Genomic DNA, 57,671 nt, shown 5'->3' on the forward strand with positions numbered 1-57,671 from the left:
ACACTCCGGCGAACATGATCAGGGCAGCGGTGGGGTCGAGGGTGAAGGTGACCGGCAACAGCAGGGCCACCGCCATGGCCGAGCCGAGACCGGGCAGGACGCCCACGGCGGTGCCGAGCAACGCGCCGACGAACACCCACACCAGGTTCATCGGAGTCAGCGCGGTGCCGAACCCGTCGAGAAGATTGCTCAATGAATCCATCGGAAATTCAGCTCCGTCAGAAGATCTGGGCGAGGACGCCGCCGGGCAGGGTCAGGCCGAGGCCCGCGGAGAATACGATCTGAACGGCACTCGAGACCAGCAGTGCGACCGCCGCGTCGAACACGTAACGGCGACCACCCAATCCGATCGACACGCCCCAGAACAACAGCGCTCCGGCAAGTACCCAGCCGAGCGGGTCGAGCATTGCGATGAACAAGGCCACCGATCCGACGGTGATGGACAGGGTGCGCCAGTTGCTGACGGTGCCGGTGTGCGGCTTCCCGTCGGCGTCTACTCCACGGTCGATCACGTCGGGCTTGACCATCAATTGAATGGTGACCAACAGGGCGACCACGAAACAGCCGCCGGCGACGATGGCCGGAAAGACCTGCGGCCCAGGGGAGGTGGCGGTGGGTGGAACTTCCATGGTGACGGTTCCGTAGACCAGGAACGCTCCCAGTGCGACGAGCAATGCGGGAACGATCAGTCCACTGCGGCCCGTCCAGAACGATCGGGATGTGTCCGTGTCGGTGGTCGTCGTTGTCATACCAGCCCCAACTCTTCGAGAATTCCGGTGATGCGTGCCTGTTCGACGTCGAGGAACTCTCCGAATTCGTCTCCCGTGACCACCGACTCTTTCCAGCGGTTGCGTTCGACGGCCGTCGCCCACTGCTCGGTCTCGACCATCTCGGTGACGATGTCGACGAGAGTCTGCCGGTCCTCGTCCGAGATTCCCGGCGGCGCAACGATTCCGCGCCAGTTCACGAGGTCGACGTTGTAGCCCTGTTCGATGAAGGTGTCCACGTCGAATCCCTCGAGCGGCTCGGGCGCGGCCACGGCGAGTGCACGCACGTTGCCCGCCTCGATCTGGTCGCGGAAGTCGTTGAACCCACTGACCGCCACACCGACGGTGTTCGACAGTAGTGATGTCAGTACTTCGCCGCCGCCGGAGTAGGCGATGTAATTGATTGCGGCCGGGTCGATGTCGGCTTCCTGCGCCAATTGGCCAGCCACGATGTGGTCGATTCCGCCGAGCGACCCGCCGCCGATCGGTAGGCCACCGGGGTTCGCTCGCCAGGCCTCGATCATGTCCTCGAGATTCTGGATCGGCGAGTCCTTGGGGACGACGAACACCTCGAAGTCCTCGGCGAGTTTGGCGATCGGAACGGTGTCGGCGAGGGTGGTCTCGGAGTTGTTGATCGCGATGCCGCCCAGCATCACGGTGCCGGTGATCATGACTGTGGTGGGCTGACCGCTGAGGTTCTCGAGTTGGCTCAGGCCGATGGTGCCGCCTGCACCGGGGACGTTGACGACCTGGGCGTTGTTGACGATGCCATCGCTGCGCAGCGCTTGCTGCGACTCGCGGGCGACCAGATCCCAGCCGCCGCCCGCGGCAGCCGGTGCGATCAGTGTCAGTTTTGCTCGGGCATCGGATCCGCTGGCACTGCGAGCGGCGTCGATACCCGCCACGGTCACCGCTCCCACCACCGCCAGGGCACCGACTGTTCGAAGCAATGTGGGCGGTATCGCCATCAGAGACCTTTCGTGTGGTGAGTCACAAGCGTCAGGTTAGATACAGTTTGTCCGATTAGTCCAGTTCACAAATCTCCGAGGCTTGTCCTCGGTCGATTCGAGCAAACGGGAGACACCGTGTCCGAAGCGAATGCAGTGGCAGTGGCGATGAGCAACACCCCCGAGGGGCAGGAGGCGCTGCGACGTGGTGCCGCCGAGGCCGAGCTGCGTCAGGTCCAGCTGATCGTGTTGTCCGTGGTGGATCGCGAATCCGTATCGGCGGAGGACCGCAGCGCGGCCAAGGCCGAGGTGGAGCGAACCCTCCCCGGAGCGGTGACGATCGTGCGCGTCGAACCCGATGGCGGCGACCCGGCCGGCGCGCTGGTCGATCTCGTGGCCGACGTCGGTGCGGGCATGGTCGTCATCGGCTCCAAGCGTCGGTCCGCGGTGGGCAAGTTCCTGATGGGCAGCACCGTGCAGCGGGTGCTCCTGGACTGCCCGGTTCCCGTACTCGTCGTGAAGGCTCCCTGACCCGGTAGTATCGGACAAAGTTCACACCACACGACCCCGAGGAATCATGGACAGCGATAAACCCGGGCCGGACACGGCTCCCCGCACCACAGCTACTACGTGCGAGGCGGTGTCCGGCGAATGAGCGTTCTGCTCACTCTTCTGCTCGGCCTGCTCGTCGTTTTCCTCATCACCGTCGCGACCGGCTACTTCGTAGCCCAGGAATTCGCGTACATGACCGTCGATCGGTCCCGGCTCAAAGCGCGCGCCGAGGCCGGTGACGCCGTTGCCGCCCGCACGTTGACCGTCACCAAGCGCACGTCGTTCATGCTCTCCGGTGCCCAGCTGGGCATCACGGTCACCGGCCTGCTGGTCGGCTATGTCGCCGAACCGCTGATCGGTCAGTCGTTCGGCGCGATACTGGGCGGCGTCGGGGTTCCGACTGCAGTCGGTGTCGGCCTGGGTGCCGTTCTGGCGATCACATTCGCCACGTTCGTGCAGATGCTCTTCGGTGAACTGTTCCCGAAGAACTTCGCCATCGCCCGGCCCGAGCCGGTGGCACGATGGCTCTCGCTGTCGACGACCATCTACCTCAAGGTCTTCGGCTGGTTGATCACCATTTTCGATCAGTCGTCGAATCTGCTGCTCAAAGCGCTGAAGATCGAACCCGTGCACGACGTGGAGCACTCGGCGAATCCACGCGACCTCGAGCACATCGTCTCGGATTCGCGCGAGACCGGCGACCTGCCCGAGGAATTGTCGACCCTGCTCGATCGCATTCTCGACTTCCCGACGCGCAACGTCGAGCATGCGATGATTCCGCGCTCACGGTCGGCCACAGTGCGCGACACCGACACTCTCGGTGAAGTGAAATCACTGATGGGACAAGAGCATTCACGGTATCCCGTGCTCGACGAGGACGACGGAATCGTGGGGGTGGTCCACCTGCACGACGTGCTGAGCTCCACCGAACCCGATTCGACTCCGATCTCCGAACTCACCCGCGATGCGCTGATTCTCCCCGAGATGCAGAGTTTGCCCGACGCGATGCGCGAACTGCGGGCGACACGCAACCAATTGGCCTGTGTCATCGACGAATACGGCGGCCTCACCGGCGTCATCACCATCGAGGATCTGGCCGAGGAACTGGTCGGCGAAATCACCGACGAGCACGACGATGGCGTACTCGACCCGAGCCCGGTCAGCGCCGACGACGGCAGCTGGACGATGGCGGGCGAGGTGCACGTCGACGAGGTCGAACGCGCGATCGGGGTGGATCTGCCCGACGGTGACTACGAGACGATTGCCGGATTCGCTATTGCACACCACGGTTCGTTGCCGGACGTCGGTACGCGTATCGAGGTGGACCTGCCGCCGGACAACGCCGACCTCGCCAACGACGAGGAGACTCCCGTGCGCTTCGTGATCCTCGAGATCGAGGAGATCGACAGTCATGTCCCGTCGCTGCTGACCCTGACGCTCGGCGAGCGTGACCCCGAGCGTGACGACGAGTCGGCAGAGCCGAAGGAAAGTGTGCACCGATGAGCAACATCTGGGTCTTTCTGGCCGTCACCGTCGGTCTCATCGCTGCGAGCGCCTTCTTCGTCGCAGTGGAGTTCGCGTTGCTTGCGGCCAAGCGTCATCGTCTGGAAGACGCCGCACCGAACTCGCGCGCCGCTCGCGCCGCATTGCGCAGCTCCTCGGAGTTGACCGTCCTGCTCGCCGGATCGCAGCTCGGCATCACCGTCTGCACCCTCGCGCTCGGTGCAACGACCAAACCGGCCGTGCATTACTGGCTCACGCCACTGTTCGAGAGCATCGGCCTGCCGTACTGGTTCGCCGACGTGCTGGGATTCGTCCTGGCACTGATCATCGTCACGTTCCTGCACCTGGTCGTCGGCGAGATGGCTCCGAAGTCGTGGGCCATCGCGCATCCGGAGAAGTCGGCCACGATGCTCGCACTTCCCATGCGTGGCTTCATGTTCGTCACTCGCCCGGTGCTCACGGTCCTGAACGACATGGCCAACTGGTGCCTGCGCAAGGTCGGCGTGGAGCCGGCCGACCAGGTGGGTTCCGGCCAGAACGCGGACGATCTCCGTCAGCTCGTGGAGCACTCGGTCAACGTCGGCGCACTCGACGCCAGCTACCAGGCCCAGATCTCGGGGGCGCTGGAACTACAGGATCTCACCGTCGGCGATCTCGTCGAGCAGAACGGTGCGCCCACCTCGGTACTGTCGTCGGCGTCGATCGACGATGTGCGGGAGGCGTCGCGCACCAGCGGACATCTGCGGATCCTCGTCAGCGACGAGGATGTGGTGAAAGGTGTTGTGCACGTGAGGGACACGCTGACCAATCCGGACAGTCTGGCCGAGATCACGCGCCCGGCGTACACACTGGAGTCCACCACTCCGGTGTACGTGGCGCTTGCGTCGATGCGCGAGACCCGGCACCACCTGGCGCTGGTGGTGGATGCCTCGGTTGGGGTCGGTGAGACGTCGCGAACGATCGGAGTGGTGACGCTGTCCGATGTGCTGACGCGGCTTCTGCCCGAACCCGTCTGATTCGATCCGGCCCTTCGACGAGATATCCCCGACCGGCCTACACGGCCGATCGGGGATATCTCTGTCGTATCGAGCCCGAGTACTCAGATCGGGGCGACGACCAACAGGTGTGCCCAGTACGACGCGACGTCGTGGCCGAGCTGGGGGAGCAGCACGTCGTAGAGCAGGTAGGACATCATTGCCGTCGAACTCCTTGTTCAGCGTGTCGTTGCCGACTCGCATATACCGAGACTTGTAGGTCATTGAGACTGTAGATGACCCGGCCTCCGGTGGCATCCATATCGCCTACTCGCGTGCGTTGCTCCGAACATGTCAGCCGATGCAGCCCTGAAGCGTGGTGAAGCTGCCCGCGATTCCGGCACCGTTGCACACTGCGCCCTCAGGGGTGAGCGTGATGGTCGAGCCCGGCGCGGCCACGGCAATGGAGAGTCCGAGACCCGCCGCGGTGTTCTGGGCAACCGCACCGGGGCCGAAGGCGATCGCCGCAGGCGCGCCGCCGAAACTGCCGTTGCTGACGGCAGTTCCGCCGTTCAGGCCGAGCGCCAGAGCGGCCGCATTGTTCATGGCCTCCGCGGAACCCCAGCCCTCGAGGCCGAATCCTGCGGCCGCGCTGGCACCGTCTGCGGAGCTGTCGCACTGTGATCCGCCGACGAGCGCAGCGACCTCGGCACCTCCGGGTGCCGTGGTGCAGGCGACCGGCGCCGCAGCCGCAGTGCCGGGGACCAGCGCCGCGAAGGTACAGGCGAATCCGAATGCTGCCGCTCCGCCGAGAATTCTCTTGGTGTGGAACATGGTGAATGCCTCCCGAGATCGATGCGTCGGCACCGGTGCGCCGAGCGTGACGGTCGCTGGGCCGGTGTTGCTGAGGACCCGACTCCCTGACTTCGAGTCTCGACCCGCGCGGGCGCAGCGCGGGTTCGGCGACATCTCGAAAACGTCTCGGTAACATAACGCTGAGATAACGGTGCGTGGAGCGCGGTCGGTCTCTACGATTGCCTCATGATCGGACGCATCGACGAGGTCGTTTTCGACTGCGCGGAACCCTCGTTGCTCGCGCAATTCTGGGCCGGCGTGCTCGGCGGGCAACCTGCAATGCGCGACGACCGATGGCACTACGTCGACGTTCCCGGGTTCACTCGGCTGGCGTTTCAACGAGTCCCGGAGAGCAAGTCGATCAAGAATCGACTCCACCTCGACGTCGACGTGCCGAGTATCGACGTTGCCGTCGAGCAGGCGATTGCGCTGGGTGCGACGGTGCTCGGCGACCGGCACTCCGATGCGGCGGGGTCGTTTCAGGTGCTCCTCGACCCCGAGGGCAACGAGTGGTGTCTGGTGACGCCGCCCGGGTGATCAGCGTGCGTCGTGCTGGGCGCGTGCTTCGAGGACGGTAGGCATGTTGCCCTCGAGAAGTTCGATCAGGTCGCTCAAGCGGGCACCGACTTCGCGGCCGAGCGGGGTGAGGCTGTACTCCACTTTCGGTGGGATGGTCTCGAGGACGGTGCGCACCACGAGCCCATCGCGCTCGAGAGTCTGCAGGGTCTGCGAGAGCATGCGTTCACTGACGCCGTCGACGCGTCGGCGCAATGCGTTGAAGCGATAGTCGCCTTCGGTGAGTGCAGCCAGGGCCAAGACTCCCCACCTGCTCGTGGCGTTCTGCAGGGTCTGTCGCGACGCGCAGTCCCGCGCGAAGACGGACGCTTCGAGGGATTCGGCGGCATCGGGCATATGGCAATGCTAGCGCATGCTGAAACATCAGTGATTACCGTCGCAGTTGCACTGCACTAAAAGTAAGTGCATGATGAGGTGGAACTTGAAACCTCAACCCCGAGACACGCAGGAGTCGGCATGACCACAGCAGTAACCGGAGCAACGGGCAACCTCGGCGGACTCGTCGTCGATGCACTCATCACACGCGGCGTCGCACCCGGCGACATCGTTGCCGTCGTCCGAAACGCGGACAAGGCTGCCTCGCTGGCCGACCGCGGCGTCGTGGTTCGAGTTGCCGACTACAGCGACACTGCCGCTCTGACGTCCGCCTTCGCAGGCGTGGACAAGGTGCTGCTGATTTCGGGATCCGAGGTCGGGCAGCGAATCGCGCAGCACAACAACGTGATCGACGCCGCAGAGGCGGCGGGGGTGAGCCTGATCGCGTACACCAGCCTGCTCGCTGCAGACACGTCCGGGGTGAGCTTGGCCCCCGAGCACAAGGCGACGGAGGAGCGCCTCACCGCGTCCGCGATTCCCGCGGTCTTCCTCCGCAACGGCTGGTACTGGGAGAATTACCTCGGCTCGCTCGCCCAGACCGTCGAGGGTGGGGTTCTGCTCGGCGCAGCGGGCAACGGCAAGATCGCGGCAGCATCGCGCGCGGACTATGCGGACGCGGCTGCCGCCGTGCTGACCCGCGACGATCAGGGTGGAAAGATCTACGAGCTCGGCGGCGACGAGCATCTGACGTACGCCGATCTGGCCACCGTCATCGGTGATGTTTCCGGCAAGCCGGTGGTCTACAAGGACGTCTCCGAGTCCGAGTACGCCGCGATTCTCGAAGGTGCCGGCCTGCCCGACTTCGTGGCAACGATGCTCGCCAGTGCCGACGCCGGCATCTCTCGCGGCGAACTCGACACCGACTCCGGTGATCTCCAAGCCCTGATCGGTCGCGCATCCACTCCCGTGGCCGAAGTGCTCCGCGCCGCAGTGTGACGAGCGGCGGGGGCGGTACTTGTACCGTGGGCGCGGTGAATCACTCCTACACCCGCACCATGTTCCTGGCCGCCTCCGTCTCGCTCGTCCTCCTGACGGGAGCCTGCAGTTCGGATTCGGACTCCTCGTCGTCGGCAACCTCCACTTCCTCGGCTGCGGCCTCCAACGGCGCAACGTCAGCGGCCGCGAGCACCTGCCCCACCGCCACACCCGACGCCGCTGGCACACCCGATTGGACGCTGGACGGGGACACCGGCAGCATCGCGGTCGTCGGATCGACGGACACGGCCGCACCCGCGGTCACGGTCGAGGCACCGTTCAGCGTCGCCGAGACACAGGTGAAGACGCTGACGGTCGGTGACGGCCCGGTCATCGCGGACGACGCCTCGGTGTCGGTTTGCTACACGGGTGTCAACGGACGCGACGGGGAGATCTTCGACAGCAGCTTCGCGAGCGGCCAACCGATCGAGTTCCCACTCGGCGGAGTTGTCGCGGGCTTCCAGAAGGCCATCGCCGGGCAGACCGTCGGCTCGACCGTCGCCGTTGCGGTCACCTCGGCCGACGGCTACCCGAGCGGTCAGCCGCAGGCAGGAATCGAGCCGGGAGACAGCCTGATCTTCGCGATCTCGATCCTGTCCGCGAGCTGAGTACGGCTCGTGCGCGTTTTGCGTAGCCAGAGCTACGCAAAACGCGCACGAGGTGGGGTGCGGCTCCGCGGCACTTACACCGTCGAGAGCTGCTGAATCGTCGTCGCGCCGCCCGGGGTGGGCGTCGTGGTGATGAAGTTCGAGTCGTAACCCAGCGATTCGACGACGCTGCGGATCTCACGGAACTGCTCGACGCTGACGTCGGGCGTGCGCTTGAGCACGAATCCGGACGTGCGGGTGGGGCTTCCGACGAACGCCCACGAGTAGTCGTCGGCAATGTAGGCCACGATGTAGTTCGTCGGCCCTTCCTGGCTTTCCTGCGTGGGAACTCCCGGGAAGCTCACGTGCAGTTGGGCTTTGGTGACCGTGTCGTTGACCCGAGCGTTGCCGACGATGCGGTTCTCGCCGCCGGTCCAGGTGGTGCAGGTGTTCTCGACGCGAATGTTCGATGCGTCGATCATCTGGTAGTTCGCCTGGGTGTCGCGTGCGCAGATCAGGTTGAACGGCTGCGGCACCGCGGCGACCTGGTTCCAGGTGCCCAGGTAGCGCTCGACATCGAGTGACGGGATCGGAGCCAACGGATCGAGGCCGACCGATCCCAGGGGTCCGACCGGTTGTGCCTGCGCCGGCGCAGCGGCGAGGAGGGTGCCTGCGGCCAATACTCCGGCAATTGCGGTGCGGCTCAGTGCGGTACGGATGTTCATCAATTCGCTCCTTGTGTTGTGGTTGCGGTCTCGCTGGAATCGATTCTGTTCGGCCACCAGATTTTCGGGCCGATGAGGGTGAACAGGGCGGGAATGACGACGGTACGTACGACGAAGGTATCGAGCAGAATGCCGAGTCCGACGATGATTCCGAGCTGGGTCAGGGTGATCAGCGGTAGCACGCCGAGGACGCAGAACACCGCGGCCAGAACGATTCCCGCGCTGGTGATGACGCCGCCGGTAGCCGACACCGCTCGCGCGATCGCAGATCTGGTGCCGTGCCGCGGCGTTTCCTCGCGGGTACGCGTGACCAGGAAGATCGTGTAGTCCACTCCCAGGGCAACGAGGAACAGGAACGCGAACAGCGGGGTGTTGTCGTCGAGCGCGGGGAAACCGAAGATGTGCAGGCTCACCCAGCTACCGATACCGATGGCGGCCACTGCACTCAATACGGTTGTGGCAACCAGGATCAGGGGTGCCACGAGGGCGCGCAACAGTATCAACAGCACGGCAAGTACGACCGCGAGGATAGCGGGGATGACGACGAGGCGATCGCGAGCCGCTGCGTCAGTGGTGTCGAGCGCTTTGGCGTCGCTGCCACCTACCTGAGCGCGGTCCACGCCGGTGAGTGCGGCGCGGAGGTCCTCGACGACGGCGAAGGACTCGTCGGATGCGGGCGCTGCATCGGTGACGACCGAGAGGCGGGCGAGTCCGGTGTCGGAATCTGCGACGCGATCGACCGAGACGACTCCGTCGATGCCCTCCACGGTGCCGATGACTCCGTCGATCTCTGCGGTGGGAGCGAGAACCGTCGTCGGATCGGCCGAACCTGCCGGAAAGTGTTGCGAGAGAGTGTCGAAACCTTCGACGGATTCGGCGGTGACGCGGAACTGTTCGGTTTGAGAGAGTCCGATCTGCGTCCCGAACAAGGCTGCGCAGCAGGCCAGTAGCGCAACGATGGTCACCGAGGCCGTCGCCACGGGTCGTCGGGCAACGCCAGCGGCAACGGAGTGCCAGACGCCATCCGTGGTGGTGTCCCGATCCGATTCCTTGGGGACGAAGGGCCAGAACAGTTTCGGGCCGCACAGCGCCAGCAGCGGCGGCAGTGCGAACAGCACGAACACCGCCGCGACGACGAGGCCGGCCGCGGCCAGCGCTCCCAGGCTGCGGGTGCTCGGCAGGATTGCGAGGAGCAAAGTCAGCAGTGCCAGCACGACGGTGGCATTGCTGGCGAGAATGGCGGGCCCGGCCTGCCGGACGGCATGGCGTAGGGCGAGGCGGTGGTCGGACTCGCGGCGCAGTTCCTCGCGGTATCGAGAAATCAACAGCAGGGCGTAGTTGGTTCCGGCACCGAAGACCAACACGCTGGTGATTCCCGAGGTCGATCCATCGAACGACAGACCGGTGACCTCGGCCAGTGCGGTGCCGACGGTCGTTGCGAACCGGTCTGCGAAACCGATGACCAGCAGCGGCACCAACCACAGGATGGGTGACCGGTACGTGACGATCAGAAGGACTGCCACCACGAGCGCGGTCACGGCGAGCAAGGTGAAGTTGGCTCCGGAGAACGAGTTCGCGATGTCGGCACCGAAGGCGGGTCCGCCGGTGACCTGAGCGCGCAGGTCCGGTGCGAGGCCGTCGGTCGCGGCGGACCGCAGCTCGGTGATCAGTTCGTTCAGTGTGAAGCCCGACAGCGCGGAATCGACCTGGACGAGAGCGATCGCGGCCTTGCCGTCGGGTGCCACGATCGGAGGAGGTCCCGGCGCGTCGGGCACCGAACGGTCGACGGCCAGCAGTCGGGTCTGTGCAGCGGCGGCGGCCTCGATATCGGCCGGGGTCAGGTCTGTGCCGTCGGTCCGGCTCAGAACCAGAATCACAGGGGCGGTGTCGGAGTCCGGAAACTCGGCCAGAAGCTGGTCCACCTGGTAGGACTCGGCAGAGGTCGGCAGCGAATTGGGTGACTGACCGGCGGAGTCGTTGCTTCCGACGAGCCCCATCACGGAGGCCGAAAGAACAAGGATCGCCAGCGCAATCGCCCACGATCTACGGTGCGTCACGGCTGCGGCGACGCGGTCCCAGGCGGCGTTGTTCTCGGTTCGTGTGCTGTCCACGCTCAAAACAATCTCATTTACTTAGATATTAAGCAACTGAACCTGTTGCGGGCAGTAGTCTGACTGTGGCCGCAGCAAAGGAGTTACCACCGACATGACCGACCGAAACCACCTCGAATCCGCGATATCGGCGGATCTTCGAGCGCTGTCTTCGGTCTCCGAGCAGATCGGGCAGGTGTTCGGGGCGCTGCACAGCTTGCGGCCCAACGATTTTCGGGCCCTACTGCATGTGATGGTCGCCGACGTCGAGGGTGCGCCCCTGACGGCCGGCGAACTCGGCACGATGTTGGGGCTCTCTTCGGCGGCCATGACCTACCTCGTCGAGCGCATGATCGCCTCGGGTCACATACGACGTGAATCCGATTCATCCGACAGGCGCAAGGTGATTCTGCGGTACGACGAGCACGGGATGGAGGTCGCTCGCGGGTTCTTCGGTCCCCTCGGCATGCGCACCAGCGCCGCATTGGCAGACCTTCCCGATGCCGATCTGGCCGCCGCGCATCGAGTGTTCGAATCGCTCATCGGCGCCATGCGAGAACATCACGCCGACCTGGGTAACAGCAGTCGCACGTAGCGCGTGCGCCCGGGTGTGGCGTTCGAACGGCTGGTGGGCGGCCTACTCCAACCGATGCTGGACTCTGAGCGTAGGAGTGCCGTAAGGTTGGCTGCGGTTGAGCTAACAGCCGGTCACGGGGAAACGCAGCGAAGTCGGCGTCCGGGTCAGGCAACAATTCTGCTCCCGCTTCGTCAATCGGTTTCCCCCTCAGTTCGACCGATCGATGGGATCTGCCATGAGTGTTGAATCTTCAGGCAACAAAGTTCGAACCACCCCGGTGACTGTCGCGGAGAAGTCCGTGTCCGTCGCAGCAACCGGAGCAATCTTCACCGCGCACGACGGCCCCGACGGCTCACTCGTCGTCGCCGTCCATGGCGACATCGACATGCGCAGCGCGCCGATGTTCTCCGATTTCGTCTGCAGCCGCATGTCCAGCAAGAGGCATGTCACTCTCGATCTGTCCGATGTCGATTTCTTCGGCATCGCGGGTCTTACCGTCTTCGATGCAGTTCACGAGTACACGGCCGGCATCGGCGCATCCTGGTCGGTCGTCGCAGGACGGTCGGTCTCCCGTCTACTCCGGGTCGCCGACCTCGAGTCCACGATCCCGACAGCGCGACCCTCGAACGACAAGTAGTACTCAGGCGATCAGTACTCCGGCGATCATCGCCGCGACAAGAGGTGGGCAGCTCCTGTACAGGGGCTGCCCACTGTTCGTTCGGCCCCCGGTCGCACAACCTCGATTCACAGTACCCCGATTCACAGATCGGACGATCCCGATCGACGGTGTGACCGAAGTTCGGGATCGTCCGAAACTGTTGCAGCACAAGCGGACTAGTCTTTGGTTCCTTCGGAGTCACTGAAGAACGCCCACTCGCCGTCGTGCTCCACTTCGAGCCGCCAGCCCAACTCTTCGTTGTCTGCTTTGCTGTCCTTGAACCAGGCGTGCGCGTCCTCGGAACTCGAAATGTCCTTGGTGTCGACGACGGATCCGTGCGGATCGATAACTCTGTAATTTGCCATGCAGCCAGGGTGCCCCGATGTCGCAGAACCTAATCCACGTCGGGACTCCGCAGCCGACTCCTGGGATTCGCGCACGCGCGCGCATTCGTCGAATGCGCGCAGAATCGCCTCCGAAACGATGAGATTCTGCGCGCGGATGACAAACGCGCGCGCGTTTGCGGCGACCGGGTGGTGCGGTGAACGAGTTCTTCGGGGCACTCTTACGTGCGCGAGAGCACCGATCGGGCGAAGAACATCAGGTTCGCGGGGCGCTCGGCCAGCCTGCGCATGAAGTAGCCGTACCACTGCGATCCGTACGGGACGTACACGCGCATGTGCCGGCCGGCGTCGACGAGTCGGCGCTGCTCGGGTTCGCGTATCCCGTAGAGCATCTGGAACTCGAAGTCCTCCGACGACCTGCCTGCGGACGTCGCGAACTGCTCTGCTGCCTCGATCATCTCCGGGTCGTGTGAGGCCACCATCGGGTAGCCGCGGCCGTCCATCAGTATCTTCAGGCACCTTAGGTAGGAGTCGGACACCTCTCGTGCTCCCTGAAATGCCACCGAGGACGGTTCGTTGTACGCCCCCTTGCACAGTCGTATCCGCGATCTCGGTCCGGACAACTCCGTGCAGTCAGCTTCGGTTCGCCTCAGGTATGCCTGCAGCACCGTGCCCAGATCCGGAAAGTCCACGCGGAGTTCGCGAACGATCGACAGCGTCGAATCGGTGGTCGTGTGGTCCTCGGCATCCACCGTCACCCACACCCCGGCCGCGGCGGCGGCAGTACAGATTTTCCGTGCGTTCTCGAGTGCGAGATCGCGATCGATTCCCTGGCCGAGCGCAGACAACTTGAGCGAGACCTCGAGCGCGGTCGCGCTGCTCCGCTGGGTCGAAAAGCGTTGTATCAGTGAGAGGTAGGCGTCGACGGTGGTGCTCGCCTGAGCGCGATCGGTGGTGTCCTCACCGAGGTAGTCCACGGAGACGAACCGACCCGTTGCCAACAATGCGTCGACGGCGGTGACGGCCGCGGGCTCCGATTCGCCCGCCACGAAGCGGTCGACGAGAGCTCGGGTGGCCCGCATCCGCGTCACCGTTGCCTGCAGTTTCGGTGACCGTGCCGCCGCCAGCAACGCAGGCCGGAGAGGATTGTTCAGCAGGGTGGTCATCGCGTGCCCTCGCCTTCCTGATGCGGGTAGCCGTGGGTGGTCGGTGGGACGAACGTTTCCTTCACGGTGCGGGCCGAGGTCCAGCGCAGCAGGTTCTGCGGTGAGCCGGCCTTGTCGTTGGTTCCCGAGGCGCGGGCTCCGCCGAACGGTTGCTGACCCACCACTGCGCCGGTCGGCTTGTCGTTGACATAGAAGTTTCCGGCTGCGAATCGCAGTGCGGCATGGGCCTGTTCGACGGCAGTGCGGTCGGTGGCGATGACCGCCCCGGTCAGTGCGTACTTCGATCCGGAGTCGACTGTGCGCAGTGTGTCGGCGTAGGCGTCGGGCTTGTTGTCGTCGTAGACGTGCACGGCCAGGATCGGCCCGAAGTACTCGGTGGTGAAAGCCTCGTCGGTGGGGTCGTCACCGAGAAGAACGGTGGGGGAGACGAAGTAGCCCTCGGAGTCGTCACAGGTACCACCGGCGGCGATGGTCAGGCTGGGCACGGACTTCGCCCGATCGAGAGCAGCTGCGTTGCGGTCGAACGCCTTTCGGTCGATGACGGCTCCGCCGTAGTTGGACAGGTCGGTCACGTCGCCGTACTTCAGCGCCGAGACGTGCTCGATGAACGAATCGCCCATCGTAGACCACAGAGATTTCGGTACGAAGGCCCTCGACGCTGCCGAGCACTTCTGTCCCTGGAAGTCGAATGCACCGCGAATCATGGCCGTGGTCAGCACATCCGGATCGGCGGAGCTGTGCGCAACGATGAAGTCCTTACCGCCGGTCTCGCCGACCAGCCGGGGGTACGAGTGGTAGTTCGAGATGTTGTTGCCCACCTCGCGCCACAGCGTTTGAAAGGTCGCGGTGGATCCGGTGAAGTGGATTCCGGCCAGTCGCGGATCGGCCAGGGCCACTTCGGACACCATCGGTCCGTCACCGAGAACGAGGTTGATCACACCCGGTGGCAGTCCGGCCGCTTCGAGGAGCTGCAGCGTGAGGTATGCGGCCACGGCCTGGGTGGGGGACGGCTTCCACAGCACGGTGTTGCCCATCAGAGCAGGCGCCGTGGGCAGGTTGCCCGCGATAGCGGTGAAGTTGAACGGGGTGATGGCGTAGACGAAGCCTTCGAGCGGACGGTATTCGACTCGGTTCCACACTCCCGGTGCCGACACGGGCTGCTCGGCGAGTATCTGCCGAGCGAATGCGACGTTGAACCGCCAGAAGTCGATCAGCTCGCACGGTGCGTCGATCTCGGCCTGGTAGGCCGACTTGGACTGGCCGAGCATCGTTGCTGCAGCGATTTTTTCGCGCCACGGCCCGGACAGTAGATCGGCCGCACGAAGGAACACGGCAGCTCGTTCGTCGAAGGGCAGATCTCGCCACATCGGCGCGGCCGCGCTGGCGGCATCGATGGCGTCGCGCACATCCTGGTGACCGGCACCGGCGAAACGACCGATGACCGAGGAGTGGCGATGAGGCTCGACGACGTTCTCCATCGGGCCGTCGGCAACGCGGTGAACGCCACCGATGACCTGGCGGATCTCGACGGGCGATGTCCGGAGTTCGGTCAGGCTGGTCCGGAGGCGGGCGCGTTCCGCGCTCCCCGGGGCGTAGGTATTGACCGGCTCGTTGGTGGGGGTGGGAACGGATGTGACGGCGTCCATGGCTGCTCCTCGTCTTCGATGTGTGATGCCCATTGAAGTCCCATCCGGCACGCGTTCAATCAGCCCATCGGCCAAAGAATTCGTGGTCTACTTGTCCGCATGGCCAACTCCATGACGTTGCGATCGTTGCTGGGTTCGCTGCACAGCGCCGTCGTCGAACTGGTGGTCGCGCCCGCGGGAATCGACATGGCCGTCGGCTCCGTGGCGTTGCTCGACGTCGACGATCTGCACCTTCCCCCGGGGGCATCCGCCGATCTGGCGCTGTTGGTGGGGGTGACCGAGGCCGACGTGGTGCGGTGGTTCGACGATCTCGCGCTGCGTCCTGCGGCGGACAGGCCGCTCGCGGTCCTGACGAAGGTTGCCGACTCGGCTGCGCTGGCCCACGGTGCGCGCGAGACCGGTATCGCGTTGGTCGCCGTGCACCGGCAGACGCGCTGGGAGTTGTTGTTGTCGATGACGCGCGGAGTTCTCGATCAAGTGCGGTCGCACGGTCCCGACGACGGAACCTTCGGAGCCGACACCGACCTCTACGAACTCGCGCAGACGGTCGCGGCACTGACGAAAGGCATGGTGAGCATCGAGGACGAGCGCTCGCACGTGCTGGCGTACTCGGCATCCGACGACGCGGCCGACGAGCTCCGAACCCTGTCGATCCTCGGGCGCGAAGGCCCGGCCGACTATCTGCGCAGACTGCACGAGCGCGGCGTCTTCGATCGCCTCCGTCGTACCGACGACGTCATCGACGTACCCGCCGACGTCGAACTGGGAATTCGCCGACGCCTCGCCGTCGGGATCCGCCGGATATCGGGCAGCCCAACGACTCTCGGGACGATCTGGGTGCAGGAGGGGGTCGCGTCGCTCGCCGACGACGCCGACGCGGTGCTGCGCGGGGCCTCTGCCGTCGCCGCCCGACTGATCACGCGTATCGCGAACGCCCCGACCAACGAGACCCTGCAGATACAACGCCTGCTCGGGGCCAGAGGCGGCGGAGTGGACGTTCCCTCGCTCGCATCCGCGCTGTCGATACCCACCTCGGGATCGGCGGCGGTCGTGGGATTCGCTCCCTGTGGAGAATTCGAGATCGCCGCACTGGCACCGGCCATCCGCCTGCACGCCAGCGCATTTCGACGAGACTCTCTGGTCACCACCATCGGCGAGAGAATCTACGCACTGTTTCCCGGGGTGGCGTCGGGCACGGGGATTTCGGGGTGGACCGCCGATGCCGTCGGGCGGATCGAGACGCGAACGTCACTGGCACTGCGCGCCGCGGTGGCTGCCCCGGTCGCCGACCTCGATGGTGTGGCCGTGGCCAGGTTCGAGGTGGACCGGGTGCTGGACGCCACCACCGGCGAGGTGCGCGTCACCACGCTCGAGGAATCGAGAACCTCTGTGCTGCTGGGAGAAATTCTCGAACTGATCGGCAATCACGAACAACTCCGAGACCCGCGTATCGCCGATCTCGACCGATACGACGCCACCAACGACTCTCGCATGCGTGAAAGCCTCGAGACGTATCTGGCGTGCTTCGGCGATGTTCGATCCGCTGCCGAGCGGCTGCACATTCACCCGAACACCCTGCGCTATCGCATTCGACGCGTCGAGCAGATCCTGGACCTCGATCTCACCGATCCCGATGCGCGGCTACTGGTCGAGATCCAGTTGCGGATGTGAGCGGCTTCGCCGCACGTGCACGGAAATTCGTAGCAGGCTACGAACTTTCATGCACGTGCAGCACCGCTGCTCGCTCGAATCACCAGGCTCGGTTCGATGCTCGATCGTCGGGTGCTTCGGCTTCCGGAGTCGATCTGGTTCAACAGAATCTCGACGCTGCGTACGCCGACCTCACTGAATTCCTGGCGGATGGTGGTCAGCGGTGGTGAGAAGAATTCTGCGTCGGGCACATCGTCGAATCCGACGATGCTGACATCGTGCGGCACTCGCTTGCCGTGTACCTCCAGTGCGCGCAAGATCCCGAGTGCCATTGCGTCATTGCCAGCGAATACTGCTGTGACATCGGCATTCTCGGCCAATTCTCGTCCGGCTGCGAACCCTGATCGCGCGGTCCAGTCGCCGCTGAGGGTGGGAGGTGGTTCGATGCCTGCATCCTCGTGGGCGAGTCGCCATCCGGTGACGCGGTCGCCTGCCTCGTACCAACCCAGAGGCCCAGCGACGTGCCACACCGCACTGTGTCCCAGTCCGAGCAAATGTGCGGTGGCGGCACGCGCCCCGGCGATCTGGTCGACCGAGACCACGGCCATCTCGCCTGCAGGCGACCCCTCGACGGCGACCAGCGGCAGTTCGCCGGCCAGGTGGGCGATGTCGCCGCCTTCGGTACGCAGTGGTGCGATCACGACGACGCCGTCGACGCCCTGTTTCTGCAATCTACGGACGCAGGTGATGATCGCCGACTCGTCGAACGAGGTGGGGACGCCGACGACGACGGAGTACCCGGCCTGTCGTGCAGCAGATTCGATGCTGTAGAGCGTGGAGACCGGACCGTAGAGAGCGTTTCCGGTTCCCACGATTCCTATCGTCCGGCTGCGGCCGGTGACCAAAGCGCGGGCGGCGGTGTTGGGGCGATACCCGAGCTCCGAGATCGCCTCGTGCACTTTGACTCTCGTCGCCTCGGTCACGTTGGGATGACCGTTGATGACGCGGGAGACGGTCTGGTGGGATACGCCGGCGAGCCGGGCGACATCGGTCATGGCCGGTCCGCGTGTCGGCGTCATCGTGGTGCAGCTCCTCTCGCGTCGTCGAACACAATCACAGCATGCCCGGGCCTGCGGTGCCCGCCACCACGTGATTCACGTGGGTGTGTTCACCGCAGGACCGGTGGTGGTGGGTGCAGGCTTACCCGGCTCGGCACCGGAGAACATTTCTGCGGGTACGGGCACGCCCAGGTAGCTGCTCGGTGGGGCGGCTTTGTCACCCTTACTGCCCTTACCGCTCGCGGCTCGGCGCTTGGTCCAGATGTCGAACGCCACCGCGGCAAGAAGTACCAGACCCTTGACGAGCTGTACGCGCTCGCTGGGCGAGCCGATGAGCGACATACCGCTGTTGATCACGGCGATGATGAGGCCGCCGGTAAGCGCACCGACGATGCGGCCGACGCCGCCCTGAACTGCTGCGCCACCGATGAAGGCTGCTGCGATAGCGTCGAGCTCGAAGCCGTTGCCCGCGGTGGGGCCCGCCTGGTTGAGTCGGCCGGCGAAGATGATTCCGGCGAGGGCGGACAGTACGCCCATGTTGACGAAGATCCAGAAGGTCACCGGCTTGACTTTGATGCCGGACAGGGACGCGGCGTGAATGTTGCCGCCGATGGCGTACACGTGCCGACCGAACACGGTTTTGCCGGCCAGCGTGGAGTAACCCATGACCAATACGGCCAGCAGGATCAGCACGTACGGCAGATTCTTGAAGCGGGCCAACTGGATTGCGATGGCAAGTACGAGAGCGGCGGCGAACGCCATCTTGATCAGGAACAGCGGCATCGCGTCCACGGTCTGGCCGTACTTCTGCCGACCCGTTCGAGAACGCCACTGGCTGAAGACGATTCCGACGACCGCGAGAATCGCGACGAGCAACGTGAAGATATCTGCCCCGCCCAACGGTCCGAGGCCCACATTGCCCATGAAACCGGGCAGGAAGCCGTTGGACAGTGTGCGCACCGGCCCGGGGAACGGCCCGATGCCCTGGTTGCCGAGGACGATGAGAGTCACGGCGCGGAAGACGAGCATCCCCGCCAGGGTGACGATGAACGCGGGAATGCCGAAGTACGCGACCCAATAGCCTTGCCAGGCGCCGATCAGACCGCCGACGATCAACGTGATCAGCACCGCCAATGGCCACGGCACGTTCTGTTGAACCATCAGGACACCGGCAATGGCTCCGGTGGCCGCCACCACCGATCCGACGGACAGGTCGATGTGGCCGGCGATGATGATGACCACCATGCCGATGGCGAGAATGAGAATGTAGGAGTTCTGCACCACCATGTTGCTGATGTTCTGCGGCACCAGAAGCTGCCCGCCGGTCAGCACGGTGAAGAGCACGATGATCAGCGCGAAAGCGATGAAGATTCCGCTTTGTCGGAGGTTTCGCGTGAGCAGCCCCCGAACGGTCGACAGCTGGTTCATCGAAGTACTCCTGTTCCACGGGTCATGAGATGCATGAGAGATTCCTGGGTCGCGTCCTCGCGGTCGACCTCACCGGTGATTCGGCCGGCGGACAGCGCGTAGATCCGGTCGCACAGACCGAGAAGTTCCGGAAGTTCGGACGAGATCACCAGCACTGCCTTTCCGGCGTCGGCGAGTTGGTTGATGATCGAATAGATTTCGAATTTCGCGCCGACGTCGATTCCTCGCGTCGGTTCGTCGAGGATGAGCACGTCGGGATCGCTGAAGATCCATTTGCTCAGCACGACTTTCTGCTGATTGCCACCGGAGAGTTTGCCGACGACAGCGGAGACGTTCGGTGCCTTGATGTTCATGCTCTTCCGGAAGCCCTCGGCGACCTTGAACTCCTGGTTGTCGTCGACGAAGCCTCCCGTCACCAGTTTGTCCAGCGCCGCAGTGGAGATGTTGCGCTTGATGTCGTCGATCAGATTGAGGCCGTACCGTTTCCGGTCCTCGGTGGCGTAGGCGATGCCGTGATGGATGGCATCGTTGACGGACTTGACGTGAATTTCCTTGCCGTACTTGTAGAGACGGCCCGAGATGTCGATTCCGTAGCTTCGGCCGAAGACGCTCATGGCCAACTCGGTACGCCCGGCACCCATCAATCCGGCAAGACCGACGATCTCGCCGCGCCGCAGCGTGAGGTTCGCCTTGTCGACGACGGTCCGGCCCTGCTGGGTAGGACTGTGCACGGTCCAGTCCTCGATGCGCAGGACTTCCTCTCCCACAGTCGATTCGTGGGGCGGAAACCGGTGCTCGAGATCGCGGCCGACCATCAGCGAGATGATGCGATCCTCGTTGACGTCCGGGTCCCGCATGTCCAGCGTCTTGATGGTCTTGCCGTCCCGAATGATCGTGGTCCGGTCGGCAATGGCCGCGATCTCGTTGAGCTTGTGCGAGATGATCACGCACGTGATGCCTTCGTCCCGTAGGCCGCGCAACAGCTCCAGCAGATGTGCGGAGTCGGAATCGTTCAGTGCCGCAGTGGGTTCGTCGAGAATCAGCAGGGTCACGTCCTTGGACAGTGCCTTGGCGATCTCGACGAGTTGCTGCTTGCCGACGCCGAGGTCGCCCACGACGTTGACGGGATTCTCCCGCAGCCCTACTCGGTTCAGTAGGGCTGCGGCCTCTGAATTCGTTCGGTTCCAGTCGATGAACCCACGCTTGGACCGCTCGTTGCCGAGAAAGATGTTCTCGGCAATGGAGAGATACGGACTCAGGGCGAGTTCCTGATGGATGATGACGATGCCCTCGGCCTCGCTACTTCGGATGTCGGAGAACTTGCACTCTCGACCGTCGAACACGATGTCGCCGTCGAATGTGTCGTGTGGGTACACACCCGACAACACCTTCATGAGCGTCGACTTGCCTGCTCCGTTCTCGCCGCAGATCGCGTGGATCTCGCCGCGATCGACCGAGAGGGTGACATCCTGTAGCGCCTTGACGCCGGGAAATGTCTTGGTGATGCCGCGCATCTCCAGAATCGGGCTCGTCATCGCCGAACTCACTTCAACTGATCCTCGGTGTAGTAGCCACCCTCGACGAGCAGCTTCTCGTAGTTGTCCTTGTAGACGATCTCGGGCTGCAGCAGGTACGCGGGAACGACCTTGTCGCCGTTGTCGTAGTCGGTGGTGTTGTTGGTCTCGGGAGTCTGACCGTTGAGCATGGCCTGAGCCATCTGGATCGTGACCTCGGCCAGCTGGCGCGTGTCCTTGTAGATCGTGGAGTACTGCTCACCGGCGATGATCGACTTGACCGACGGCACCTCGGCGTCCTGTCCGGTGACGATCGGGTAGGGCTGGCCTGCCGTGCCGTATCCGTTGCTCTTGAGTGCCGAGAGAATGCCGATGGACAGGCCGTCGTACGGCGAGAGCACGCCCTGAACCTTCTGGCCCGAGGAGTACGTCTTGGTGAGGAGATCCTCCATGCGCTTCTGTGCGGTGGCGGGGTCCCAGCGCAGTGTTGCAGCCGTCTCGAAGTCGGACTCGCCGCTGCCGATCTTCAGAGTTCCCTTGTCCAGGTACGGCTTCAGGGTCTCCATGGCACCGTCGAAGAAGAAGGTGGCGTTGTTGTCGTCGGGCGAACCGGCGAAGACCTCGATGTTCAACGGGCCTGCGGGCGCGTCGGCCTTGTCGGTGCCGTCCTCGTTCTTCAGACCGAGGCCGACGAGAAGCGACGTGGCCTGGTCGACGCCGACCTTGTAGTTGTCGAAGGTCGCGTAGTAGTCGACATTGGGTGAGTTGCGAATCAGACGGTCGTAGGCGATGACTCCGATGCCGTTGTCCTTGGCTTCCTGCAGCTGCGTGGTGATGGCGGTGCCGTCCACGGAAGCCACGATGAGAAGCTTTGCGCCCTGGGTGATCTGGTTCTCGATCTGATTGACCTGGGTGGGAATGTCGTTCTCGGCGTACTGCAGATCGACTTTGTAGCCCTGACCCTCGAGTGCACTCTTGAGGTTGTCGCCGTCGGCGATCCATCGGGCGGAGGACTTGGTCGGCATCGTGACGCCGATCAGAGCGCCTGCCGTGCTGCCGCCTTCGGCCGGAGCCTCGTCTGCGGTCTTGGTGCTCGATCCGCACGCGCCGAGCGTGAGGGTGAGTGCCACCGCGGCCGCGGCCATGGATAGGTGTCGAAACTTCATCGTTTCTCCCTGCGTAGTGAAATCGGACCGTGGGTCGCGGTCGAGGCCTCTCGTGTGCCTCACATCACATCAAGACGAAAGTGTGAGCGATAACATCGGCGTTGTCAAAGAATTCTTTTCCCCGGCCTCGTGACCAGTGTGAGCGCTAACATCGATGCGCAGACGAACGCTCGCGATGCCGTTCGCTGGTCAGGTCAGTGCAGCTCGTGGACCGACTGCTTCCCGCTCTTGAGCCACCGGCCCGGGAGCCGGCCGACCAACTCTCCCAGCGGATGAACCGCCGCCGACAGGATTTCCACGGAGTCCTGCAGGATGTCGATCGAAATGCTCATGCGCTCGATGTTCGGCGCCACCGACGTCAGGGTCTCGGACAGCTTGACGAGCTGATCGAGTGGGCCGCCCTTGGCCGTCAATCTCTCGATGGGACCGTCCTCGGCGAGCAGCGTCTCGAGGATCCCGTCTTCGGCAATAGCGCGTTCGATAAGGCCGTCCTGACGCGTGAGTACCTCGAGGGGGCCGTCCGTGGCCGTCAGTCGTTCGAGCGGACCGTTGGTGGCGGTGATGCGGTCGAGCAGGCCGCCTTCGGCCAGCAATCGTTCGAGGGGCCCGTCCTCGGCCAGCAGGCGATCCAGGGGCCCGCCGGGAGCAAGAATGCGTTCGACGGGTCCGCCCGGAGACAGCAGGCGCTCGAGGGTGCCGTCCTCGGACGTGAGTCGATCGACGACGCCACCCTGGGCGAGCAGGCGATCGAGCGGCCCGCCCTCCTTGAGTGCGTTGCCCAGGGCGCGGTCGTCGGAGGTGAGCTGACCGAGCTGAGCGAGCAGTTGCATCGTGCCGCCGCGTGGGTTGGCGAGCGAGGCCACCCCTGCGGTGCCGGACGCGCCGGTGGCCAAGGCCATCCGGGTCGTCGCCAGCGCGACCTCCGCGACGCCGATCGCCTGTTCGGCGATGGCGATTCCGGCGCGCGCGGGCAGTGTGATCGCTGACACCCAGTTCATCGTTTTACTGTAACTGCTCGTAGCTCGGAAAATCAGTGAAGAACCTTCAGTCCCACGACGCATCCGACGATCCCGACCAGAAGCGCAATTTTGAGAATCGACGCAGCTTCCTCGCCGGTGATCATGGCGTACGCGACGGTGAGGGTGGCACCGATTCCCACCCAGACTGCATAGGCGGTTCCGGTGGGCAACGACCGCATTGCGACCGCGAGACCGATCATGCTGAGCACCACCGCGACACCGAAGACGGCGGACGGTCCGAGTTTGGTGAAGCCCTCGGACTTACCCAGTGCGGTTGCCCAGATCGCTTCGAGGACGCCGGAGACGACGAGAATCAGCCAAGCCATGAGAAATCACTCCTTGCACCGTCTTGTCGCTGTTCGGGTACGGTGCGCTCGTCCGATTGTCGGAAGTGACTTGTACGATCGTACCAATCTTGGCGGGTAGTGGCCAGAAGTTTCGAGCTCTCAGTATGCGTACGTGTTCGCCGGTGCCTCGATTCGCTCGACCGACAAGACCGTCATCGTGGGCGTGAATGCGGTCTCCTCGGTCGCGGTCGCCGCGTCGACCGTCCCCGAGATCTCCAGCCAGGTGCCGTCCGGAATTCCGTCGAGAGCGCCGCTACCTGCGTCGAGGTGGATGCGGACGGATCTGGCGTCGGCCGCACAGCAGATGATCAGAACGCGCGCGAGATCGAGGCCTTCTCTCGTGCCGTCGACACGCGGCGAGCCTCCGCTCGCGGTGGCGACGGCGAATCCGGTGACGCGAATCTCCCGTCCGTCGAGGCTGTTCTCGGTATCCCTGACCGCGCGTTGCACGACGTCGAGCAACGGCACCTCGGGTGCGTCCTCGTTCGGCAGCGGTGGAAACGCTGTCCTCTGGCGATCGGCCGCCGAGGTGACGGATCGATCGCCGACTGCCGAGACTCCCAGCGCGGGCGGTGCGACGAACAGGATGACCGCCAGCGGGATCAAGAGCAGCCAGTACGGACGTGAATCGTGATCATGACCGTCGCCCGCGGGCCCACCGCGGCGGATGTCGGCGGCGATCGACGCGATCGCCAGGGCGACGATCAACACCCCGGCGGTCAGCAGATACGGATGCAGCGAGGGTTTGACATATCGCACAAAGGTGCCGTCCATCGAGATCTTGACCGTGGCTCCGCCGAGAAGCAGCAGCAGCAGATTCTGCACCTCGCGTTTCATCGCGCACCCAGGAACGCGTAGCCGCTGACCGAGGCGCACACGATCGCGACGACGAACGTCAGCGGGGCGAAGCGAGCCACGAAGCCGCGTCCGAAGCTGCCGGCCTGCATCGCCATCAACTTCACGTCGACCGCAGGTCCCACCACCAGGAAGACCAGCCGAGGCAGCAGCGGCAGCATCGACATGCTCGCCGCGACGAATGCGTCGGCCTCCGAGCACAGCGCGAGAATCACCGCGAGCACGGCCATCACCAGGATCGACAGCAACAACTGACCGGCGAGATGGTCGAACACCCAGTCCGGAACCACCAGATGCAGCAATGCGGCGGCCGCCGCTCCGAACACGAGAAAAGCTCCGGCCTGGAGCAGATCCGCACGCGCCGACTCACGGAACGTCTCCCACTTCGAGTTTCCGTGGCGGTGTTCGCGATCAGCGAGTCGAGCAGAGATCCACTCGGCCTTGCCGAACCTGGTCCACAGCCAGCCCATCAACAGAGCGGTGGCGAGTGAGCCGAAGAACCGCGCGAGAACCATCGCCGGCTCGCCGGGAAAGGCCACGGCGGTGGAGACCAGGACGACGGGGTTGATCGCCGGTGCCGAGAGCAGAAAGGCCAGTGCCGCAGAGGTCGGGACGCCCTGATCCATGAGCCGACGCGACACCGGGACGGCACCGCATTCGCAGCCGGGCAGCGCCATTCCGGCCAGTCCCGTCACGCCGACGGCAGCGGTCTCGTTCTTCGGCACCACCTTCCGAAGGACCGCGGGCGAAACGAACGCGGCAATGCTCCCGCTGACCAGCACACCGAGCACGAGGAACGGCGTCGCCTGAACGAAGATCCCGGTGAACACCGTCGCTCCGGTCTTCAGCGCGGGGGACGAGTCGACCCACCGGGCGATGTCGGAACCTGTCGCGATGCCCAACACGAGCAGAGTTGCGAATACGTGCATGGATGACACCGCCGGCCGAGCCCTGGTGCGGGTGTCGGTGTTCGCGTCGACCATGGTGCTGCCATCATGCCTCCTCCAGGTTCCGGAGTGCCGGCGGTGGCTCACAGCAACCTCACAGCGAGAGTCCAGCGAACGAGCAGCATCTCGCGCGATGATGGACACCGTGAGCGAGACACCCGAGGCCCGAGTCCTGATAGTCGACGACGAACCGACCATCGTCGAACTGCTGTCGGTCAGCCTCAGGTACCAGGGATTCGAGGTGGCGACGGCGTCGTCCGGTCCCGAGGCATTGGACAAGGCCCGCAACTTCAGGCCCGAGGCTCTCATTCTCGACGTGATGATGCCCGGCATGGACGGTTTCGGTCTGCTGCGTCGGCTGCGAGCGGACGGAATCGATGCGCCCGCCCTGTTCCTGACCGCACGAGATTCCGTGGAGGACAAGGTGACCGGGCTGACCCTCGGTGCGGACGACTACGTCACCAAGCCGTTCTCGCTCGAGGAGGTGGTGGCCCGACTCCGGGTGATCCTGCGCCGTTCGGGCAAGAGCGAGGACGCGCAGCCGTCCCGAGTTGCCTTCGCGGACATCGAACTCGACGACGACACCCACGAGGTGTGGAAGGCGGGCGAGCCGGTCTCGCTCTCGCCCACCGAATTCACGTTGCTGCGGTACTTCATGGTGAACGCGGGAACGGTGCTGAGCAAGCCGCGGATTCTCGACCATGTGTGGCACTACGACTTCGGTGGTGAAGTGGGAGTGGTGGAGTCGTACGTGTCGTATCTGCGCCGCAAGGTCGATACGGGCGACACCCGATTGATCCACACATTGCGGGGCGTCGGCTACGTCATGCGCCAGCCGCGGTGACGGGCATTCGAGGTCGGATTCGGAGTCTGCCGCTGCGTTTCACTTTGGTCGCCGCGCTGCTGCTCCTGGTCGGTCTCGGTCTGCTGGCGTCGGGAGTGGCCGTGACCTCGTCCCTCGAGACGTCGTTGATGCGTCGCCTCGATCAACAACTGATCGAGGCGTCCGTGGGCTGGGCCAAGCCGGGTAACGAACGCCCGCCCTTCCCGGTCGACGAGCCCAATCCAGGTCGCCCGCCGTCCAATTTCTACGTTCGTTTCGTCGCCGACGACGGTACCGTGCGCGGTCCGATCAACGATGTGGCAGAGGATGTTCCGGACCTGTCGGGCACGCCGTCGGCGACCCCGAAGACCGTCGGCTCCGAGGGCGACCCGTCGAAGGAGTGGCGGGTGATCACGGTGACGAACAGCGAGGGTTCCACCACCGTCGGCATGTCGCTCAGCGCCAATCAGCAGACCGTCGGCAGACTCGTGGTACTCCAGTTCTACATCGGCGCGGCCGTGTTGCTGGCCCTGGCCGTGATCGCCTACTTCGTGGTGCGGCGCAGTCTGCGACCGTTGCGTGAGGTGGAGACGACGGCTGCGGCCATCGCTGCCGGAGACCTACACCGTCGAGTCCCCGAGTGGAGTGAGAAGACCGAGGTCGGCCGGTTGTCGGCGGCCCTGAACGGGATGCTCTCGCAGATTCAGCGCGCGTTCGCGGCAACTGCGGCCTCCGAGGAGGCCGCTCGCGCATCCGAGGATCGGATGCGCCGCTTCGTCGCCGACGCGAGCCACGAATTACGAACACCGTTGACGACGATCCGCGGGTTCGCCGAGCTGTACCGACAGGGTGCGATGAGCGATATCTCGTTGTTGATGAACCGAATCGAGGGCGAGTCGGCGCGCATGGGACTGCTCGTCGAAGACCTGTTGATGCTCGCGCGCCTCGACGCGCAACGACCTCTGGACATGCGACGCGTCGATCTGCTGACCGTCGCCGCCGATGCCGTGCACGACGCCAAGGCGGTCTCGCCCACACGAGACATCTCGCTGAAAGTGTTGGCGGGGCCGGGAATACCCGAAGTCAGCGGCGACGACGCGCGGCTGCGTCAGGTGCTCGCGAACCTCGTCGGCAACGCGGTACGGCACACACCCGAATCCGCATCGATCACCGTCTGCGTCGGAACGACCGAGTCGTCGGTGCTGCTCGAAGTCCAGGACACCGGGCCCGGTCTGGGCGAAGAAGAGGCGGCGCACGTCTTCGAGCGCTTCTATCGAGCCGACTCTTCGCGGACGCGCGAGAGCGGGGGCAGCGGGCTCGGTCTGTCGATCGTGGCGGCCCTGGTTGCCGCGCACGACGGCACGGTGCGTGTGCAGAGCGCCCCGGGGCAGGGCGCGACCTTTCGAGTCGAATTACCCCGCGCCGACGGTTGATTCGTGTGCCGTCCTGGCCTTCTTGCGTTCGGCCAACTTCGTGTATGCGGCTGCGGCGAGTGGCGCGGCCACGAGCATCGACACCAGACGGATCACCTGAACGCACGCCACGAAGGTGACGTCCGACCCGGTCGTCGCGGACACGGCCAGTACAGCGGCCAATCCGCCGGGTGTGGTCGCGAGGTAGCCGGTGAGCATGCTGACTCCGGTGATCGCAGACAGTGCCCAGCCGAACAGTGCGCAGATCACCCCGATCGATACGACCAGCAGTGCGGCCCACGGGAAGATACGACCGATGGCCCGCAGACTGGAGACGGTGAAGGCGAGCCCCGCTTGCCATCCGATGACGATGAACGCCACCGGCAACAGCACGGTCGGGACCGAGATGTCGACCGGCCAGCCGAGCAGTTCGCAGGCACCGGCGACGATCAGTGGTCCGAGTGTGGCGGGAGCGGGCAGTCGGATCAGCCGGGCGAGAACGATTCCGGCGACGACGGCAGCGATAAGAAAGGCCGTGCCGATGTACCAGGGTGTGGTCGACTGCTCCTGCGCGTCGGCTCCACCGCCGGTGTCGGTGTGGAACGCGAACGTGACGATGAGCGGCATCGTGACCACCACGAGTGCGACGCGTAGATACTGGACCACTGCGACGATGCGCTCGTCCCCGCCGAGTTCTCGGGCGATGGATACCAGACCCGTTGCGCCACCGGCAATCAGGGACAGCGCCCCGGTGACCGGGTCGACGTCGCGATGCAGGGCGAGCAGCGCACCGCAGCCGGCGCTGACGACCAGCGTCCCTGCGCCGACGAGAACTGCGGGAATCCAGTTCTCGCCCAACGCACCGAGGGTGTCGGTGTCGAGCATCAACCCGATGGTCACGGCGAGTGTGCCCTGCGCCGCCATCGACGCCGGCCGCGGTACCGCGCCCGGGCCCAGGCCGGTCAGTGCGAACACCACCGCGACGACGAGGGCCGCGAACAACGACGGTGCTGTCAGGCCGAGGGCTTCGAAAAGGGCCCAGCCCCCGACGGATACGGCCGCGAGGCCGATCCATCGGAGGCTGTGCCCGAGTATCCGGGTCACGCGGTGTCGAGCTCTCACGCTCCGGACTTGACCAGCAGAACCGGGACCGGAATCTCGAGGAGCAGACGCTGAATCGTCTGTCCCATCAAGAACTTTCCGACCGCCGAGCGGTGGCGCGAGCCGACCACCAGGATCTCGGACTTCTGCTCTTCCACCAGTGTCAGCAGAGTGTTGACGGCGTCGGGATCGGGCCTACCCACTGCCACGGTCCAGGAGACCGCGTCTGCGTGGTCGATGTCGGTCAACGCGGTCTCCACGGCGGTGGACACGGCCTGCGTCTCGGCGGCCTCGGCGGACGGCTCGGCCGATCCGGAGAGTGCGTGCAGTACGACCAGGTCCGTCTCGCGGATGCGAGCTTCTCGAACGGCGGCGGCCAATGCTGCGCGGCCCTCGGGTGAATTGTTGTGCAGTACGCCAACAGTCATGACGGTTTCTCCTACGAGAGGTGGGGTGGGGGATCAGCCGAACGGGATCTGGCCGAGGACGATGCCGACGGCCAGCATGGCCAGCGAGACGACCACCGCGCGCCACAGCACCTTCTTGTGGTGATCGGCCAGCGACACTCCGGCGAGGGTGACCAGCAGCAGGATGGCCGGAACCAGCGGGCTCTGCAGGTGGACGGGCTGACCGGTGATCGAGGCACGCGCCATCTCGACCGGGTCGATGCCGTACTTGCTCGCGGTCTCGGTCAACACCGGCAGGATGCCGAAGTAGAAGGCGTCGTTGGTCATGAAGAACGTCAGCGGGATACTCAGGATGCCGGTGATGACGGCCAGGTACGGGCCCATTCCGGACGGGATGACGTTGAGCAACCACTCGGCCATGGCCTCGACCATGCCGGTGCCCTGGAAGACGCCGGTGAGGATTGCCGCGGCGAGCACCATGGCGACGACGGAGACGATGGAGGACGAGTGCCGTGCGATCGCGTCGCCCTGCTCCTTGACCTTGGGGAAGTTGACCGTCAGGGCGATCGAGGCAGCGATCATGAACAGCACCGGGATGGGCAGGATGTCCATGACGAGGATGACCAGCAGGATGACCGTCAGAGCAGCGTTGAACCACAGCAACTTCGGGCGCAACGTGTCGCGATTGGGGTCGAGGCCGTCGAAGAACTGGCCCGATTCGCCGGAGCCGTCCGATCCGCCGGTGCCGGAGCCGCTTCCGCCCTTGCCGCCCTTGCGGACGCTGCCACCACCGCCGGATGCCACCAGTTCGGGCTCGTAGATCAGCTTGCCGATACGGCGACGCTCCATGATGCCCAGGTGAACGGCGAAGAGCAGCACGATGATCAGGCCGACGATCATCGACGGAACCATCGGCACGAAGACGTCGGACGGGGAGATGCCGAGAGCCGATGCCGCGCGAACCGTCGGGCCGCCCCACGGGATGATGTTCATGGTGCCGTTGGCGAGACCTGCGACGACCGTCAGAATCACCGGGCTCACCCCGAGTTTGAGGTACAGCGGCAGGAGTGCGGACGTGACGATGATGAACGTCGTCGAGCCGTCACCGTCGAGCGAGACGACCATGGCCAGAATTGCCGTTCCGACAACGAGTTTCATCGGGTCATTGCGGACGACGCGCAGGATGCCACGCACCAGCGGGTCGAACAGTCCGACGTCGATCATGATTCCGAAGAAGATGATGGCGAAGAACAGCAGCGCCGCGGTGGGGGCCAGGGATTTGATGCCGTCGGTGATCATGTCACCGATGCCGAGTCCGGCACCGGCCAGCAGGCCGAAGATGACGGGTACGAGGGTGAGCGCGACGACGGGCGTGGCTCTCTTGGTCAAGATCAAGAACATGAAGGCGGCTACCATGAGGAAGCCGAGTATCACCAACATCGTGCACTCCTTCTCGAAATGTGTGAGGTGGGTCCGGTTGGACTACGTGTTGTGACTGAAGTTACGTAACCGGCATCACATGTTCGCTGTTGTGCGCACTACCCGCGCAAGCAACGTAAAGAGCCTTTTGCGCATTGTGCTCGAGCCCGCCAGGCGCATAGCCTGGGTGAGTGCGATTGAGGACCCAGGTGCTGTTGCTGCAGGCAGCGCTGGTGGCGGTGGCCCTGGCAGTGGCGTTCGGGGTGTTCGCGATCAGCAGTGGCGAACAGGCGAGCGAGGAGTACGGCGAGCGGGCGCTCGCCGTTGCGCGAACGGTGGCCTCGGATCCGCAGGTGCGCTCGCTGGTCGAGCAGTTCTCGGCCGCGGACACCGCAGGTACCGATGCTGCGCCGGCCGGGGTGTTGGCAGGCGGCGCGCTCCAACGGGCGGGCGAAAGTGCTCGGGAGCGCACCGATGCCCTGTTCGTCGTGATCACCGACGATCGGGGCCTGCGTTTGGCGCACCCCGATCCGACCGTCCTGGGGCAACGGGTGAGCACCGATCCGTCGGGTGCGTTGGCGGGCAACGAGGTGGTCGAGCAGGAGCGTGGCACGCTGGGTGACTCTGTTCGCGCCAAAGTTCCTGTGCTGGCGCTCGGTTCCAGTGACGTGGTGATCGGCGAAGTGAGTGTGGGTATCTCCACGACGGCCGTACGTACCGAGCTGGTGAAGGACTTGATCAACGGCGGACTGGTGACCGGAGCCGTGCTGCTGTTGGGTGTGCTCGGCTCGATCCTGTTGGCGCGCAGATGGAAACGTCTGACTCTGGGGCTCGAACCGGAGGAACTCGCCGAACTCGTCCGTGAGCAGGAGGCAGTGCTGCACGGGATCGGCGAGGGCGTGGTGGCCATCGACCCGGACGGCGTCGTCACGGTCGTCAACGACGAGGCGCGTATGTTGCTCTCGATCGACGGCAAGCCCGGGATGCGTGTCGAGGACATCGGCCTGACCCCGAGGTTGCTCGAGGTCATCGAATCTCCGACGGCCGAACCCGTACTGGCGGCCGTGAACGAGGTCGTGGTGATTGCCGCCGCCCGAAAAGTGCTGCGCGACAATCGAGATCTGGGTACGGTGCTGACCGTGCGTGACCGAACCGATGTGGAGACGCTGACGCGTCAGCTCGACGCGGTGCAGTCGATGTCTGCGGTGCTGCGCGCGCAGCGGCACGAGTTCGCGAACCGGATGCACCTGGTCAGTGGCCTGCTGCACGAGGGGCACCCAGATCGAGCGTCGACGTACATCGACGAGATTCTCGGTGTCGGACCGAGATCGGAAACCGTCGAGGGCATCGATGCCGTGTCCGACGCCTACCTGCGGTCGTTCCTCACTGCGAAGGCGGCGCACGCGCGTGAGAGCGGGGTGCGGTTGGTGTTGGGGGAGAACACCTGGGTGGGCAGCGAACTGGTCGTTCCCGTCGACGTGACGACAGTGTTGGGCAACCTCGTCGACAACGCGATCGACGCCGCCAGGCTGGGTGTCCGCCGGCCGGCCGAGGTGGAAGTGGAACTGGTACAGGATGGTTCGACGCTGCACATCGTGGTCGTCGATTCCGGTGACGGCGTGGCCCTGGCACCCGATCAGGTGTTCGTCGAGGGGGTGTCCACCAAGTCGACGGCCGAATCGCCTGCCGGTCGAGGAGTGGGTCTGGCACTGAGTCGGCAGATCGCGCGTACTCGCGGCGGCGACGTGACATTGGCCGATGTCGGTGGGCAGCTCACCGAGGAGAACGGACGAGGAGGCGCGGTGTTCATCGCGTCGATGCCGGACGCACTACGAGAAGACGGGGCCTCGCAATGAAGGTACTGGTGGTCGACGACGATTTCCGAGTCGCGGATCTGCATGCGGCACTGGTGAACTCACTCGACAACTACGAGGTGGCAGCGGTGGCGACCAGTATCGCTCAGGCGCGTGAGCTGCTGACGGCACAGTCGTACGACCTCGCTCTGGTGGACGTCTATCTGCCGGACGGGTCCGGTATCGACCTGGTCCGCGAACTCCCGTGCGACGCAGTGGTGCTCTCGGCCGCGGCGGATCAGCAGACGGTCCGCTCGGCGATGGCAGCGGGCGCGTGGACGTATCTGATCAAACCGTTTCCGCGCTCGGCGTTGATCGACCGGCTCACCGGGTATCTCAGGTACCGGGCTGCTCTGGACCGTACGGACGAGCTCACCCAGGCCGACATAGACGGCGGTCTCGATGCGCTGCGCCCACGCGCGGCGGCACCGCTTCCGTCCTCGCAGTCGGTGACACGTGATCTTGTGCTCGATGCCGTGCGCGGTACGGACGAGCCGATGTCTGCTGGGGAAGTTGCTGCCGCCATTGGGATTTCGCGAGCGACGGCGCAGCGATACCTGGCAACCCTGGTGTCCAAGGGGCGGCTGCGCATGCAGCTGCGCTACGGGTCGACCGGAAGGCCGGAGCAGGAATACTCGTCAGTGCCGGGTGCGTGACACCGCCACCACCACGGCCCCGAGAATCGATATCGCAGCAGTCACCAAGGCTGCCGTGTTCCAGCCCGTCGTGAGCGCAGCCGCGGAATGCCCGCCCGATGGAACAGCCACCACCGCAACGACGGTGACTCCGATTGCGGATCCGACGTAGCGTGCGGTGTTGTTGGCTCCGCTGCCCATTCCGCCGCGGCCGGCAGGCACGCTGGCCACTGCCTCGCGTCCGAGTGCGGCGTTGAGTACTCCGCTCGCGATGCCTGCCACGAGCAGCCCGGGGAGCAGCCGCGACCAGGTTGCGTTCTCGGACAACCCCGTGAGCATCACCATGCCGATCGCGACGCCGACCAGACCGACGGCGAGTTGCGTCCGACCGCTCACCGATGCAGGGAGCCTGCGGGCCAACAGGGCGGTGACGACGGACGTGGCCGACCATCCGAACAGCAGCAGCGCGGCACCGAGCGCATCGATTCCCAGCACGGTTCCGACGAATCCTGGCATGTACGACATCAGGGCGATGATGCCGCCGCCGGTGGCCAGTGCGGCGACCGTGGCGGCGAGAAACGGTGGGTGCCGGAACAGGGCGAGATCCAGCATCGCTGTGGCGCTGCGCAATTCGAGAACGGTGAAGGCGGCCAGGAGAAGAACGGCGAGGACGAAGAGAACGATGGGGGTCACGGCCGTCCAGCCCTGCCTGCCCTCGACCAACGCGGCGAGCAATGCGGCGATGCCCGTTGCCAACAGCAGCGCCCCGATCGGATCGAGGCCACGCGGGGCGTCGGACCTGGATTCTTCGACGAGCACATGCGCGGCGATCGCCAACGCGACCGTGGCAATCGCGAGAACCACGTAGGCCTCACGCCAACTCGCCCAGCGATCCAGTAGGGCAGCCAGCAACGGGCCGAGGGCAATGCCGGCACCCACGCTTGCACCCCACACCCCGCTCGCCTTGGCGCGCACCGGACCGGCCGGGTGCGTGTGCGCGATGATGCCCAGACTCGACGCGATGACCGCCGCTCCGCCGAGACCCTGCAGGATGCGGGCCGATACGAAGATCAACGTATTCGGAGACACGGCACTGATCAGCGTGCCGACTGCCAGTACCGCTGCCCCGAGTGCGAAGGTGCGGCGACGGCCGAAGTCGTCGGCGACAGTCCCGGTGGTGAGCAGAGCGGCAGCGAGGCCGATGCTCATCGAGCTGAGAATCCAGGTGCGTCCTGCTGCGTCGGACATCAGGTCTGCCGCGGTGCTGTTGATGGTCGCCAGTGGTGCGGTGAACGCCATCAGGGTCAGCAAGGTGCCGAGCGCTGCGATGGTGAGCGCGCGGGTGCTGTTCGTGGTGCTGACGGGCGAGGGTGCAGTATCGGTCATCATCGTCCTTTTGGTCTGGTGATCGAACTGTAAACGCCCAACTCGGTTCGGTCAACAGACTGTACGATCGCGTCATGGCACTCGGAATCGACTACGCCCGCCAGGACTGCTCCCTGGCCCGTGCCCTCGAACTCGTCGGCGAACGATGGACGATGCTCATCGTGCGCGACTGCTTCTTCGGCGTCCGACGCTTCGGAGACTTCCAGGTCCACCTCGACATCTCCAAGGCGGTCCTCGCGCAACGACTGGGCGCACTGGTCGACGCCGGGCTGCTCGAACGGCGAGCTCGGACCGCCGAGGGCGGACGCGACGATTATGTCCCGACCGCCGCCCTCGAACGACTGTGGCCGGCCGTGTTCGCGCTGAGCTACTGGGGTGAGGAACAGACCGCAAAACCTGCAGGGAGGCGTCGACGATTTCTGCATGCGCCCTGCGGAACCGACCTCGGACCACTGGGCACGTGCCCCGAATGCGGAGTTGCACCCGGGCCGCACGACATCGACACCGACATCGGCCCGGGCTACGACCCCGACACCCGATCCGACGAGGTGTCGATGCAGCTGCGCACCCGTCGACGCTTGCTCACGCCTCTGCGGTGAGCGAGGTGCGTCAGTTCGGGACGTGAGCCTCGTGGCCGAGTTCACGCAACGCCGCTCGGAGCTTGGCCGCCGCCTCGTCCTGCGACTCCGCCGACGGATTCGGGTCGGCACCGGAGATGTCGAAGTTGCCCATGTCGTAAGCCGGAAACACATGGAGATGCAGGTGCGGTACCTCGAGCCCGGCGATCAGCAGACCTGCGCGGGGTGCGTCGAAGGCAGTCCGGACGGCCTGGCCGACGATCTGCGCAACGGCAGTGATCTTGGCGAACACGGCACCGTCGACGTCCTGCCACTGGTCGATCTCCTCACGCGGAACCACCAGCGTGTGTCCCTGCGTGACCGGCGCGATCGTCAGAAATGCGACGACGTCGTCGTCCTGCCAGACGAAACGTCCCGGGATTTCGCCGGCGATGATCTTGCTGAAAATGGAAGCCATGGGAACAGGATGCCCTACCCGATTCGAGAGGCTCCGCTCACGGCCGCGGCTCCCAGGTGATTGCCAGGTCCGTCGCAGGGTGGGTCCAGCTCCGGACCCGATTCTGGTCCACATGACAACGAATTCCCTCGCACGAGCAGCAGGCCAGCGGCCCGGCTCGAACGCCACGGCCACGCTCGAGGTGGTCATCCCGGTCTACAACGAAGAGGCAGACCTCGAACAGTGCATTCGTCGTCTCCACGAGCATCTCGAGGACCGAATCCCGTTCCGGTCGCGCATCACCATCGCCGACAACGCCAGCACCGACGCCACTCTCGCTGTGGCGCATCGACTCGCCGACGAGATCGAGGGAGTTCGGGTCCATCACCTGGACGAGAAGGGCCGAGGACGCGCGCTCAAGGCCGTCTGGATGGCGTCCGACGCCGATGTGGTGGCCTACATGGACGTCGATCTCTCCACCGATCTGAACGCGTTGATGCCGCTGATCGCACCCCTGATGTCGGGCCACTCGGACCTCGCCATCGGATCGCGGCTCAACCGGTCGTCCCGGGTGGTCCGCGGTGCCAAGCGCGAATTCATCTCGCGCAGTTACAACCTCATACTGCGCACCTCTCTACGCGCGCGCTTCTCGGATGCGCAATGCGGGTTCAAAGCCATGCGCACCGATGTCGCCCGACAGCTGTTGCCGCTCATCGAAGACACCGGATGGTTCTTCGACACCGAATTGCTGGTCATCGCAGAGAAAGTCGGCCTGCGCATCCACGAGGTGCCCGTCGACTGGGTCGACGACCCGAACAGCAGCGTCAACATCGTCGACACCGCCGTCAAAGACCTGCAGGGATGTTGGCGGGTGGGCCGTGCCCTGGCAACCGGTGTACTGCCGGTCGCCGAACTGCGTCGAAGCCTGGGACGGGAGCCGCTCGTGCCCGGTGTGCCGCACGGAATGATCAGCCAGATGGTGCGATTCGGCATCATCGGCGCCGCCAGCACCATCGCCTACGCTCTGCTGTATCTCGTGCTGCACTCGCTGATCGGCGCACAGGCGGCGAACTTCTTCGGGCTACTGATCACCGCCGTCCTCAACACCGCGGCCAACCGCGCCTTCACCTTCGGCGTACGCGGATCGGATGGTGCGGGCAAGCACCAACTGCAGGGACTGGCGATCTTCGGCTTCGCCCTGCTCGTCACCAGTGGATCGCTCGCGGTACTGCACGCCTGGGTGCCCGATGTGTCACGGCACGTCGAGCTGGCCGTACTCATCGTCGCCAATCTCGTTGCCACCGTGTGCCGATTCGTCGCACTGCGGTGGGTCTTCCGTAGCGCCCAGTCGGCCGATTTCCAGTCCGCCGGTGCGGAGAAGAATCTGTGACGACGACGATCGAACGCCCCTCCGCGGACGCCTCTGCCGCACCCATCGCTTCCCCGCGCTGGGAGTGGATCGGTCTCGTCGCGCTGCTGGTCGGCACCGGCGTCGCCTACATCTGGGGCCTCGGTGCCTCGGGGTGGGCGAACTCCTTCTATTCCGCTGCAGTACAAGCAGGTTCGGTGTCGTGGAAGGCATTCTTCTTCGGGTCCTCCGATGCCGCCAACTCGATCACCGTCGACAAGCCCCCGATGTCGTTGTGGCTCATGTCGTTGTCGGTACGCATCTTCGGACTCAACACCTGGGCGATGCTGGTGCCCCAGGCTCTCCTCGGGGTCGCCTCGGTGGCTCTGCTGCGCGCCACCGTCAAGAGACGCTTCGGGGGCGCGGCCGGTCTGCTGGCGGGACTGGTGCTCGCGGTGACTCCGGTTGCCGCCCTGATGTTCCGGTTCAACAATCCCGACGCGCTGCTCGTGCTGCTGATGATCGCGTCGGTGTGGGCGCTGCTACGAGGCGTCGAGACCGGAAATATCAAGTGGCTGTTGATCACCGGCATGTTCGTCGGATTCGGCTTCCTCACCAAGCAGCTGCAGGTGATGCTCGTCGTACCACCGCTGGCGTTGACCTACCTGATCGCCGGACCGCCGAAGTTTCTCACCCGGCTGATGCAGTTGTTCGGTGCACTCGGCGCGATGATCGTCGCGGCCGGATGGTGGATTCTGATCGTGGAATTCTGGCCGGCGTCGTCGCGGCCGTGGGTCGGCGGTTCGCAGAACAATTCGATTCTCGAACTCACGCTCGGCTACAACGGATTCGGTCGTCTCAGCGGCGACGAAACCGGAAGCGTGACCCCCGGCCGTGGCGGCATGGGCGGCGACATGGCCGGGGGCATGGCGGGCGGGATGCCCGGTGGTATCTGGGGCGAGACCGGCATCTTCCGCATGTTCGACGCCTCCCAGGGCGGCCAGATCGCCTGGCTGATTCCGGCTGCGTTGATTCTGCTCGTCGTCGGACTCGTGTTGCGCGGCAGGTCACCTCGAACCGACGGGCAGCGAGCCTCGCTGATCGTCTGGGGTTCCTGGTTGCTTGTCACCGGCGTGACCTTCAGCTTCATGGCCGGAATCTTTCACTCGTACTACACCGTTGCGCTCTCGCCCGCGGCCGCTGCTGTCGTCGGCATCGGCAGCGTGCTGTTGTGGCGGCGACGCGATACGTACTGGGTACGCATCGCGATGGCCGTCGCGGTGGCGTCGACCGTGGCGATGGCGTGGGTGTTGCTGCATCGCAGCGAGAGTTTCGTGCCGTGGTTGAAGTGGGCGATTCCATTCGTCGGAGTTCTCGCGGTCGTCGCGCTGCTGATCCCGGCCCTGACTCGTGGACGGCTGGCGGCAGCCTCGATCCTGGCGGTGATGTTCGCCGGGCTCGCCGGGCCGACGGCCTACGCAGTCGACACGATCGGCACTCCGCACACGGGGTCCATCGTCTCGGCCGGACCCAACACCGGCATGCGCGGATTCGGCGGAATGGGCGAGGGCCGCCGAGGCCAGGGCGGTATGCCGGGTGGGATGCAGCTACCTGCCGGTGTCCAGCTGCCGGCGGGGATGCAGCCACCGGCGGGATTCCCGGGTCAGGCAGGGTCTCCCGGCCAGATGCCCGGTGGTGCCGAGATGGGTGGCATGGGTGGTCTTCTCGAAGGCAGTAAGCCGACCGCCGCGATCACCGAGATGCTCGAGCAGGACGCAGGTTCCTACACCTGGGTGGCAGCGGCCATCGGAGCCAACACGGCGGCCGGCTATCAATTGGCCACCGAGGAACCCGTCATGCCCGTCGGTGGGTTCAACGGCACCGACCCGTCGCCGACTCTCGCCGAGTTCCAGCAGTACGTCGCCGAAGGGCAGATTCACTACTTCATCGGCGGCGGAGGGATGCCGGGAATGCAGTCGGGCACCTCGGCGGAAATCTCCGCCTGGGTGACGGAGAACTTCACCGCGACCACGGTCGACAACGTGACGTTCTACGACCTCACCCAGTAACACCGGACCACCACGAAAGAGCCCCGCACCATGACAGGTGCGGGGCGCTTTCGCGTCGAGCAGATAGTCTGATGCACTGTGCGCGTACTAGTCATTGGTTCCGGTGCTCGTGAGCACGCCCTTCTACTTGCGTTGAAGGCCGATCCGTCGGTCGAGAAGCTCTTCGTGGCTCCCGGCAACGCAGGTACCGCGAAGCTTGCCGAACAGCACGCGGTCGACGTCGCCTCCGGTGAGGCGGTGACCGCGCTGGCGAAGAAACTCGACGCCGATCTCGTCGTCATCGGACCCGAGGTGCCCCTGGTTCTCGGGGTCGCCGACGCTCTCCGCGAGGCAGGCATCGCCACATTCGGTCCGTCCGCCGACGCCGCTCGCATCGAAGGATCGAAGGCATTCGCCAAGGACGTGATGGCAGCGGCCGGTGTGCGGACCGCGCACAGCGAAATCGTCGACTCACCCGCTCTGCTCGACGCAGCCCTCGACCGCTTCGGCCCCCACTGGGTCGTCAAGGACGACGGTCTCGCTGCTGGAAAGGGTGTCGTCGTCACCACCGATCGCCTCATCGCGCGTGATCACGCCGCCGAGCTCCTCGAGAACGGCCACCCGGTTCTACTCGAATCGTTCCTCGACGGACCCGAGGTGTCCCTGTTCTGCCTCGTCGACGGCGAGACCGTGGTGCCGCTGCTGCCCGCGCAGGACCACAAACGCGTCGGCGATGGAGATACCGGACCCAACACCGGCGGCATGGGCGCGTACACCCCGCTGCCATGGTTGCCCGAGGGCGCGGTCGAGGAGATCGTGCGCGATGTCGTCGAACCCGTTGCCGCCGAGATGGTGAAGCGCGGCGTGCCGTTCTCCGGTCTGCTGTACGCCGGTCTGGCGATGGGTGCCGACGGCCCGGCCGTCGTCGAATTCAACTGCCGCTTCGGCGATCCCGAGACCCAGGCAGTGCTCGCGCTGCTCGAGTCGCCCCTCGGTGAGGTACTGAACGCGACGGCAACCGGCACTCTCGCGTCGCTGCCGCCGCTGAGCTGGAAGGACGGCGCGGCCGTCACTGTCGTCATCGCTGCCGAGAACTACCCCGGTCGACCGCGCACCGGTGACGAGATCCTCGGCTCCGACGGCGCAGGCGTCCTGCACGCCGGTACCGCAGTAAAGGACGGTGTCGTCGTCTCTGCGGGCGGACGCGTGCTGAGCGTCGTCGGCACCGGATTCGACCTCACCGCCGCCCGCGACGACGCTTACTCCCGTATCGCGGGAATCCGCTTGCCGGGCAGTCACTTCCGCACCGATATCGGCCTGGCTGCGGTGGAGGGTCGCATCTCGCTGTAGGTGCACTGAGTGTCCAAGGTCGGTCGCGGCTGAGTCGTCGAGGCCGGTCGTCGGGGCAAACGCGCGCGCATTCGTCGGATGCGAGCGGAATCGCCAGGCCATTTTGCGCGCACCTGACAAACGCGCGCGCGTTTGCGAGGGCAGAGGTACCGAGCGTCCCAGGATCGGTAGGGTCGAGACAATGCACAGTGAATCGCAGCGATCGATGGTCGAGCCGTTCCATGTGATGGATGTGTTCGCCGCGGCGGCCGAGCGGGCGCGCACTCACGGCGATGTGCTCTCACTCGCAGCAGGTCAGCCCTCCACGCGCGCACCCGAGCCGGTCTTGCGCGCCACCCGCGAGGCCCTGGATGCGCAACTGCTGGGGTACACCGAGACGCTGGGGATTCTCCCGCTGCGTCGCGCAATCGCCGACTACCACAGCGCGCGGTACGGCATCACGGTCGACGCCGACGACGTCGTGATCACCACCGGCTCCTCGGGCGCGTTCACGTTGCTGTTTCTCGCTGCGTTCGACGCGGGGGACACCGTCGTCATGGCCAGGCCGGGCTATCCGGCGTATCGAAACACATTGGCGGCGTTGGGCTGTCGAGTTGTCGAACTGGACTGTGTGGAAGAGACGCGGTTCCAGCCGACCGTCGCGATGCTCGAGGAGCTGCCCGAGCCGCCCGCGGGGCTCATCATCGCGAGCCCGGCCAACCCCACCGGCACGATCATCGATCCCGATGAGCTGGCCGCGATCGCGCGCTGGTGCGACGAGCACGAAACTCTGCTGATCTCGGACGAGATCTACCACGGCATCTCGTACGGCGATGCGCGTACGTCGAGCGCCTGGCAGACGTCGAAGGAATCCGTCGCCATCGGTTCGGTGTCGAAGTACTTCTCGATGACCGGTTGGCGGCTGGGGTGGATGCTGCTGCCGAGGCGATTGCGCAGAGCCGTCGAGCGATTGGCGTCGAACATGACGGTGTGCCCACCGGCGATCTCGCAGGTTGCCGCCATCGCCGCGTTCACCGAGGAGTCCCGCATCGAGTTGGATTCTCACGTCGAGCGCTACGCCGTCAACCGCCGAATTCTGCTCGACGGTCTGCCGGCCATGGGCATCACCGACCTCGCGCCTGCCGACGGTGCCTTCTACGTGTACGCCGACATTGCGCACCTGACGGACGACTCGCGGAGTTGGTGCGCGCGAGTGCTGTTCGAGACCGGTGTCGCACTGGCACCGGGCGTCGATTTCGACACCGTACGCGGGAACCACACTGTGCGATTCTCGTTCGCAGGCACCACTTCCGACGTCGAAGAGGCGTTGGAGCGACTACGTCGCATGTGAGTGTTTCCTCGTAGCGGAACACGAGTTTCCATTCACATGCGGCGCAGCCGCTCCAGCACCTCGGAGATATCGGCGGCATCGACGTCGCGATGGGTCACGAAGCGCACCTTGCCCGCGACGGTCACCGCAGCGATGCCCAGCTGAGCGAGCTCGGTGACCGTCGCCGCCGGGTCGGGGACGGTTGCGAGCACGATGTTCGTCTCCGGTTCCGGCACGTCCCAGCCGCGCTCCCGCAGTCCGCGGGCGAGGGTCGACGCGTTGGCGTGATCCTCGGCCAGATCACCGATTCGATCCAATGCGACGAGCCCGGCCGCGGCCAGGATTCCACCCTGACGGACGCCGCCGCCCAACATCTTTCGGACGCGTCGGGCCTCGTGGATTCGCGCGGAATCGGAGACGAGCATCGAGCCGACGGGTGCGCCGAGGCCCTTGCTCAGGCACACCTGCACCGTGTCTGCACCGGCAGCGAGCGACGCGACCGGAACATCGAGGGCCACAGCGGCATTCCACAGTCGAGCGCCGTCCAGGTGCACCTTCAGTCCGCAATCACGTCCGGCGGCAACGAGATCCGACCACTCGTCCGGTCCGAACACGGTACCGCCGGCGAAGTTGTGGGTGTTCTCGAGCGAGAGCAGCGTCGTCCGCAGCGCGAAGTACGGCCCTGCGCCACCGGCTTTCGCGCGAACAGTCGACGCGAGGGGACGCCCGGGGCCGCCGTCGTGGGGGAGGGCGTCGGGCATCCCTCCCGCCAACCATGCAGCAGTACCGAGCTCGGACCCCAACACATGGGCGTGCTCGGGTGCCAGGAAACGATCGCCGCGCTGCAGATGCAACATCAGCGCGATGATGTTGCCCATCGACCCCGACGGGACCCACAGCGCCGACTCGAATCCGAGCAGGCCTGCGACTGCCTCTTCCAATGCCGCCATGGTGGGGTCGTGATCGAGGACGTCGTCGCCCACTTCGGCGTCGGCCATGGCTTTTCGCATGACCGAATCGGGTCGGGTGATGGTGTCGGAGCGAAGGTCGATCGTTCGATGTGCCACGAACACTGACAATTCCATAGCGCGAAAGCAGTCCGACGAACGGCCTCGAGCTGGCACGATGACTTGAATGTCCGCAGGTCCGACCGAGTCGCAGCACAAGGTGTCGGGTGCGACTCCGAAGGGGGTGCGCCGCCGGCAGGCACTGGCGTCGGCCGCTGCGGACCTCCTCGTCGAGGGCGGATTCGACGCGGTTCGGCACCGATCCGTGGCCTCGCGAGCCGGGCTTCCGCTGGCGTCGACCACCTACTATTTCGAGTCCCTCGGCGACCTGGTCGCCGCGGCAGTCGACGTCGTCGGCACCCGCGAGATCGACGTGATGCGCGGCCGCATCGAGGACGAGGGCAAGTGCTCGAACGAAATGGAATCGACGGTCGACCTCATCGTCGACCTGCTCATCGGGCCACAGGACGGCCACGAGCAGCTGATCGCGCGATACGAACGCTTCATCGCCTCGGCCCGGCATCCCGAACTGCGAGAGGTTCAACTGCGGCTGCGCGCCCAGATCGACGATCTGCTCACCGACGTACTGCGCAGATCGGGCCGAACCGTGCAGGAAGAGCAGCTGCGACGCCTCGTGGCAGTGGTCGACGGAGCCGTCGTGGGAGCGCTCAGCGAAGTGGATCCCGACCCCCGCCACATGGCGCGGAGCATGCTCCTGGCCGTCATCGACATCGTGGCACCGGCGGCACAGGTACCGGCCGATTGACTACTGGTCGGTCTCGCCGGAGTCTGCGTCGTGGATCGGTGGCACCTCGCACACACCGTCCGTGCAGACGAGGCCGTGTTCGTCGCCGACGATCTCCAAAGGACCGCTCATGATTCGTCAGCGGCCTTCTGCAGGACGTCGGAGAACACCGACGGGTCCTGCGCGCCCGACACACCGAACCGTCCGTCGATCACGAAGAACGGCACACCGCTGATCCCGTAGGCGATGGCCTGCTCCTTGTCCGCGCGCACTGCAGGCAGGAACTCCTCGGACTTCAGCGCCTCGACGGCCTCGCCGCGGTCCAGGCCGACCTCCGCGGCCAGGTCGGCGAGGTCATCGGTGCGGCCGACGTGGCGACCCTCCTCGAAGTAGGCCGCCAGGAGCCGTTCCTTCATCTCGACCTGCTTGCCCTTCGACTTGGCGAAGTGCAGGAGTTCGTGCGCCTTGACGGTGTTGGTGTGCTGCAAGGCGTCGAAGTCGTACGCGAGCCCCTCGCCTGCGGCCAGCTCGGTCATCTGCCCCAACATCTGGGTGACCTGGGCGGCCGGCATACCTTTGTGGGAGACGAGAAAATCGACCTCGCTGCCGTCGAAGTCGACCGGTGTGTCGGGTGCCAGCTCGAACGAGTGGAACTCCACCTCGAGCGTCCCAACCCCGGCGGTGAATTCCGCGGCGCCTGCCTCGAAACGGCGCTTACCGACGAAGCACCACGGGCATGCGATATCGGACCAGATGTCGACCTTCACTGTTCGGCTCACGACGCCTCCAACAGCGAAATGCGCAGCGGTTATTCCACGCGGCGTCGACGGGCGAACGAGACGCGTGCACGAACGCGGGCGGTCGGTGGTGCAGTCCTTTCCGAAAGAGTGCGGTCGTCTTCCGAGACCGACAACCGCGCCACGTAAGCTGGACGCTCGTGAGCATCCCGAATGTCCTGGCCACCCGTTACGCGAGTCCCGAACTGGTAGAGCTGTGGTCGCCGGAGCACAAGATCGCCCTGGAACGCCAACTGTGGATCGCCGTGCTGCGCGCGCAGTCCACCCTCGGAGTCGACGTTCCCAACGCTGCGATCGCCGACTACGAAGCCGTCGTCGACCAGGTGGATCTCGCGTCGATCGCCGAGCGTGAGCGCGTCACGCGGCACGACGTCAAGGCCCGCATCGAGGAGTTCAACGCCCTCGCCGGCCACGAGCACATCCACAAGGGACTCACCAGCCGCGACCTCACCGAGAACGTCGAGCAGCTGCAGATTCTGCGCTCGCTGGAACATGTGCACGCGCACGGCGTCGCCGTGGCCAAGCGATTGGCCGAGCGCGCTGCCGAGTACTCCTCGCTGGTGATGGCTGGTCGCAGCCACAATGTCGCAGCTCAGGCCACCACGCTGGGCAAGCGTTTCGCGTCCGCGGCGGACGAGCTGCTGTTGGCGTTGGCCCGGGTACAGGAATTGATCGCGCGTTATCCGCTGCGCGGAATCAAGGGCCCGATGGGCACCTCGCAGGACATGCTCGACCTGTTCGGCGGCGACTCCGCCAAGCTCGTCGCGCTCGAGCGCATCGTCGCCGATCACCTCGGTTTCCGGCACACCTTGACCAGCGTCGGCCAGGTCTACCCCCGATCGCTCGATCACGAGGTCGTCTCCGCGCTGGTCCAGATCGGTGCCGGCCCCTCCTCGTTCGCCCATACCGTTCGCCTGATGGCAGGCCACGAACTCGTCACCGAAGGCTTCCAGCCGGGCCAGGTCGGATCGTCGGCGATGCCGCACAAGATGAACACCCGCTCGTGCGAACGCGTCAACGGCCTGCAGGTGGTGCTGCGCGGCTACGGCTCGATGGCCGCCGAGCTCGCCGGAGCGCAGTGGAACGAGGGCGACGTCTTCTGTTCCGTCGTGCGCCGTGTCGCGCTGCCCGACGCCTTCTTCGCCATCGACGGTCTCATCGAAACGTTCCTGACCGTGCTCGACGAATTCGGCGCGTACCCGGCCGTCATCGCGAAGGAACTCGACCGCTACCTGCCGTTCCTCGCGACGACCAAGGTCCTCATGGCCGCTGTGCGCGCGGGTGTCGGCCGCGAAACCGCGCACGAGGCTATCAAGGAACATGCCGTCGCCGTCGCTCTGGCGATGCGTGAACAGGGGCAGGAGCCCGACCTGCTCGACCGCCTCGCCGCAGACGATCGACTGCCACTCGACCGCGCTGCCCTCGATGCTGCACTGTCCGACAAGACGGCCTTCATCGGTGCGGCCGACGCCCAGGTCAGTGCTGTCGTCTCGGCCGTGGAGCGGTTGATCGCGAAGTTCCCCGCCGGAGCGTCCTACAGCCCGTCGCCCATTCTGTAGTCAGGAGAGGACGTCGGGGAGGTCGGCGACCGAGTCGATCACGTGGTCGGGTTCCATCGCGAATTCGTCCGTGATGCGTCGGTCGAGTACGTCCTGACGGAATTTCCCGGTACGAACCAGGACTCCCGTCATTCCGACGACCTGGGCGGCGAGCACGTCGTTGTCGAGGTCGTCGCCGACCATCACCACATCGTCCGGGTCGACGCCCATCCGCTCCGATGCCGTCCGGAAGCCCAGTGGCGCGGGCTTTCCGATGGCCTTTGCGGTATGGCCGGACGCCTGTTCCATTCCGGCGAGATACATGCCGGTGTCGATGCGCAGCCCGGCTCCCGTGCTCCACATCAACGACCGATGCATCGCGACGACGGGTATGCCGCGACACAGCCAGTCGTAAACGCGGCTGAGCCGCTCGTGGGTGAATTCGGGACCGGCACCACCGACGACGACGACGTCGGGATCCTCGGACGTCTCGTCGACGAACTCGATGCCCGGCATGTCGCCCGCGATCTCGCCGTTGTTGATCAGGACCACCCGCGCGTCGGGATAGTTCTCGCGTAGATGATCCGCGGTGAGCGACGCGGCCGTGACGATCTCGTCGGAATGGACGTCCAACCCGACATCGCGCAACGCCGTCGCGATCTGCTCGCGCGTCTTCGAGGTCGTGTTGGTCAGGAACGCACGGGCAATGTCTTTGCTGTCCAGAAACTTCAGCGTTTCCGCGGCTCCGGGCACCGCCTGCCACGACGTCACCAGAACGCCGTCGATGTCGAAGAGAACCCCGCCGATACCCATCGGCAAACAGTAGTCTCCGGGTCCGGTCACCGCAGCGTCAGCGGGCCAGCGCCTACGCTCGGGGACTGTGAATCCATACACAATCTTCGCCGAGATCATTGCCGGCACGGCCGAGTCCTCCCGTGTCCACGAGGACGAGACAGTGGTCGCGTTCATGGACATTCGGCCGCTCACCACCGGGCATGTGCTCGTGGTACCCAAGCAGCAGTATCGAACTCTGGCAGAGTTGCCGCCGGAGGTCGGGGCTCACCTGTTCGTCGTCGGGCAGAAGGTGGCTGCAGCCGTGCGCGCGAGCAATCCACGTGTCGCCGGGGTCAATCTCTTTCTCGCCGACGGCACGGTGGCAGGTCAGGAAATCTTCCACGTGCATCTGCACGTCATCCCGCGCATGATCGGCGACGGCTTCGGCCTCCGAGCTCGACCGTCGTCGCCGCAGCGATCCGAACTCGACCGACTGGCGGCCGAGATCGCAGCTGCCCTGTAGTGATCACGACCGAACAGAACGGGACCACCGGCAGTGGTGCGCCGGTGGTCCCGTGAGTGTGCTCGACACGACTACTCGGCAGTGACCTTCTGTGCCTTGGACAGCGCGTCCGCGTAGACGTCGATCGTGTTGGTGTAGCGGCTGTAGCTCTTGTTGGCGCCGTAGTCCCAGAGCACCATCTGTTGCTTGTCGACGGCGGCAATGGTGTCGAAACCGGGGTAGCGGCTCGGAATGTCGGCAAGCTTCACATCAGCTGCGTTGGCAACGTCGTGGTAGACGAATGCGACATCGGCATCGACACTGGACACGTTCTCCCACGACACCTTCTTCCAGTACCCGTCATCGGTGCCGTCGGGCGTGTACATCTTCAGGCCCCAGCTTCGGTAGTCGCTGAAGTCCGGATCCGCGGACGGATCGAGGACGTACGCGACATCGAGGGGCCAGACTCCGACTCCGGTGAGGTCCTGCCGTTCGGAGGCAACCTTCTTGAAGTTGTCGACGGCAGCGTCATATTCGGCCTTGATGTCTACCAGTTGCGGGGTGTCGAGGTCGACGCCGAGCGAGGAGGCGAGTCCGGCGTAGTTCTCGATGGTCTTCGCGGTCGAAGTCGTGTCCAAGGTGACCCCGAGAGTCGGAGCGAGCTGATCGATCGTGTCGGCCTTGGACGAGTCGGCCGTGGTGGTCAGCTTGCCGAATTGGCCGAATCGTGGGTTGAACTCACCGATGACGAGATCCGGTTCGAGGCCGGCGGCCTTCTCGAAATCGAATGTGCCCCAGCTCTCGCCGACCGATTCGATGCCGGTGAGGTCGGAGCAACTCAGAATGGGGCTGGTGCCCATCGGAGTCGTCGACCAGATGGCGATCGGCTTGATTCCGTAGGACATCAGCGCCGCGGCCGATTCTTCGTCGGCGATGATTCTGGTCGGTTGTGAATCGAGCGAAATGGTCCGTCCGCGGCCGTCGGTGTACGTGAACGGTCCTGACGCTCGGTCGACTGCGTCGACGCGGTCGTTCTCCCCGCACGCGGCTGGGTTCGCGTTCAGGTCGACGACCTGGGTGCTGGAACTTCCCTGCTCTGCGGTGTCGCTGCTACACGCTGCGGCAGCGACGAGTACGAGGACCGAGACGCCCCCGACGAGGACGCGTGGTGGGGCTCCGAGCAGGCGTGCGCTGCGGTGTCGATGAGAAAACATGAGTCACTTCCGTCGTGGTCTGTTGGTTCGAGGTCCCGGGCGGTGGTGCAGGTGCCGTCCACTTCGGCTCGCCGACAGATGTTAGCCTCCTCAGGGTCGACTAAGCGAGGGTAGCCTTTCCTTATGGACCTTGGGTGGTGAAACTCCTGGTCACACCCAGTACGAAGCAGAGCGCAGCCGATCGAAGGGACACACCGGATGGATTCGTACGGAACCGGGACCGACGAACTGCGGGCGCAGGTCGCAGAACTGATAGGCACCGAGCCCGAGGCTGTGCCGGTCGATGCGAACCTGTTCGAGTTGGGCCTGGAATCGATCGTGCTGATGCGGTTGGTCGGCAGGTTCCGCAAACAGGGCAAGGCGGTGACATTCGCCGATCTCGCCGCGCAGCCCACGGTATCGGCGTGGTCCGAATTGGTCGGTGCCGCAGACGAACCGGTACCCGTGCCCACAGCCCGCACGTCGGAGTCGACCACGTCCACGCCCGACACGGACAGCTTCGATCTTGCCGTGCTGCAGCACGCCTACTGGATCGGCCGCAGCGCGGAGCAGCGGTTCGGCGGTGTCTCGCCGCACCTCTACACCGAATTCGACGGCAGTGCAGTCGAACCCGATCGGCTGCGCGCCGCGCTCGACGCCGTGGCCCGCAGGCACGACATGCTGCGGGCGCGGATCACGGACAACGGTCAGCAGGTGATCGAGTCCAGCCCGGGGTGGCGCGGGTTGACGGTGCACGATCTGCAGAACGAGGACGACCCAGCAGTCGAGCTGGAACGAACCCGGCAACGCCTGACCCACCAGATGCTCGACATCGAAGCCGGAGAGGTGTTCTCGGCCGATCTGTCGTTGCTGCCGGACGGTCGGACTCGGCTGCATCTCGACATGGACATGATTGCAGGCGACGCCGTCAGCTTCAGAATTCTGGTCGCAGATCTGGCGAAGGCATACGACGGACAGGTGCTGCCCACCGTCGACTACAGCTATGCGCGCTACCTCGCCGACCGCCCACAGGATCGCCGCGAGGCGCGGGCGCAGGCACAGCGTTACTGGACCGATCGACTCGATTCTCTGCCCGGAGCGCCCACTCTTCCCCTGGTGGAAAGTGATTCGGGCTCTCCGTCGGCGACCCGTCGTGCGTTCCACCTCGACTCGCAGCACTATTCGCACTTGCAGTTGCGGGCTCGCGCACATGGCGTCACCCCGGCGGTCGCCGTGGCCTCGGCCTTCGCCGAGGTGGTCGGGGCCTGGTCACGTGAGCAGCGATTCCTGCTCAACGTTCCGATGTTCGACCGCGCCCCGACGCACCCGGCCGTCGGTGATCTCGTCGGCGACTTCTCGTCCTCGGTCATGTTGGACGTCGATCTGAGCGAGAGCCTGTCGTTCGCCGAACGGTCCAGGCAACTTCGGTCTCGACTGCACGAGGACGCCTCACACGTCGACTACTCCGGAGTCGAGGTACTCCGCGACCTCGGCCGTCGTAGCGGAGAACCGGTACTCGCGCCCGTTGTCTTCACCAGCGCGCTCGGGTTGGGTGAGCTGTTCGACGCACGTGCGCGGGAGTTGTTCGGGGACCCGGTGTGGATCATGTCGCAGGGACCGCAGGTCGTTCTGGACGCCCAGATCACCGAGCTCGACGGCGGCGTGCTGGTCAACTGGGACATTCGCGAGAACGAGTTCCTGCCAGGGGTTCCCGAGGCGATGTTCGACGCCTTCGAGACGCTGGTTCGTGGACTCGTCGACGGTGACGCCGTGTGGTCGGAACCGGTGGGTCGGCTGGTTCCGCCGCGTCAGCTGGTGTCGCGAACTCCGGCAGCCGATGTACCCCGAACGGATACGTCGCCGGCAGCCGGGAACGAGACCCTGCATCGCGCCTTCTTCGATCGCGCGTCGCAGCACCCCGATGCGGTGGCGCTCGAGTGGGGTGATGACGAGTCGATGACGTACGGCGATCTGTGCGACCGAGCACTGAGAGTGGCTGCGGCACTGAGGGACCGAGATGTGGCAGTGGGCGACACCGTGGGGGTGACGCTGCCGAAGGGTCCCGATCAAGTGGTCGCAGTTCTCGGTGTGCTCGCCGCAGGCGGGGTGTACGTACCGATCGGCGTCGACCAACCGGCGAGTCGCGCTGCACTGATCGCCCGGAAAGCTGGGTTCGCAGTGACGATCGGGGGATCGGGAGACGACGGCCTCGCGATGTCCGACGCGATCCTGAGTGAGCCTCTGGCCGCCCCGCATCTCGGACCCGAGACCGCTCCCGCGTACATGATCTTCACCTCCGGTTCGACGGGTGAGCCCAAGGGCGTGGTCGTGTCGCATCGTGCGGCGATGAACACGATCGTCGACCTTGTCGACCGATTCTCGCTGGACGAGCGCTACCGCCCGTTGTGCCTGTCGGAGTTGGATTTCGACCTGTGCACGTTCGATGTGTTCTCGGTGTTCGCAGCCGGCGGTTCGGCCGTGCTCGTTCAGGAACACGAGCGCAAGGATCCGCAGCGGTGGGCCGCTCTTGTTCGTGCGCATCGAGCCACGGTGATCAGCTGCGTACCGCCGCTACTGGACATGATCCTGTCCACCGGTGAGGATCTGGGCGACTCGCTCGAGGTCGTCATGCTCGGCGGTGACAAGGTCGGTGTCGATCTCTACCGCCGTCTGGTGGCGGCCGTGCCGGGATGCCGATTCGCCGGACTCGGCGGTGCAACCGAAACGGCCATCCACAACAGCATCTGCGAGGTCGTCGAGGTCGATTCGCATTGGCGCACGGTGCCGTTCGGACTACCGCTACGGTCGATGGCGCTGCGAGTCGTCGATGCGCGCGGCCACCTGGTGCCGGACTGGGTGCCCGGCGAGCTGTGGGTGGCGGGAACAGGATTGGCCGACGGCTACCTGGACGATCCCGAGCGTACGAACGAGCGCTTCGTCGACGCCGACGGTTACCGCTGGTACCGCACCGGCGATCTGGTTCGCTACGGCACGGACTCGATGGTCGAATTCATCGGCCGCGTCGACAACCAGATCAAGATCAACGGGTTCCGCATCGAGCTCGGCGAGATCGAGTCCGTCCTCGGCAGCGATCCCGAGGTCGTTTCCGCCGCAGCAGTTGTCGATCGATCGGGCACTGCCGCGGTGATGGCAGCGGTGGTTCTCGGCGACCCCGACGCGGACCCCGACGAGACCGTCGCGGGCATCACCGCAAGGGTTGCCGACCGTTTGCCTGCCCACATGGTGCCGGACCGGACGGTGGCACTGCGCGCCCTGCCGCTCACCGTCAACGGCAAGATCGATTCGGCGGCAATCGTCCGACTCTGCCGAGCGGCAGGTGATACCGAGCGAGCACGGTCCCGTGTTGCGCCTCGAACCCGACTCGAGGGCGCACTCGCCCTGATCTGGCAGAGCGTGCTCGGTGCCGAGGAGGTGGGAGTCACCGACACCCTGTTCGCGTTGGGCGGCGACTCCGTACTCGCGACCACCATCGTCGCCCGAATTCGCGCGGCCTTCGACATCACCTCCGTCACGGTGAGGATGCTGTTCGCCGCCCCGACCGTGTCGGGTCTGGCGGAGTCGATGATCGCAGCCGAGGGTGACGCCGAACTGCTGGAGGCGACCGCAGAGATCTACGTATCGATCGAATCGATGTCGGAGGACCAACTGCTGGCCGCACTCGACCACCAGCACAGTCCCTGACTCGATATGCCCACTCACTCCTTCCACGATCGGGAAACCACAGTGCACCCAGTGATCGAGCACAACGCTGACTTCGTACCGTTCGACGAGAGCCGAGCCCGGACATACCTCGACGCCGGACTCTGGCGCGAGACGACACTTCCCGACGTGTTCGCGTCGTGGGTACACCGGTTCGGCTCTCGCCGCGCGGTCGTCGACGAAACCGAGGAGCTGACGTACGACGAGCTGTATTCGCGAGTACGGGCGACCGCAGCAGGCTTTGCCGACCGCGGTATCGGGCCGGGGGATCGAGTGGTGGTGCAACTACCCAATTCGGTGTCGTTCGCGGTTGTGCTGTTCGCGTTGCTCGAGTGCGGCGCGATTCCGGTGCTCACTCTCCCCGCGCATCGTCGACGCGAAATCGTCCATCTGGCAGCCACATCGAAAGCAGTGGCGTACGTGATCGCGGAGCGGGATGGACACTTCGACTACCGAGCGCTCGCCGACGAGACAGTGGCGGCGGTGCCGAGCATTCGGGACGTCTTCGTCGATGGTTCTTGCGGCTCGCACAGTCCGTTGTCCGACGTCGTCGGTGCGCCACGGGTTTTTCCGCGTGCGTCCCCTGCGGATATCGCAGTGCTGTTGGTATCCGGTGGAACGACAGGTCTGCCGAAGTTGATTCCGCGCACCCACAACGACTACGAGTACAACGCACGAGCGAGCGCCGAGGTCTGTGAACTCACGGCCGAGGATGTCTGTCTCGCGGTTCTTCCTGCCGCGCACAACTTTCCGCTGGCGTGTCCGGGTCTGCTCGGTGCGCTCGGGGTCGGAGCGACGGTGGTCTTCTCCCGTACCCCCAGTCCCGACCAGGTGTTCGCGGTGATCGAGCGGCATCGGGTCACGGTCACTGCACTGGTTCCGACACTGACGCATCTGTGGTGCGAGGCGACGGACTGGGAAGAGGCGGACCTGTCCAGTCTGCGGTTGCTGCAGGTCGGGGGAGCCAAGCTGACACCCGAGATCGCCAAGCTCGTCGAACCGTCGCTCGGGTGCCGGTTGCAGCAGGTGTTCGGGATGGCCGAGGGGCTCTTGAACTACACGCGGACCGACGACGCACCGGACCTGGTGATCGGCACCCAGGGGCGTCCCCTGTCCGAGCACGACGAGATCCGGATCGTCGACGCCGACGGTCACGACGTCCCGGCAGGACAGACGGGCGAGCTGCTCACCCGCGGCCCGTACACCATCAACGGCTACTACGCTGCAGCAGAGCACAATACGACGGCCATCACCCCCGACGGCTTCTATCGAAGCGGAGACCAGGTTCGACAGTTGCCGTCCGGACACCTGGTCGTCACCGGCCGGATCAAGGACGTCATCACCCGCAACGGTGAGAACGTCGCGGCCGACGAGCTGGAGGATCTCCTGCTCACCCATCCCGGAGTTGCCCGAGCCGCGGTGATCGGAGTGCCCGATCCTGCTGTGGGCGAAAGCATCTGCGCCGTGATCGTGCCCAACGGCAGCGCTCGGAACGACAGCGCTCCGAGCGTCGCCGACGTGCGAGCGTTCCTCACCGCTGCAGGCTGCGCGGGGTTCAAGCTGCCCGACCGGGTGGTGACACGACCGTCGCTTCCCGTCACGGCAATCGGCAAAGTGGACAAGTCCATGCTCGTCGCGCAGTTCACCGAACGGCAGGCGACTCGATGAAGCCCACGGATCTCGACGACATCAAGCGCCGGTTGCTGGCCGATCGTCTGCGGCGCACCAGGGGCGGTGCCACAGCCGAGGTCGAACACGGCCCTCTCGCCAATCTCGAATCGCCCGAATTCGATTCGCTGAAAGCACGATTCGGCTCAGTCGACGATGTATGGCCGTTATCTGCGCTACAGCTCGGGTTGGTCTATCAGGTAGGCGTGGATGCGGACGCCACCGAGCTCTACACCGTTCGTACCGTGGTCGAGGTGAACCGGGTTCTGGACGGCGACAGGGTTCGCCGTGCTCTGCAGTCGGTGGTCGACTCCACGGCGGCGTTGCGGACGGCGTTCGTCACTCCCGATGGTGGTACGCCGGTGCAAGTGGTGCTGTCGACGGCGCAGGCACCGTTGACGGTGGTGGACCTCGGTGGCTGTTCTACGAACGAGATCGACGAGCAATGGAACCGAGTACTCGCCGACGACCGGCTCCTGTCGTTCGACATCGCTGCGCCTCCACTGTTCCGGGTCACGCTGGTGCACTTGCCCGACGGTGTCGACCGCCTGCTGACGACCTACTGGTTCGGGTGTTTCGACGGCGGCTCCTCGGCGTTGTTGGTCTCGCGTGTCCTGAAGCAGTACGACGGCGCGAGCCCGAACCTCGATCACGGCTACCGGGAGTATCTGCGTTGGTTGACCTCTCGCGACCGCGTCGAATCCGAGCAGGCATGGCAACGCTGGTTCGGCGATGTCGACACCCCCACACTGGTGGCCGATTCGGGTCAGGGCGGCGACGAGGCTCCTCGGCGCGTCGAACGCAGACTGTCGCGGGCGGTGTCCGGCCGACTGGATTCGGTTGCGCGCGAGGCCGGTTCGACGCTCTTCACCGTGACGGCTGCCGCGTGGGCGAGCGTGCTGATGCGCGTGACCGGCCGGTCCGACGTGGTATTCGGTACGGCAGTTGCCGGGCGACCGATGGAGGTGCCGGGCTCGGAGCGCGCTATCGGTGCGTTCATCAGTACCGTTCCGGTCAGGGTCGCGGCAGGCGGATTCGATACAGCCGCTGACATCGCATCGCGGGTGCAGGATCAGCGCCTGGATCTGATGCCGCACGACACGCTCGGCCTGGGCGGGATTCAGAAGGCCATCGGTGCCGGTGCGCTGTTCGACACCCTGCTGGTGCTGCGCAACGCGGCCGGTCCTGCAGTCGACACCGGTGCTCCGTCGGAGCGGCAGGTGCGTCACATCTCGACCGTCGACGGCTCGGAGTTCCCGGTGTCGATTGCCGTCGACCCGGGTAGCGAGCTGAACCTGTCGGTGACATACCTGCCGACGTCGGTGGACGACGATCGCGCGTGGTACCTGCTCGACTCCTTCGAGAATGCTCTGGAAACCGTTGCCGAGCAATCCGATCTGCCGATATCGCAATGGCCTGCACCGGCGACCGAATCGATGAGCATCGCGGACAACGGTTTCGACGGCAGGCTCGAGCGGCTGCGCGATTCCACGATCGCCGAGTTGCTCGCCGAGCGCGCCGCTGCCGTCCCCGAGACGACCGCGCTGGTGTTCGGGTCCGAACGAGTGACGTTCGCAGACCTGGACGCGCGGGTCGATGCGTGCGCACGGGCACTCCTGCGCCGAGGTGCAGGTCCGGAACGCATCGTTGCGCTCGCGCTGCCCCGGTCGGTGGAGATGGTGGTGGCGCTGTTCGCGGTACTGCGCACCGGCTCGGCCTATCTGCCCCTCGAACTCGACTATCCGAGCGATCGCCTCGACCTGATGTTGGCCGACGCGCGGCCCACGATCCTGGTGACGACCACCGAGACGCAGTCCCGTGGACTGACGACCGACGCCACCGAGATGATCGTCGACGATCCCCTTGTGGCTGCCGAATTGGCGGAACGCGTCGAGCCGTCGGAGTTCGACTCGGGTCCGTTCGCCCCCGGAACACCCGGCCGCCTCGAGCACCCGGCCTACGTCATCTACACCTCGGGCTCGACCGGCACACCCAAAGGTGTCGTCACCCCGTATCGGGGCCTGACGAACATGCAGATCAACCACCGTGACGAGATCTTCGTTCCCACCGTCGCCGCGGCCGGGGGTCGGACGCTGCGGATCGCGCACACCGTTTCGTTCTCCTTCGACATGTCGTGGGAAGAGTTGTTGTGGCTCGTCGAAGGCCACGAAGTGCATGTCTGCGATGAGGAATTGCGCCGTGACGGTGAAGCATTGGCGCGATACTGCGAGCAGAACCTGATCGACGTGGTGAACGTGACGCCCACGTACGCCGGGCACCTGCTGGACCTGGGACTGCTGAACGAGCATGACGGACATCGGATTCCGCTGGTGCTCCTCGGCGGTGAGGCGGTACCCGATGGGTTGTGGCAGCAGCTCGGCGGTGTCGGCTACAACCTCTACGGACCTACCGAGTACACGATCAATGCGCTCGGTACCGGCGGGCGGCAGAGCGACACCCCGTCGATCGGCGCACCGATCCTCGGTACCCGCGCGTACGTTCTGGATCAGTGGCTGCGTCCCGTCCCCGTGGGATCTGTTGGTGAGCTGCACCTGTCGGGTGTGGGTCTGGCCCGCGGTTACCTGCATCGATACGCGCAGACGGCAACCAGTTTCGTCGCCGATCCCTGGTCGCCGGGCGAGCGGATGTACCGCACCGGCGATCTGGTGCGGATCAGGCCCGACGGCCTGTTCGACTATCTGGGCCGTGCCGACGACCAGGTCAAGATCCGCGGCTATCGCGTGGAGACCGCGGAAGTCGAGCGGGCAGTGGCGAACTGCGACGCGGTGGCAGGCGCGGTGGTGCGGGCAGTGGAGATCGGAGCGGGTACTCGGGCGCTCGCTGCGTACGTGGTCCCTCGGGATGCCGCTACGTCCGAGGACCATTCCGCGCTCTTCGGGTCCATTCGGGACCAGCTCGGCACCGTCCTGCCGGAGTACATGGTGCCCACGCTGTTCGCTGCGCTGGAACGCGTTCCGATGACGATCAACGGCAAGCTCGATGTACGGGCTCTGCCGGCCGTCGATGCCGCGGGCGGCGGCACGTTCGTGCCGCCGCGAACACCGGTGGAGACGATGTTGTGCGAGATCGTCGAGACGGTTCTCGGGGTCGGTCGGGTGGGTATCGACGACGATTTCTTCGCCCTCGGCGGTGACAGCATCACCTCCCTCGCCGTGGCGTCGCGGGCGCGCAAGGCCTCGATACCGCTGGCACCACGTGAGGTGATGCGCAAGCGAACAGTGCGGATGTTCGGTGCGGAGCTCGTCTTCGACGAGACTGCCCGGCCTGCAGTCTCCGCCGCAGCGGTCACCGTGGATCTGTCCCAGGACGAGCTCGACGAATTCGAAAGCAGTATGTGAGTGACCGAGACGACGACCGATACCGCGGCCACTCCGCAATCCAAGATCGCGGCTGTCCTCCCGCTGACGGCGCTCCAGGTGGGAATGTACCTGCAGTCGAGTCTTGCTGCAGCGACACAGGATCCGTATCTCTCGCAGACAGTGCTCGACCTGTCCGCTCCGGTACGAATCGATCGCCTCACTCGAGCTCTCGAGCATCTACTCGAGCGTCACCCGAACATCAAGGCGTTACTGCGCCAGCGTCGCAACGGTGATCTGGTGTGGGTGGTTCCGCGCGCATCGACACCGGAACCGACACCTGTCGGCGGAAATTGGGACGATCACCTGAGCCGCGACCGGTCCGCCGGATTCGCCTTCTTCGAAGAGCCGTTGATCCGCTTCGCGTACTCCACCGATCCTCGCTCGCCGCGGGTGCTGATCACCTACCATCACGCCCTGATGGACGGATGGTCCGAGGCCATCTTCGTTCGTGAGTTGATCGCCCTCTACACATCGGGGGAGTCGGCTGCACTGGCTCCCGCTCCCGACTTTTCCGACTACCTGGCCTGGACGGCCGGTCAGGATCGTGACGCGGCACTGGCGCGCTGGTCGGACTATCTCGACGGCTTCGATTCTCCGACACTGATCGCCGACAGCGCACCGTCACAGGAGAATTCGTGCTCCCGTATCGATCTCGACATCGACGAGGCGCTGGCGCGACGTGTCGCCGACTACGCGCGGAGCCGCGGCGTGACGACGAACGTGGTGGTACAGGTGGCCTGGGCGTCGATGCTGGCGGCTCGGACCGGAGCAGGCGACGTGGCGTTCGGAATGGCGGCATCCCTGAGGCCGTTCGATCTCGACGGGGCCGAGGCGATGGTCGGTCTGCTGCTCAACACCGTGCCCGTGCGGATTCGCTTCGATACCCCGTCATCCGTGGCCGACGTGGTCGATCGCCTGCAGGCAGACCACCTCGACCTGGA

The 57,671-nt window shown here is 65.3% G+C and carries 51 protein-coding genes, 2 pseudogenes and 1 riboswitch (2 of these 54 only partly in view); of the genes and pseudogenes, 26 read left to right on the plus strand and 27 right to left on the minus strand.

Going from position 1 to position 57,671, the window contains the following annotated elements:
* The 3 genes in view from CH275_RS27515 to CH275_RS27525 are tightly spaced (at most 16 nt apart) and all read right to left on the minus strand, a layout consistent with a single transcriptional unit that may run on beyond the window.
* On the minus strand, positions 1–202 hold the 5' portion of the coding sequence (locus tag CH275_RS27515) for a tripartite tricarboxylate transporter permease (RefSeq protein WP_094681312.1). Its footprint begins 1,304 nt before the window's first position; the window shows 202 of its 1,506 coding nt (coding positions 1–202); its start codon is at positions 200–202; the stop codon falls past the left edge of the window.
* A 16-nt stretch (positions 203–218) separates the two neighbouring features.
* A complete protein-coding gene (locus CH275_RS27520; RefSeq protein ID WP_094681313.1) occupies positions 219–749 on the minus strand; it encodes a tripartite tricarboxylate transporter TctB family protein in 531 nt (176 codons plus the stop codon).
* Positions 746–1,735 carry a Bug family tripartite tricarboxylate transporter substrate binding protein gene (locus CH275_RS27525; RefSeq protein WP_032376306.1) on the minus strand — a complete coding sequence of 330 codons (990 nt, stop codon included), beginning with the start codon at positions 1,733–1,735 and terminating at the stop codon, positions 746–748. Before CH275_RS27525 ends, CH275_RS27520 begins: the two co-directional genes overlap by 4 nt.
* Before the next feature lie 117 nt (positions 1,736–1,852).
* On the opposite strand from CH275_RS27525, the gene CH275_RS27530 reads away from it, so the two are divergent.
* The 3 genes from CH275_RS27530 (at position 1,853) to CH275_RS27540 (ending at position 4,785) form a co-directional block, all read left to right on the plus strand.
* Entirely contained in the window at positions 1,853–2,245 is a 393-nt protein-coding gene (locus CH275_RS27530) for a universal stress protein (RefSeq protein WP_256991247.1), read from the plus strand.
* A 120-nt stretch (positions 2,246–2,365) separates the two neighbouring features.
* Positions 2,366–3,769 (plus strand): hemolysin family protein, encoded by a 1,404-nt coding sequence (locus tag CH275_RS27535; RefSeq protein ID WP_094681314.1) that lies wholly within the window; start codon positions 2,366–2,368, stop codon positions 3,767–3,769.
* Entirely contained in the window at positions 3,766–4,785 is a 1,020-nt protein-coding gene (locus CH275_RS27540; protein WP_094681315.1) for a hemolysin family protein, read from the plus strand. The genes CH275_RS27535 and CH275_RS27540 overlap by 4 nt, the downstream gene beginning before the upstream one ends.
* 312 nt (positions 4,786–5,097) lie before the next feature.
* On the opposite strand, the gene CH275_RS27545 is transcribed toward CH275_RS27540, so the two are convergent.
* Positions 5,098–5,577 (minus strand): DUF6764 family protein, encoded by a 480-nt coding sequence (locus CH275_RS27545; protein WP_094681402.1) that lies wholly within the window; start codon positions 5,575–5,577, stop codon positions 5,098–5,100.
* A 207-nt stretch (positions 5,578–5,784) separates the two neighbouring features.
* Between CH275_RS27545 and CH275_RS27550 the strand changes: the two genes are divergently transcribed.
* A complete protein-coding gene (locus CH275_RS27550; protein ID WP_094681316.1) occupies positions 5,785–6,135 on the plus strand; it encodes a VOC family protein in 351 nt (116 codons plus the stop codon).
* Here the strand turns inward: CH275_RS27550 and CH275_RS27555 are convergent, their stop codons facing one another.
* Positions 6,136–6,510 (minus strand): winged helix-turn-helix transcriptional regulator, encoded by a 375-nt coding sequence (locus CH275_RS27555; protein ID WP_094681317.1) that lies wholly within the window; start codon positions 6,508–6,510, stop codon positions 6,136–6,138.
* A 120-nt stretch (positions 6,511–6,630) separates the two neighbouring features.
* Here CH275_RS27555 and CH275_RS27560 point away from each other — a divergent pair, with 120 nt between their 5' ends.
* A complete protein-coding gene (locus tag CH275_RS27560) occupies positions 6,631–7,485 on the plus strand; it encodes an SDR family oxidoreductase (protein ID WP_094681318.1) in 855 nt (284 codons plus the stop codon).
* 59 nt (positions 7,486–7,544) lie between these two features.
* Entirely contained in the window at positions 7,545–8,132 is a 588-nt protein-coding gene (locus CH275_RS27565) for an FKBP-type peptidyl-prolyl cis-trans isomerase (protein WP_094681403.1), read from the plus strand.
* Between the two features lie 74 nt (positions 8,133–8,206).
* Here the strand turns inward: CH275_RS27565 and CH275_RS27570 are convergent, their stop codons facing one another.
* Both CH275_RS27570 and CH275_RS27575 read right to left on the minus strand, forming a co-directional pair.
* Complete coding sequence (locus CH275_RS27570) at positions 8,207–8,836, minus strand: lipocalin family protein (protein ID WP_094681319.1); 630 nt, start codon at positions 8,834–8,836, stop codon at positions 8,207–8,209.
* A complete protein-coding gene (locus CH275_RS27575; protein WP_179276390.1) occupies positions 8,836–10,833 on the minus strand; it encodes an MMPL family transporter in 1,998 nt (665 codons plus the stop codon). Before CH275_RS27575 ends, CH275_RS27570 begins: the two co-directional genes overlap by 1 nt.
* Positions 10,834–11,041: 208 nt before the next feature.
* Between CH275_RS27575 and CH275_RS27580 the strand changes: the two genes are divergently transcribed.
* Positions 11,042–11,521: a MarR family winged helix-turn-helix transcriptional regulator gene (locus CH275_RS27580; protein WP_094681320.1), complete on the plus strand. Its 480-nt coding sequence runs from the start codon at positions 11,042–11,044 to the stop codon at positions 11,519–11,521.
* Positions 11,522–11,738: 217 nt separating this feature from the next.
* Positions 11,739–12,140, plus strand: coding sequence for an STAS domain-containing protein (locus tag CH275_RS27585; protein WP_094681321.1), 402 nt, complete (start codon positions 11,739–11,741; stop codon positions 12,138–12,140).
* A gap of 197 nt (positions 12,141–12,337) precedes the next feature.
* Here CH275_RS27585 and CH275_RS27590 read toward each other — a convergent pair whose 3' ends face one another.
* From CH275_RS27590 to pruA, 3 genes are all read right to left on the minus strand, one after another.
* Positions 12,338–12,526 carry a hypothetical protein gene (locus tag CH275_RS27590; protein WP_094681322.1) on the minus strand — a complete coding sequence of 63 codons (189 nt, stop codon included), beginning with the start codon at positions 12,524–12,526 and terminating at the stop codon, positions 12,338–12,340.
* Between the two features lie 200 nt (positions 12,527–12,726).
* Positions 12,727–13,671, minus strand: coding sequence for a proline dehydrogenase family protein (locus CH275_RS27595; RefSeq protein ID WP_094681323.1), 945 nt, complete (start codon positions 13,669–13,671; stop codon positions 12,727–12,729).
* Positions 13,668–15,317, minus strand: coding sequence for an L-glutamate gamma-semialdehyde dehydrogenase (pruA, locus tag CH275_RS27600; protein WP_094681324.1), 1,650 nt, complete (start codon positions 15,315–15,317; stop codon positions 13,668–13,670). The genes CH275_RS27595 and pruA overlap by 4 nt, the downstream gene beginning before the upstream one ends.
* Positions 15,318–15,416: 99 nt before the next feature.
* Here pruA and CH275_RS27605 point away from each other — a divergent pair, with 99 nt between their 5' ends.
* The gene (locus tag CH275_RS27605) at positions 15,417–16,988 is read left to right on the plus strand and encodes a PucR family transcriptional regulator (protein WP_094681325.1); all 1,572 of its coding nucleotides are present in this window, start codon (positions 15,417–15,419) and stop codon (positions 16,986–16,988) included.
* A 47-nt stretch (positions 16,989–17,035) separates the two neighbouring features.
* On the opposite strand, the gene CH275_RS27610 is transcribed toward CH275_RS27605, so the two are convergent.
* The 8 genes from CH275_RS27610 to CH275_RS27645 all read right to left on the minus strand — a co-directional run bounded on the left by CH275_RS27610 (position 17,036) and on the right by CH275_RS27645 (position 25,337).
* A complete protein-coding gene (locus CH275_RS27610; RefSeq protein WP_094681326.1) occupies positions 17,036–18,046 on the minus strand; it encodes a LacI family DNA-binding transcriptional regulator in 1,011 nt (336 codons plus the stop codon).
* A 75-nt stretch (positions 18,047–18,121) separates the two neighbouring features.
* Positions 18,122–19,453, minus strand: a complete 1,332-nt coding sequence (gene mmsB / locus CH275_RS27615) for a multiple monosaccharide ABC transporter permease (RefSeq protein WP_094681327.1) — start codon at positions 19,451–19,453, stop codon at positions 18,122–18,124.
* Positions 19,450–20,988 (minus strand): multiple monosaccharide ABC transporter ATP-binding protein, encoded by a 1,539-nt coding sequence (gene mmsA, locus CH275_RS27620; RefSeq protein WP_094681405.1) that lies wholly within the window; start codon positions 20,986–20,988, stop codon positions 19,450–19,452. The genes mmsB and mmsA overlap by 4 nt, the downstream gene beginning before the upstream one ends.
* Positions 20,989–20,996: 8 nt before the next feature.
* Positions 20,997–22,133: a multiple monosaccharide ABC transporter substrate-binding protein gene (gene chvE, locus CH275_RS27625; RefSeq protein WP_094619402.1), complete on the minus strand. Its 1,137-nt coding sequence runs from the start codon at positions 22,131–22,133 to the stop codon at positions 20,997–20,999.
* A 194-nt stretch (positions 22,134–22,327) separates the two neighbouring features.
* Positions 22,328–23,131 (minus strand): hypothetical protein, encoded by an 804-nt coding sequence (locus CH275_RS27630; RefSeq protein WP_032376325.1) that lies wholly within the window; start codon positions 23,129–23,131, stop codon positions 22,328–22,330.
* Between the two features lie 32 nt (positions 23,132–23,163).
* Positions 23,164–23,478 (minus strand): DMT family transporter, encoded by a 315-nt coding sequence (locus CH275_RS27635; RefSeq protein WP_094681328.1) that lies wholly within the window; start codon positions 23,476–23,478, stop codon positions 23,164–23,166.
* Between the two features lie 12 nt (positions 23,479–23,490).
* Positions 23,491–23,553, minus strand: a riboswitch (guanidine-III (ykkC-III) riboswitch).
* Positions 23,554–23,598: 45 nt separating this feature from the next.
* Positions 23,599–24,336: a TIGR03943 family putative permease subunit gene (locus CH275_RS27640; protein ID WP_094681329.1), complete on the minus strand. Its 738-nt coding sequence runs from the start codon at positions 24,334–24,336 to the stop codon at positions 23,599–23,601.
* The gene (locus CH275_RS27645) at positions 24,333–25,337 is read right to left on the minus strand and encodes a permease (RefSeq protein ID WP_094681330.1); all 1,005 of its coding nucleotides are present in this window, start codon (positions 25,335–25,337) and stop codon (positions 24,333–24,335) included. Before CH275_RS27645 ends, CH275_RS27640 begins: the two co-directional genes overlap by 4 nt.
* Positions 25,338–25,434: 97 nt before the next feature.
* Between CH275_RS27645 and CH275_RS27650 the strand changes: the two genes are divergently transcribed.
* Both CH275_RS27650 and CH275_RS27655 read left to right on the plus strand, forming a co-directional pair.
* Positions 25,435–26,145, plus strand: coding sequence for a response regulator transcription factor (locus CH275_RS27650; protein WP_045200320.1), 711 nt, complete (start codon positions 25,435–25,437; stop codon positions 26,143–26,145).
* Positions 26,142–27,557, plus strand: a complete 1,416-nt coding sequence (locus tag CH275_RS27655; protein WP_256991249.1) for a sensor histidine kinase — start codon at positions 26,142–26,144, stop codon at positions 27,555–27,557. Before CH275_RS27650 ends, CH275_RS27655 begins: the two co-directional genes overlap by 4 nt.
* On the opposite strand, the gene CH275_RS27660 is transcribed toward CH275_RS27655, so the two are convergent.
* The 3 genes from CH275_RS27660 to CH275_RS27670 are packed head-to-tail and all read right to left on the minus strand — an operon-like array spanning position 27,537 to position 30,484.
* The gene (locus tag CH275_RS27660; protein WP_094681331.1) at positions 27,537–28,658 is read right to left on the minus strand and encodes an AbrB family transcriptional regulator; all 1,122 of its coding nucleotides are present in this window, start codon (positions 28,656–28,658) and stop codon (positions 27,537–27,539) included. The genes CH275_RS27655 and CH275_RS27660 overlap by 21 nt on opposite strands.
* Positions 28,655–29,065: a universal stress protein gene (locus CH275_RS27665; RefSeq protein ID WP_094681332.1), complete on the minus strand. Its 411-nt coding sequence runs from the start codon at positions 29,063–29,065 to the stop codon at positions 28,655–28,657. Before CH275_RS27665 ends, CH275_RS27660 begins: the two co-directional genes overlap by 4 nt.
* 33 nt (positions 29,066–29,098) lie before the next feature.
* On the minus strand, positions 29,099–30,484 hold the full coding sequence (locus tag CH275_RS27670) for a CitMHS family transporter (RefSeq protein WP_094681333.1): 1,386 nt from the start codon (positions 30,482–30,484) through the stop codon (positions 29,099–29,101).
* Positions 30,485–30,654: 170 nt separating this feature from the next.
* On the opposite strand from CH275_RS27670, the gene CH275_RS27675 reads away from it, so the two are divergent.
* Positions 30,655–32,319, plus strand: coding sequence for a sensor histidine kinase (locus CH275_RS27675; protein ID WP_094681334.1), 1,665 nt, complete (start codon positions 30,655–30,657; stop codon positions 32,317–32,319).
* Positions 32,316–32,972 (plus strand): response regulator, encoded by a 657-nt coding sequence (locus CH275_RS27680; protein WP_094681335.1) that lies wholly within the window; start codon positions 32,316–32,318, stop codon positions 32,970–32,972. Before CH275_RS27675 ends, CH275_RS27680 begins: the two co-directional genes overlap by 4 nt.
* On the opposite strand, the gene CH275_RS27685 is transcribed toward CH275_RS27680, so the two are convergent.
* Complete coding sequence (locus CH275_RS27685) at positions 32,955–34,337, minus strand: MFS transporter (protein WP_256991250.1); 1,383 nt, start codon at positions 34,335–34,337, stop codon at positions 32,955–32,957. The two genes, CH275_RS27680 and CH275_RS27685, sit on opposite strands and share 18 nt — an antisense overlap.
* Positions 34,338–34,411: 74 nt before the next feature.
* On the opposite strand from CH275_RS27685, the gene CH275_RS27690 reads away from it, so the two are divergent.
* Positions 34,412–34,936 carry a winged helix-turn-helix transcriptional regulator gene (locus CH275_RS27690; protein ID WP_094681337.1) on the plus strand — a complete coding sequence of 175 codons (525 nt, stop codon included), beginning with the start codon at positions 34,412–34,414 and terminating at the stop codon, positions 34,934–34,936.
* 10 nt (positions 34,937–34,946) lie between these two features.
* On the opposite strand, the gene CH275_RS27695 is transcribed toward CH275_RS27690, so the two are convergent.
* On the minus strand, positions 34,947–35,372 hold the full coding sequence (locus CH275_RS27695; protein ID WP_094681338.1) for an HIT family protein: 426 nt from the start codon (positions 35,370–35,372) through the stop codon (positions 34,947–34,949).
* Positions 35,373–35,484: 112 nt separating this feature from the next.
* Between CH275_RS27695 and CH275_RS27700 the strand changes: the two genes are divergently transcribed.
* The 4 genes from CH275_RS27700 (at position 35,485) to CH275_RS27715 (ending at position 41,427) form a co-directional block, all read left to right on the plus strand.
* Positions 35,485–36,741 (plus strand): bifunctional glycosyltransferase family 2/GtrA family protein, encoded by a 1,257-nt coding sequence (locus CH275_RS27700; protein ID WP_094681339.1) that lies wholly within the window; start codon positions 35,485–35,487, stop codon positions 36,739–36,741.
* On the plus strand, positions 36,738–38,768 hold the full coding sequence (locus CH275_RS27705) for an ArnT family glycosyltransferase (RefSeq protein ID WP_094681340.1): 2,031 nt from the start codon (positions 36,738–36,740) through the stop codon (positions 38,766–38,768). Before CH275_RS27700 ends, CH275_RS27705 begins: the two co-directional genes overlap by 4 nt.
* 78 nt (positions 38,769–38,846) lie before the next feature.
* On the plus strand, positions 38,847–40,097 hold the full coding sequence (gene purD, locus CH275_RS27710; RefSeq protein WP_094681341.1) for a phosphoribosylamine--glycine ligase: 1,251 nt from the start codon (positions 38,847–38,849) through the stop codon (positions 40,095–40,097).
* A gap of 181 nt (positions 40,098–40,278) precedes the next feature.
* Positions 40,279–41,427: a pyridoxal phosphate-dependent aminotransferase gene (locus CH275_RS27715; RefSeq protein ID WP_094681342.1), complete on the plus strand. Its 1,149-nt coding sequence runs from the start codon at positions 40,279–40,281 to the stop codon at positions 41,425–41,427.
* Between the two features lie 32 nt (positions 41,428–41,459).
* On the opposite strand, the gene CH275_RS27720 is transcribed toward CH275_RS27715, so the two are convergent.
* Positions 41,460–42,473, minus strand: coding sequence for a GntG family PLP-dependent aldolase (locus CH275_RS27720; RefSeq protein WP_256991251.1), 1,014 nt, complete (start codon positions 42,471–42,473; stop codon positions 41,460–41,462).
* 67 nt (positions 42,474–42,540) lie between these two features.
* On the opposite strand from CH275_RS27720, the gene CH275_RS27725 reads away from it, so the two are divergent.
* On the plus strand, positions 42,541–43,179 hold the full coding sequence (locus tag CH275_RS27725; RefSeq protein ID WP_094681344.1) for a TetR/AcrR family transcriptional regulator: 639 nt from the start codon (positions 42,541–42,543) through the stop codon (positions 43,177–43,179).
* A gap of 107 nt (positions 43,180–43,286) precedes the next feature.
* Here CH275_RS27725 and CH275_RS27730 read toward each other — a convergent pair whose 3' ends face one another.
* Complete coding sequence (locus tag CH275_RS27730; RefSeq protein ID WP_094681345.1) at positions 43,287–43,937, minus strand: DsbA family oxidoreductase; 651 nt, start codon at positions 43,935–43,937, stop codon at positions 43,287–43,289.
* A gap of 158 nt (positions 43,938–44,095) precedes the next feature.
* Here CH275_RS27730 and purB point away from each other — a divergent pair, with 158 nt between their 5' ends.
* Positions 44,096–45,514: an adenylosuccinate lyase gene (gene purB, locus CH275_RS27735; protein WP_094681346.1), complete on the plus strand. Its 1,419-nt coding sequence runs from the start codon at positions 44,096–44,098 to the stop codon at positions 45,512–45,514.
* On the opposite strand, the gene CH275_RS27740 is transcribed toward purB, so the two are convergent.
* Positions 45,515–46,306 carry an HAD-IIA family hydrolase gene (locus CH275_RS27740; protein WP_094681347.1) on the minus strand — a complete coding sequence of 264 codons (792 nt, stop codon included), beginning with the start codon at positions 46,304–46,306 and terminating at the stop codon, positions 45,515–45,517.
* A 67-nt stretch (positions 46,307–46,373) separates the two neighbouring features.
* On the opposite strand from CH275_RS27740, the gene CH275_RS27745 reads away from it, so the two are divergent.
* Entirely contained in the window at positions 46,374–46,790 is a 417-nt protein-coding gene (locus CH275_RS27745) for an HIT family protein (RefSeq protein ID WP_094619418.1), read from the plus strand.
* Positions 46,791–46,861: 71 nt separating this feature from the next.
* On the opposite strand, the gene CH275_RS27750 is transcribed toward CH275_RS27745, so the two are convergent.
* A complete protein-coding gene (locus CH275_RS27750) occupies positions 46,862–47,983 on the minus strand; it encodes an ABC transporter substrate-binding protein (protein WP_094681348.1) in 1,122 nt (373 codons plus the stop codon).
* 198 nt (positions 47,984–48,181) lie between these two features.
* On the opposite strand from CH275_RS27750, the gene CH275_RS27755 reads away from it, so the two are divergent.
* The 5 genes and pseudogenes from CH275_RS27755 to CH275_RS27770 form a co-directional block, all read left to right on the plus strand.
* Positions 48,182–51,664 carry a non-ribosomal peptide synthetase gene (locus tag CH275_RS27755; RefSeq protein WP_094681349.1) on the plus strand — a complete coding sequence of 1,161 codons (3,483 nt, stop codon included), beginning with the start codon at positions 48,182–48,184 and terminating at the stop codon, positions 51,662–51,664.
* A gap of 6 nt (positions 51,665–51,670) precedes the next feature.
* Positions 51,671–53,350, plus strand: a complete 1,680-nt coding sequence (locus CH275_RS27760) for a (2,3-dihydroxybenzoyl)adenylate synthase (protein WP_179276388.1) — start codon at positions 51,671–51,673, stop codon at positions 53,348–53,350.
* Positions 53,347–54,753: pseudogene (locus CH275_RS30505) on the plus strand (condensation domain-containing protein); the annotation flags it as partial. The gene CH275_RS27760 and the pseudogene CH275_RS30505, both read left to right, overlap by 4 nt.
* Before the next feature lie 75 nt (positions 54,754–54,828).
* Positions 54,829–56,592, plus strand: a pseudogene (locus CH275_RS30510) (non-ribosomal peptide synthetase); the annotation flags it as partial.
* 117 nt (positions 56,593–56,709) lie between these two features.
* Positions 56,710–57,671: the start of a non-ribosomal peptide synthetase gene (locus tag CH275_RS27770; RefSeq protein ID WP_094681351.1), read on the plus strand. It continues 6,658 nt past the right edge of the window; the window shows 962 of its 7,620 coding nt (coding positions 1–962); its start codon is at positions 56,710–56,712; its stop codon lies off the right edge, out of view.

It is taken from the genome of Rhodococcus sp. 06-235-1A (genome assembly GCF_002258785.1).
GTDB lineage: Bacteria > Actinomycetota > Actinomycetes > Mycobacteriales > Mycobacteriaceae > Rhodococcoides.

Bases quoted from the DNA above. Each gene is read 5' to 3' on its own strand.
- CH275_RS27750 (WP_094681348.1), bottom strand. From the start codon at position 47,983: ATGTTTTCTCATCGACACCGCAGCGCACGCCTGCTCGGAGCCCCACCA.
- CH275_RS27570 (WP_094681319.1), bottom strand. From the start codon at position 8,836: ATGAACATCCGTACCGCACTGAGCCGCACCGCAATTGCCGGAGTATTG.
- CH275_RS27560 (WP_094681318.1), top strand. From the start codon at position 6,631: ATGACCACAGCAGTAACCGGAGCAACGGGCAACCTCGGCGGACTCGTC.
- CH275_RS27630 (WP_032376325.1), bottom strand. From the start codon at position 23,131: ATGAACTGGGTGTCAGCGATCACACTGCCCGCGCGCGCCGGAATCGCC.
- CH275_RS27520 (WP_094681313.1), bottom strand. From the start codon at position 749: ATGACAACGACGACCACCGACACGGACACATCCCGATCGTTCTGGACG.
- CH275_RS27670 (WP_094681333.1), bottom strand. From the start codon at position 30,484: ATGTTGGTGATACTCGGCTTCCTCATGGTAGCCGCCTTCATGTTCTTG.
- CH275_RS27585 (WP_094681321.1), top strand. From the start codon at position 11,739: ATGAGTGTTGAATCTTCAGGCAACAAAGTTCGAACCACCCCGGTGACT.
- CH275_RS27740 (WP_094681347.1), bottom strand. From the start codon at position 46,306: ATGGGTATCGGCGGGGTTCTCTTCGACATCGACGGCGTTCTGGTGACG.
- CH275_RS27575 (WP_179276390.1), bottom strand. From the start codon at position 10,833: ATGGGGCTCGTCGGAAGCAACGACTCCGCCGGTCAGTCACCCAATTCG.
- mmsA (WP_094681405.1), bottom strand. From the start codon at position 20,988: ATGACGAGCCCGATTCTGGAGATGCGCGGCATCACCAAGACATTTCCC.
- CH275_RS27685 (WP_256991250.1), bottom strand. From the start codon at position 34,337: ATGACCGATACTGCACCCTCGCCCGTCAGCACCACGAACAGCACCCGC.
- CH275_RS27635 (WP_094681328.1), bottom strand. From the start codon at position 23,478: ATGGCTTGGCTGATTCTCGTCGTCTCCGGCGTCCTCGAAGCGATCTGG.
- CH275_RS27760 (WP_179276388.1), top strand. From the start codon at position 51,671: ATGCCCACTCACTCCTTCCACGATCGGGAAACCACAGTGCACCCAGTG.
- CH275_RS27645 (WP_094681330.1), bottom strand. From the start codon at position 25,337: ATGGTCGACGCGAACACCGACACCCGCACCAGGGCTCGGCCGGCGGTG.
- mmsB (WP_094681327.1), bottom strand. From the start codon at position 19,453: ATGAACCAGCTGTCGACCGTTCGGGGGCTGCTCACGCGAAACCTCCGA.
- CH275_RS27590 (WP_094681322.1), bottom strand. From the start codon at position 12,526: ATGGCAAATTACAGAGTTATCGATCCGCACGGATCCGTCGTCGACACC.
- CH275_RS27565 (WP_094681403.1), top strand. From the start codon at position 7,545: ATGTTCCTGGCCGCCTCCGTCTCGCTCGTCCTCCTGACGGGAGCCTGC.
- CH275_RS27700 (WP_094681339.1), top strand. From the start codon at position 35,485: ATGACAACGAATTCCCTCGCACGAGCAGCAGGCCAGCGGCCCGGCTCG.
- chvE (WP_094619402.1), bottom strand. From the start codon at position 22,133: ATGAAGTTTCGACACCTATCCATGGCCGCGGCCGCGGTGGCACTCACC.
- CH275_RS27680 (WP_094681335.1), top strand. From the start codon at position 32,316: ATGAAGGTACTGGTGGTCGACGACGATTTCCGAGTCGCGGATCTGCAT.
- CH275_RS27755 (WP_094681349.1), top strand. From the start codon at position 48,182: ATGGATTCGTACGGAACCGGGACCGACGAACTGCGGGCGCAGGTCGCA.
- CH275_RS27550 (WP_094681316.1), top strand. From the start codon at position 5,785: ATGATCGGACGCATCGACGAGGTCGTTTTCGACTGCGCGGAACCCTCG.
- CH275_RS27535 (WP_094681314.1), top strand. From the start codon at position 2,366: ATGAGCGTTCTGCTCACTCTTCTGCTCGGCCTGCTCGTCGTTTTCCTC.
- CH275_RS27640 (WP_094681329.1), bottom strand. From the start codon at position 24,336: ATGAAACGCGAGGTGCAGAATCTGCTGCTGCTGCTTCTCGGCGGAGCC.
- pruA (WP_094681324.1), bottom strand. From the start codon at position 15,317: ATGGACGCCGTCACATCCGTTCCCACCCCCACCAACGAGCCGGTCAAT.
- CH275_RS27545 (WP_094681402.1), bottom strand. From the start codon at position 5,577: ATGTTCCACACCAAGAGAATTCTCGGCGGAGCGGCAGCATTCGGATTC.
- CH275_RS27605 (WP_094681325.1), top strand. From the start codon at position 15,417: ATGGCCAACTCCATGACGTTGCGATCGTTGCTGGGTTCGCTGCACAGC.
- CH275_RS27650 (WP_045200320.1), top strand. From the start codon at position 25,435: ATGATGGACACCGTGAGCGAGACACCCGAGGCCCGAGTCCTGATAGTC.
- CH275_RS27540 (WP_094681315.1), top strand. From the start codon at position 3,766: ATGAGCAACATCTGGGTCTTTCTGGCCGTCACCGTCGGTCTCATCGCT.
- CH275_RS27525 (WP_032376306.1), bottom strand. From the start codon at position 1,735: ATGGCGATACCGCCCACATTGCTTCGAACAGTCGGTGCCCTGGCGGTG.
- CH275_RS27665 (WP_094681332.1), bottom strand. From the start codon at position 29,065: ATGACTGTTGGCGTACTGCACAACAATTCACCCGAGGGCCGCGCAGCA.
- CH275_RS27715 (WP_094681342.1), top strand. From the start codon at position 40,279: ATGCACAGTGAATCGCAGCGATCGATGGTCGAGCCGTTCCATGTGATG.
- CH275_RS27690 (WP_094681337.1), top strand. From the start codon at position 34,412: ATGGCACTCGGAATCGACTACGCCCGCCAGGACTGCTCCCTGGCCCGT.
- CH275_RS27555 (WP_094681317.1), bottom strand. From the start codon at position 6,510: ATGCCCGATGCCGCCGAATCCCTCGAAGCGTCCGTCTTCGCGCGGGAC.
- CH275_RS27695 (WP_094681338.1), bottom strand. From the start codon at position 35,372: ATGGCTTCCATTTTCAGCAAGATCATCGCCGGCGAAATCCCGGGACGT.
- CH275_RS27610 (WP_094681326.1), bottom strand. From the start codon at position 18,046: ATGACGCCGACACGCGGACCGGCCATGACCGATGTCGCCCGGCTCGCC.
- CH275_RS27725 (WP_094681344.1), top strand. From the start codon at position 42,541: ATGTCCGCAGGTCCGACCGAGTCGCAGCACAAGGTGTCGGGTGCGACT.
- CH275_RS27595 (WP_094681323.1), bottom strand. From the start codon at position 13,671: ATGACCACCCTGCTGAACAATCCTCTCCGGCCTGCGTTGCTGGCGGCG.
- CH275_RS27580 (WP_094681320.1), top strand. From the start codon at position 11,042: ATGACCGACCGAAACCACCTCGAATCCGCGATATCGGCGGATCTTCGA.